The sequence below is a fragment of the Hydrogenophaga sp. GW101-3F08 genome (assembly GCF_059424585.1).
The window spans coordinates 52,697-108,332 of record NZ_JBWKZP010000013.1 but is presented as its reverse complement, the minus strand read 5'-3'; the positions used below and the strand labels follow the sequence as shown (position 1 = coordinate 108,332).

General features: G+C 69.5%; 54 protein-coding genes (2 of these 54 cut by a window edge). 35 read left to right on the top strand and 19 right to left on the bottom strand.

What is annotated here, in order from left to right; genetic code table 11:
* Window positions 1-336, top strand: partial view of a D-alanyl-D-alanine carboxypeptidase/D-alanyl-D-alanine endopeptidase gene (dacB, locus tag AC07YZ_RS23940; RefSeq protein ID WP_494796607.1) — the end only. Its footprint begins 1,215 nt before the window's first position; the window shows 336 of its 1,551 coding nt (coding positions 1,216-1,551); the start codon falls outside the window, past its left edge; its stop codon occupies window positions 334-336.
* Between the two features lie 137 nt (window positions 337-473).
* On the opposite strand, the gene AC07YZ_RS23935 is transcribed toward dacB, so the two are convergent.
* The 3 genes from AC07YZ_RS23935 to purE all read right to left on the bottom strand — a co-directional run bounded on the left by AC07YZ_RS23935 (window position 474) and on the right by purE (window position 3,411).
* Window positions 474-1,487, bottom strand: coding sequence for an L-threonylcarbamoyladenylate synthase (locus AC07YZ_RS23935; protein WP_494796606.1), 1,014 nt, complete (start codon window positions 1,485-1,487; stop codon window positions 474-476).
* 204 nt (window positions 1,488-1,691) lie between these two features.
* Window positions 1,692-2,915: a 5-(carboxyamino)imidazole ribonucleotide synthase gene (locus AC07YZ_RS23930; RefSeq protein ID WP_494796605.1), complete on the bottom strand. Its 1,224-nt coding sequence runs from the start codon at window positions 2,913-2,915 to the stop codon at window positions 1,692-1,694.
* A 4-nt stretch (window positions 2,916-2,919) separates the two neighbouring features.
* A complete protein-coding gene (gene purE / locus AC07YZ_RS23925; RefSeq protein ID WP_226491088.1) occupies window positions 2,920-3,411 on the bottom strand; it encodes a 5-(carboxyamino)imidazole ribonucleotide mutase in 492 nt (163 codons plus the stop codon).
* A 139-nt stretch (window positions 3,412-3,550) separates the two neighbouring features.
* Between purE and trxA the strand changes: the two genes are divergently transcribed.
* A complete protein-coding gene (gene trxA / locus AC07YZ_RS23920) occupies window positions 3,551-4,459 on the top strand; it encodes a thioredoxin (protein WP_494796604.1) in 909 nt (302 codons plus the stop codon).
* Window position 4,460: 1 nt separating this feature from the next.
* Here trxA and mgrA read toward each other — a convergent pair whose 3' ends face one another.
* Window positions 4,461-5,501, bottom strand: a complete 1,041-nt coding sequence (gene mgrA, locus AC07YZ_RS23915) for an L-glyceraldehyde 3-phosphate reductase (protein WP_494796603.1) — start codon at window positions 5,499-5,501, stop codon at window positions 4,461-4,463.
* A gap of 339 nt (window positions 5,502-5,840) precedes the next feature.
* On the opposite strand from mgrA, the gene AC07YZ_RS23910 reads away from it, so the two are divergent.
* Window positions 5,841-6,623, top strand: a complete 783-nt coding sequence (locus tag AC07YZ_RS23910) for a DUF2189 domain-containing protein (protein WP_494796602.1) — start codon at window positions 5,841-5,843, stop codon at window positions 6,621-6,623.
* 33 nt (window positions 6,624-6,656) lie between these two features.
* On the opposite strand, the gene AC07YZ_RS23905 is transcribed toward AC07YZ_RS23910, so the two are convergent.
* From AC07YZ_RS23905 to AC07YZ_RS23865, 9 genes are all read right to left on the bottom strand, one after another.
* Entirely contained in the window at window positions 6,657-7,136 is a 480-nt protein-coding gene (locus tag AC07YZ_RS23905; RefSeq protein WP_226491084.1) for an aminoacyl-tRNA deacylase, read from the bottom strand.
* A gap of 93 nt (window positions 7,137-7,229) precedes the next feature.
* Window positions 7,230-8,099 carry a heme o synthase gene (cyoE, locus tag AC07YZ_RS23900; protein ID WP_494796613.1) on the bottom strand — a complete coding sequence of 290 codons (870 nt, stop codon included), beginning with the start codon at window positions 8,097-8,099 and terminating at the stop codon, window positions 7,230-7,232.
* 85 nt (window positions 8,100-8,184) lie between these two features.
* Window positions 8,185-8,514 (bottom strand): cytochrome C oxidase subunit IV family protein, encoded by a 330-nt coding sequence (locus tag AC07YZ_RS23895; protein ID WP_494796601.1) that lies wholly within the window; start codon window positions 8,512-8,514, stop codon window positions 8,185-8,187.
* 5 nt (window positions 8,515-8,519) lie between these two features.
* Window positions 8,520-9,242 carry a heme-copper oxidase subunit III family protein gene (locus AC07YZ_RS23890; protein WP_494796600.1) on the bottom strand — a complete coding sequence of 241 codons (723 nt, stop codon included), beginning with the start codon at window positions 9,240-9,242 and terminating at the stop codon, window positions 8,520-8,522.
* Between the two features lie 9 nt (window positions 9,243-9,251).
* On the bottom strand, window positions 9,252-9,866 hold the full coding sequence (locus AC07YZ_RS23885) for a cytochrome c oxidase subunit 3 (RefSeq protein WP_226491081.1): 615 nt from the start codon (window positions 9,864-9,866) through the stop codon (window positions 9,252-9,254).
* The gene (locus AC07YZ_RS23880) at window positions 9,863-11,629 is read right to left on the bottom strand and encodes a cytochrome c oxidase subunit I (protein WP_494796599.1); all 1,767 of its coding nucleotides are present in this window, start codon (window positions 11,627-11,629) and stop codon (window positions 9,863-9,865) included. Before AC07YZ_RS23880 ends, AC07YZ_RS23885 begins: the two co-directional genes overlap by 4 nt.
* Before the next feature lie 19 nt (window positions 11,630-11,648).
* A complete protein-coding gene (locus AC07YZ_RS23875; RefSeq protein WP_494796598.1) occupies window positions 11,649-12,773 on the bottom strand; it encodes a cytochrome c oxidase subunit II in 1,125 nt (374 codons plus the stop codon).
* A gap of 128 nt (window positions 12,774-12,901) precedes the next feature.
* A complete protein-coding gene (locus AC07YZ_RS23870; protein WP_226491078.1) occupies window positions 12,902-13,417 on the bottom strand; it encodes a DUF1269 domain-containing protein in 516 nt (171 codons plus the stop codon).
* Between the two features lie 335 nt (window positions 13,418-13,752).
* Window positions 13,753-15,261, bottom strand: a complete 1,509-nt coding sequence (locus tag AC07YZ_RS23865) for a CoA-acylating methylmalonate-semialdehyde dehydrogenase (protein ID WP_494796597.1) — start codon at window positions 15,259-15,261, stop codon at window positions 13,753-13,755.
* A gap of 123 nt (window positions 15,262-15,384) precedes the next feature.
* Between AC07YZ_RS23865 and AC07YZ_RS23860 the strand changes: the two genes are divergently transcribed.
* From AC07YZ_RS23860 to AC07YZ_RS23850, 3 genes are all read left to right on the top strand, one after another.
* Window positions 15,385-16,335 carry a LysR family transcriptional regulator gene (locus tag AC07YZ_RS23860; RefSeq protein ID WP_494796596.1) on the top strand — a complete coding sequence of 317 codons (951 nt, stop codon included), beginning with the start codon at window positions 15,385-15,387 and terminating at the stop codon, window positions 16,333-16,335.
* Between the two features lie 53 nt (window positions 16,336-16,388).
* A complete protein-coding gene (locus AC07YZ_RS23855) occupies window positions 16,389-17,579 on the top strand; it encodes a metal-dependent hydrolase (RefSeq protein ID WP_494796595.1) in 1,191 nt (396 codons plus the stop codon).
* Window positions 17,580-17,683: 104 nt separating this feature from the next.
* Window positions 17,684-18,004, top strand: coding sequence for an EthD family reductase (locus tag AC07YZ_RS23850; RefSeq protein WP_494796594.1), 321 nt, complete (start codon window positions 17,684-17,686; stop codon window positions 18,002-18,004).
* 22 nt (window positions 18,005-18,026) lie between these two features.
* On the opposite strand, the gene AC07YZ_RS23845 is transcribed toward AC07YZ_RS23850, so the two are convergent.
* Window positions 18,027-18,641, bottom strand: coding sequence for a LysE family translocator (locus AC07YZ_RS23845; RefSeq protein WP_226491073.1), 615 nt, complete (start codon window positions 18,639-18,641; stop codon window positions 18,027-18,029).
* Window positions 18,642-18,771: 130 nt separating this feature from the next.
* Window positions 18,772-19,242 carry a CopD family protein gene (locus AC07YZ_RS23840; RefSeq protein ID WP_494796593.1) on the bottom strand — a complete coding sequence of 157 codons (471 nt, stop codon included), beginning with the start codon at window positions 19,240-19,242 and terminating at the stop codon, window positions 18,772-18,774.
* Between the two features lie 216 nt (window positions 19,243-19,458).
* Between AC07YZ_RS23840 and AC07YZ_RS23835 the strand changes: the two genes are divergently transcribed.
* The 3 genes from AC07YZ_RS23835 to AC07YZ_RS23825 are packed head-to-tail and all read left to right on the top strand — an operon-like array spanning window position 19,459 to window position 22,861.
* Window positions 19,459-20,418, top strand: a complete 960-nt coding sequence (locus AC07YZ_RS23835) for a tripartite tricarboxylate transporter substrate-binding protein (RefSeq protein WP_494796592.1) — start codon at window positions 19,459-19,461, stop codon at window positions 20,416-20,418.
* Between the two features lie 29 nt (window positions 20,419-20,447).
* The gene (locus AC07YZ_RS23830) at window positions 20,448-21,902 is read left to right on the top strand and encodes a sulfatase family protein (RefSeq protein ID WP_494796591.1); all 1,455 of its coding nucleotides are present in this window, start codon (window positions 20,448-20,450) and stop codon (window positions 21,900-21,902) included.
* Between the two features lie 35 nt (window positions 21,903-21,937).
* Window positions 21,938-22,861 carry a LysR family transcriptional regulator gene (locus tag AC07YZ_RS23825; protein ID WP_494796590.1) on the top strand — a complete coding sequence of 308 codons (924 nt, stop codon included), beginning with the start codon at window positions 21,938-21,940 and terminating at the stop codon, window positions 22,859-22,861.
* Window positions 22,862-22,967: 106 nt separating this feature from the next.
* Here the strand turns inward: AC07YZ_RS23825 and dinG are convergent, their stop codons facing one another.
* Window positions 22,968-25,382: an ATP-dependent DNA helicase DinG gene (gene dinG, locus AC07YZ_RS23820; RefSeq protein ID WP_494796589.1), complete on the bottom strand. Its 2,415-nt coding sequence runs from the start codon at window positions 25,380-25,382 to the stop codon at window positions 22,968-22,970.
* 176 nt (window positions 25,383-25,558) lie between these two features.
* Here dinG and AC07YZ_RS23815 point away from each other — a divergent pair, with 176 nt between their 5' ends.
* Genes AC07YZ_RS23815 through AC07YZ_RS23805 form a run of 3 tightly spaced genes read left to right on the top strand, consistent with a single transcriptional unit; the run spans window position 25,559 to window position 29,465 of the window.
* The gene (locus AC07YZ_RS23815; RefSeq protein WP_494796588.1) at window positions 25,559-25,903 is read left to right on the top strand and encodes a hypothetical protein; all 345 of its coding nucleotides are present in this window, start codon (window positions 25,559-25,561) and stop codon (window positions 25,901-25,903) included.
* Between the two features lie 18 nt (window positions 25,904-25,921).
* Window positions 25,922-28,327 (top strand): zeta toxin family protein, encoded by a 2,406-nt coding sequence (locus AC07YZ_RS23810; RefSeq protein WP_494796587.1) that lies wholly within the window; start codon window positions 25,922-25,924, stop codon window positions 28,325-28,327.
* A gap of 43 nt (window positions 28,328-28,370) precedes the next feature.
* Window positions 28,371-29,465, top strand: a complete 1,095-nt coding sequence (locus tag AC07YZ_RS23805) for a patatin-like phospholipase family protein (RefSeq protein ID WP_494796586.1) — start codon at window positions 28,371-28,373, stop codon at window positions 29,463-29,465.
* A 180-nt stretch (window positions 29,466-29,645) separates the two neighbouring features.
* Here AC07YZ_RS23805 and AC07YZ_RS23800 read toward each other — a convergent pair whose 3' ends face one another.
* Window positions 29,646-30,320 (bottom strand): potassium channel family protein, encoded by a 675-nt coding sequence (locus AC07YZ_RS23800; protein WP_226491064.1) that lies wholly within the window; start codon window positions 30,318-30,320, stop codon window positions 29,646-29,648.
* Window positions 30,310-31,647: a TrkH family potassium uptake protein gene (locus AC07YZ_RS23795; protein WP_494796585.1), complete on the bottom strand. Its 1,338-nt coding sequence runs from the start codon at window positions 31,645-31,647 to the stop codon at window positions 30,310-30,312. The genes AC07YZ_RS23800 and AC07YZ_RS23795 overlap by 11 nt, the downstream gene beginning before the upstream one ends.
* A gap of 133 nt (window positions 31,648-31,780) precedes the next feature.
* On the opposite strand from AC07YZ_RS23795, the gene AC07YZ_RS23790 reads away from it, so the two are divergent.
* The 5 genes from AC07YZ_RS23790 to lhpI are packed head-to-tail and all read left to right on the top strand — an operon-like array spanning window position 31,781 to window position 36,582.
* The gene (locus AC07YZ_RS23790; RefSeq protein WP_494796584.1) at window positions 31,781-32,434 is read left to right on the top strand and encodes a TetR/AcrR family transcriptional regulator; all 654 of its coding nucleotides are present in this window, start codon (window positions 31,781-31,783) and stop codon (window positions 32,432-32,434) included.
* Complete coding sequence (locus AC07YZ_RS23785) at window positions 32,431-33,642, top strand: efflux RND transporter periplasmic adaptor subunit (RefSeq protein ID WP_494796583.1); 1,212 nt, start codon at window positions 32,431-32,433, stop codon at window positions 33,640-33,642. The genes AC07YZ_RS23790 and AC07YZ_RS23785 overlap by 4 nt, the downstream gene beginning before the upstream one ends.
* Window positions 33,639-34,829 carry an ABC transporter permease gene (locus AC07YZ_RS23780; protein ID WP_494796582.1) on the top strand — a complete coding sequence of 397 codons (1,191 nt, stop codon included), beginning with the start codon at window positions 33,639-33,641 and terminating at the stop codon, window positions 34,827-34,829. The genes AC07YZ_RS23785 and AC07YZ_RS23780 overlap by 4 nt, the downstream gene beginning before the upstream one ends.
* Window positions 34,826-35,569: an ABC transporter ATP-binding protein gene (locus tag AC07YZ_RS23775; protein WP_494796581.1), complete on the top strand. Its 744-nt coding sequence runs from the start codon at window positions 34,826-34,828 to the stop codon at window positions 35,567-35,569. The genes AC07YZ_RS23780 and AC07YZ_RS23775 overlap by 4 nt, the downstream gene beginning before the upstream one ends.
* A gap of 53 nt (window positions 35,570-35,622) precedes the next feature.
* Complete coding sequence (lhpI, locus tag AC07YZ_RS23770; RefSeq protein WP_226491058.1) at window positions 35,623-36,582, top strand: bifunctional Delta(1)-pyrroline-2-carboxylate/Delta(1)-piperideine-2-carboxylate reductase; 960 nt, start codon at window positions 35,623-35,625, stop codon at window positions 36,580-36,582.
* A gap of 30 nt (window positions 36,583-36,612) precedes the next feature.
* Here the strand turns inward: lhpI and AC07YZ_RS23765 are convergent, their stop codons facing one another.
* Window positions 36,613-37,116 (bottom strand): MarR family winged helix-turn-helix transcriptional regulator, encoded by a 504-nt coding sequence (locus tag AC07YZ_RS23765; protein WP_226491057.1) that lies wholly within the window; start codon window positions 37,114-37,116, stop codon window positions 36,613-36,615.
* Between the two features lie 120 nt (window positions 37,117-37,236).
* Between AC07YZ_RS23765 and AC07YZ_RS23760 the strand changes: the two genes are divergently transcribed.
* From AC07YZ_RS23760 to AC07YZ_RS23675, 18 genes are all read left to right on the top strand, one after another.
* Complete coding sequence (locus AC07YZ_RS23760; RefSeq protein ID WP_494796580.1) at window positions 37,237-38,205, top strand: Bug family tripartite tricarboxylate transporter substrate binding protein; 969 nt, start codon at window positions 37,237-37,239, stop codon at window positions 38,203-38,205.
* Window positions 38,206-38,253: 48 nt separating this feature from the next.
* The gene (locus AC07YZ_RS23755; protein WP_494796579.1) at window positions 38,254-39,228 is read left to right on the top strand and encodes a Bug family tripartite tricarboxylate transporter substrate binding protein; all 975 of its coding nucleotides are present in this window, start codon (window positions 38,254-38,256) and stop codon (window positions 39,226-39,228) included.
* A gap of 92 nt (window positions 39,229-39,320) precedes the next feature.
* Window positions 39,321-40,724, top strand: a complete 1,404-nt coding sequence (locus tag AC07YZ_RS23750; protein ID WP_494796578.1) for a sulfatase family protein — start codon at window positions 39,321-39,323, stop codon at window positions 40,722-40,724.
* Window positions 40,725-40,894: 170 nt separating this feature from the next.
* Window positions 40,895-42,577, top strand: a complete 1,683-nt coding sequence (locus tag AC07YZ_RS23745) for a SulP family inorganic anion transporter (RefSeq protein ID WP_494796577.1) — start codon at window positions 40,895-40,897, stop codon at window positions 42,575-42,577.
* Window positions 42,578-43,312: 735 nt separating this feature from the next.
* The gene (locus AC07YZ_RS23740; RefSeq protein ID WP_494796576.1) at window positions 43,313-43,495 is read left to right on the top strand and encodes a Flp family type IVb pilin; all 183 of its coding nucleotides are present in this window, start codon (window positions 43,313-43,315) and stop codon (window positions 43,493-43,495) included.
* A gap of 9 nt (window positions 43,496-43,504) precedes the next feature.
* Complete coding sequence (locus tag AC07YZ_RS23735) at window positions 43,505-44,002, top strand: prepilin peptidase (protein ID WP_494796575.1); 498 nt, start codon at window positions 43,505-43,507, stop codon at window positions 44,000-44,002.
* Between the two features lie 57 nt (window positions 44,003-44,059).
* Window positions 44,060-45,061 (top strand): Flp pilus assembly protein CpaB, encoded by a 1,002-nt coding sequence (gene cpaB / locus AC07YZ_RS23730; protein ID WP_494796574.1) that lies wholly within the window; start codon window positions 44,060-44,062, stop codon window positions 45,059-45,061.
* 35 nt (window positions 45,062-45,096) lie between these two features.
* Entirely contained in the window at window positions 45,097-46,416 is a 1,320-nt protein-coding gene (locus tag AC07YZ_RS23725; RefSeq protein WP_226491049.1) for a type II and III secretion system protein family protein, read from the top strand.
* Between the two features lie 22 nt (window positions 46,417-46,438).
* Window positions 46,439-47,719 carry a CpaE/TadZ family protein gene (locus AC07YZ_RS23720; protein ID WP_494796573.1) on the top strand — a complete coding sequence of 427 codons (1,281 nt, stop codon included), beginning with the start codon at window positions 46,439-46,441 and terminating at the stop codon, window positions 47,717-47,719.
* Between the two features lie 12 nt (window positions 47,720-47,731).
* Window positions 47,732-49,042: a TadA family conjugal transfer-associated ATPase gene (locus AC07YZ_RS23715; protein WP_494796572.1), complete on the top strand. Its 1,311-nt coding sequence runs from the start codon at window positions 47,732-47,734 to the stop codon at window positions 49,040-49,042.
* Between the two features lies 1 nt (window position 49,043).
* Window positions 49,044-49,985, top strand: a complete 942-nt coding sequence (locus AC07YZ_RS23710; RefSeq protein WP_226491046.1) for a type II secretion system F family protein — start codon at window positions 49,044-49,046, stop codon at window positions 49,983-49,985.
* A gap of 6 nt (window positions 49,986-49,991) precedes the next feature.
* Window positions 49,992-50,939: a type II secretion system F family protein gene (locus tag AC07YZ_RS23705; RefSeq protein ID WP_494796571.1), complete on the top strand. Its 948-nt coding sequence runs from the start codon at window positions 49,992-49,994 to the stop codon at window positions 50,937-50,939.
* On the top strand, window positions 50,936-51,718 hold the full coding sequence (locus AC07YZ_RS23700; RefSeq protein WP_494796570.1) for a tetratricopeptide repeat protein: 783 nt from the start codon (window positions 50,936-50,938) through the stop codon (window positions 51,716-51,718). Before AC07YZ_RS23705 ends, AC07YZ_RS23700 begins: the two co-directional genes overlap by 4 nt.
* A gap of 34 nt (window positions 51,719-51,752) precedes the next feature.
* The gene (locus AC07YZ_RS23695) at window positions 51,753-52,061 is read left to right on the top strand and encodes a DUF3613 domain-containing protein (RefSeq protein ID WP_494796569.1); all 309 of its coding nucleotides are present in this window, start codon (window positions 51,753-51,755) and stop codon (window positions 52,059-52,061) included.
* A gap of 5 nt (window positions 52,062-52,066) precedes the next feature.
* Complete coding sequence (locus AC07YZ_RS23690) at window positions 52,067-52,585, top strand: TadE/TadG family type IV pilus assembly protein (protein WP_226491042.1); 519 nt, start codon at window positions 52,067-52,069, stop codon at window positions 52,583-52,585.
* 71 nt (window positions 52,586-52,656) lie between these two features.
* Window positions 52,657-53,136 carry a TadE/TadG family type IV pilus assembly protein gene (locus AC07YZ_RS23685; protein WP_494796568.1) on the top strand — a complete coding sequence of 160 codons (480 nt, stop codon included), beginning with the start codon at window positions 52,657-52,659 and terminating at the stop codon, window positions 53,134-53,136.
* Entirely contained in the window at window positions 53,133-54,923 is a 1,791-nt protein-coding gene (locus tag AC07YZ_RS23680; protein ID WP_494796567.1) for a pilus assembly protein TadG-related protein, read from the top strand. The genes AC07YZ_RS23685 and AC07YZ_RS23680 overlap by 4 nt, the downstream gene beginning before the upstream one ends.
* A 127-nt stretch (window positions 54,924-55,050) precedes the next feature.
* Window positions 55,051-55,636 carry the 5' portion of a sigma 54-interacting transcriptional regulator gene (locus AC07YZ_RS23675; protein WP_226491039.1) on the top strand. The gene runs 800 nt beyond the window's last position, so 586 of the gene's 1,386 nt are visible here — the first part of the coding sequence; the start codon lies at window positions 55,051-55,053; the stop codon falls past the right edge of the window.

Here is a 55,636-nt window from a genome sequence, read left to right as displayed (position 1 = left end):
CTGTCGCGCGACGAGCGCATCACCGCCGATGCGCTGGTGGGCCTGCTGCGCCACGCCGCGCGCCACCCGCAGGGCGAGCGCTTCGTGCAGTCGCTGTCCATCGCCGGCGTCAATGGCACGGCCGCCCGCATGGCGCAAGACCCGCTCAGCGCAGCGCGCGGCAACGCCTGGCTCAAGACCGGCACCCTGCGCGACGTGATGGGGGTGGCCGGCTACGTCAACGCGGTCAACGGCACGCGCTACGCGGTGGTCGGCTTCATCAACCACCCCAACGCGCCGGCCGCGCGCCCGGCGCTCGAAGCGCTGGTGGAGTGGACGGCCTCGCAGGCGGATTGAAGCGAACCACCCCCGCAGCGCTTCGCGCTACCCCCTCAAGGGGGCGGCACTGGCCGTCCGGCAAAGCCGGCCCGGCGGTGCCCTGGGCTGCACCGCTTCACGCATCGGGATCGCGCTCCGGTGGTCCTCCGACGGGCTCAGGCCGCGGCGCGCTGCAGCCGGTCGCGCACGCCATCCCACGCGGCGTCGTCCGGGGGCGTCTCGACCCAGATCAGGCGCACGCCGGTAGCGTCGAGTTCGCGCAGCACGGCGAACAGCTCCTGCGCGCAGCGCGCGGCGTCATCGGGCATGCGCCGCCGCGGCACCGCCGCCACCGTGCGGACCGCCTGGCGCGCGTAGACCGCGATGTTTTTCGCGTCGGCGCCGAGCAGGTCCAGGGCGGCCTGCAACTGCTGCGCGCTCATCAGGCGCACCTGGGCGCGTGGCGCGTAGTGCGATTCGAGCGTGCCCGAGGCGCGCGGCGCGGCCTCGTCGCGCGCGCGCAGCGGCTGGCCGCAGGCCGCTTCGAGCCGGTCCGGCGTGATCATGCCGGGGCGCAGCAGCACCGGGTGGCCACGCGTGCAGTCCACGATGGTGGACTCGATGCCGACCGGGCAGGCGCCGCCGTCCAGGATCAGCAGCGCGTCGTCGGACAGCCCGGCGAACTCTTCGGCCACGTGCTGCGCCGTGGTGGGGCTGACGCGGCCAAAGCGGTTGGCGCTGGGCGCGGCCACGCCGTGCACGCCCTGGGCGACCGCGGCCGTCAGCAGCGCCTGGGCCACCGGGTGCGCCGGGCAGCGCAGGCCCACCGAATCCTGCCCCCCCGCGGCCACCGCCGCCACCTCGGGCCGGCGCGGCAGGATGAGCGTGAGCGGACCGGGCCAGAACGCCTGCATCAGCGCCAGCGCAAACGCCGGCACCTCGCTCGCGTAGTGGTCCACCCCGGCGCGCCAGCCCTGCGGCCCCGCGCCCGGCGCGAGGTGCACGATCAGCGGGTGGTCGCTCGGGCGGCCCTTGGCTTCAAAAATGCGGTGCACCGCGCTGGCGTTGTCGGCGTCGGCCGCCAGGCCGTAGACGGTTTCGGTCGGCAGCCCCACCAGCGAACCCGCTGCCAGGCGCCGGGCAGCGGACTCGATGGCCGCCGGATCTTGGGCGTTCAGAACGAGAGACATGGGCGCATCAGCAACATCATCATGGGAGAAATGCCCCAAACCCGGCGCACCGCGGAACCGGCTTTGCCGGGCCGCCAGTGCGGCCCCCTAGGGGGCTGAGGGCTGCGGCTCCAAGCCTGCCCGCGCAGGCTTGGACAGCCCGAAGAGGCATCGACTCTGGCGATGCTGCGGCCTGCAAGGCGCGCCGCAGGCGCGTCGGGGGGGTCATAGTCCCAGCAGGGCCAGCACCCGCGCCGCCGTCTCGCGCGCCTGCGCCACCGTGGGCGCGGTGATGTTCAGGTGGCCCATCTTGCGGCCCGGGCGCGCGCTGAGCTTGCCGTAGAGGTGCAGGTGGGTGCCGGGCAGCGCCAGCACCTGGGCCCAGGGCGGCGACACCGGCTGCTCGCTGGCCTGGGCGCGCACGCCGTTGGCGTTGAACCATAGGTCACCCAGCAGGTTGACCATGATGGCCGGGCTGTGCTGGCGCGGTGTGGGCAGCGGCAGGCCGGCCAGCGCGCGCACCTGCGCCTCGAACTGCGAGATGTCGCAGGCGTTCTGCGTGTAGTGGCCGCTGTTGTGTGGGCGCGGTGCCATTTCGTTGACGATCAGGTCCGAGCCGCCCGCGCCGTCGTCCACCACGAAGTACTCCACGCAGAGCACGCCCACGTAATGCAGGTGGTTGGCAATGGCGACCGTGCTGGCCTGCGCGCGCGCGGCCAGCTCGGCCGGCACGGCGCCCTCGTACACCTCCGTGATGGCCAGGATGCCGTCGTGGTGCGTGTTGGCCTGCACCGGGAAGCTCACCACCTGACCATCGGCGCCGCGCGCCACCAGCACCGAACACTCGCTTTGCAGCGGCATCAGCTTTTCCAGCACGCAGGGCACGCGACCCAGCTGCTCCCAGGCGGCGGCCAGCTCTTCGCGGGTCTTGACGCGGATTTGGCCCTTGCCGTCGTAACCCAGGCGGGCGGTTTTCAGGATGCCGGGCAGCAGATTGGCCGGCACGGCCGCCAGCAGCTCGGGCGATTCGATGGCCGCGTAGGGTGCGGGGTACACGCCGCTGATCGGGCCGCAGGCCACGAAATGCGCTTTTTCCTCGATGCGGTCCTGCGCCACGGCCACGCAGGCGGCCGACGGCGCCACCGGGCGGTGCGCGCCGAGCGTGAGCAGCGCGGGCGCGGGCACGTTCTCGAACTCGGTCGTGATGGCGTCGCAGCGCTGCATCAGCTGCGCCAGGCCCTGCTCGTCGTCGTACGGGGTCTGTATGTGGTAGTGGCTGATCAGCCCGGCCGGGCTGGCGGGGTCCGGGTCCAGCACCGCCGTGAAATAACCCATGGCCTGCGCGGCCTGCACGAACATGCGGCCCAACTGGCCACCGCCCATGACGCCCAGGGTCATCTGCTGGCCACGGTCGGACAGGGCGCCGGGAAGCAAGGGCTTGAGACTCATGGGGTCATTCCGTGGGAAGGGTCATGTGGCGGGCCGCCTCCGTCTGCGCGGCGCGGAAGGCTTCGAGTTGGGCGCGCAGGGCCGGGTCAACGTTCGCCAGCAGGGCCACGGCGAACAGCGCCGCGTTCGCCGCGCCGGCGGGGCCGATGGCAAAGGTGGCCACCGGCACGCCCTTGGGCATCTGAACGATGCTGTGCAGCGAATCGACGCCCGACAGCGCCTTGGACATCACCGGCACGCCCAGCACCGGCACCACCGTCTTGGCCGCGATCATGCCCGGCAGGTGCGCCGCACCGCCCGCGCCCGCGATGATGGCCTTGAGGCCGCGGCCGACGGCGGCTTCGGCGTAGGCGAACATGTCGTCGGGCATGCGGTGCGCCGAAACCACCCGCGCCTCGTGTGCGATGCCGAAGTCCTTGAGGATCTGCACGGCGTGTTGCATGGTGTCCCAGTCGCTGCTGGAGCCCATGACCACGCCCACTTGAATGGGATTCATTGGGTTGCCTTGTGTCGGGCCCCGGGGGGCCGGCGGGGGGAGCGGGTCTGGGGAGGACGGCCCGGCTCCGGTAAAGTGTCGATTTTACGTTTCGCGCCCGCGCACCGCCCACCGTGGGCCCATCTCCAGAGCCATTGCCATGATCAACGTCACCATCGCCAACTTCGAAACCGAGGTCATCGAAGCCTCGATGCAAACGCCCGTGCTGGTGGATTTCTGGGCGCCGTGGTGCGGCCCCTGCAAGGTCATCGGCCCGCTGCTGGAGAAGATCGAGACCGACTACGCGGGCCGTTTCAAGCTGGTGAAGATCGACTCCGACCAGGAGCAGCAACTCGCCCAGGCCTTCGGCATCCGCAGCATCCCGACCTGCGTGCTGCTCATGAACGGCCAGCCGGTGGACGGCTTCATGGGCGCGCTGCCCGAAGGCCAGATCAAGGAATTCCTGGACAAACACCTGCCCGCGGCCGAAGAAGTGGCCGCCGCCGAAGAAGAAGCCGCCGCGCTGGACGCGCTGGCCGACGGCGACGTGGAAGGCGCTCTGGAGAAATTGCAGCAGGCGGTACAGACCGACCCCAACAACGACGACGCGCGTTTCGACCTGGTGAAGCTGCTGCTGGAGCTGGAGCGCGACGACGACGCCAAGGTGGCCTTCGCCCCCGTGATCGCCAAGGCCGCCGGGGTGCGCCGGCTCGACTCGCTCAGCCGCTGGATGAAAGCGCGCGACGCCCAGGCCACCGTGGGCGACCCGCAGGCCCGCGCGGCCGAGCTGCAGGCCGCGATCAGCGCCAACAAGCGCGATTTCGACAGCCGCTTCGCGCTGGCCCAGTTGCTCATGGCCCACAGCGAGTTCGTGCCAGCGATGGACGAGTTGCTGGAAATCCTGATGCGCGACAAGGCCTGGAGCGAAGACCTGGCCCGCAAGACCTACATCGCCATCCTCGACATCATCGAGCCGCCCAAGCCCAAGGTGGCCGAAGGCCAGGTGCCCCCCGAAGACCCGACGGTGGCGACCTACCGCCGGCGACTCTCCAGCGTGGTGCTGAGCTGACCTACGGCCGCTGATCGGTCGAGGGCTTCTTCCAGAGGTTGATGCCGCCTTCCACCGCGTGCTGGTCGATGGCGGCCAGTTCGTCGGGCGTGAAGTCCAGGTGCTGCAGCGCCCCCACCAGCTCCACGATCTGCTCGGGCTTGCTGGCGCCGATCAGGGCCGAGGTCATGCCCGGCTGGCGCAGCACCCAGGCCACGGCCATCTGGGCCAGGCTCTGGTCCCGCGAGGCGGCGATCTCGTTGAGCGCGCGCACGTGGGCCAGGTTCTGTTCGCTCAGGTGCTCGGGCTTGAACGAGCCGCCGCCCGGCTGGTTGATGCGCGCCGACTCGGGAATGCCGTTGAGGTACTTGCCGGTCAGCAGGCCCTGGGCCAGCGGGCTGAAGGCGATGCAGCCGATGCCCTCGGCCCTCAGGGTGTCGAGCAGTTCGCCTTCGATCCAGCGGTTGAGCAGGCTGTAGGACGGCTGGTGGATCAGGCAGCGCACGCCCATCTGCCGCAGCAGCGCCGCGGCTTCGCGGGTCTTGCCGGCCGAGTAGCTGGAGATGCCCACGTACAGCGCCTTGCCCTGTTGCACCGCCGTGGCCAGCGCGCCCATGGTTTCTTCCAGCGGGGTGTCGGGGTCGAAGCGGTGGGAATAGAAGATGTCCACGTAGTCCAGGCCCATGCGTTTGAGGCTCTGGTCCAGGCTGGCGAGCACGTATTTGCGCGAACCGCCGCCCTGGCCGTACGGCCCGCGCCACATGTCCCAGCCGGCCTTGGTGGAGATGAGCAGTTCGTCGCGGTAGGGCCGGAAGTCGCGCCGCAGGTGTTCGCCGAAGTTGGTTTCGGCGCTGCCGGCCGGTGGTCCGTAGTTGTTGGCGAGGTCGAAGTGGGTGATGCCCAGGTCGAACGCGGTGTGCAGCAGGGCACGCTGGGTGTCCAGGTGCGTGCTGTCGCCGAAGTTGTGCCACAGGCCCAGAGAGAGCGCGGGCAGTCTGAGGCCGCTGTGTCCGCAGGTCCGGTAGGGCATGCTGTCGTAGCGGGTGGGGGCGGCGGTGTACATGGCGGGTCTCCTTCTTGTTGGCCGGTGATAAACAGCCACTCTACCCAGTAACCACCCGGAAACCCAGCCCTTTGTGTCGGCAATTGGGTTGCTCCCTGTGGGGTGTCCGACTCCGCGGATGTCCCACGGTCCAAAGCGCCCGACCCGGAAAAACCCTGCTGGGGCAGCAGGCATCGGCCGCGGCGCGGTCCACGGGTCTAGCATTGCCTGTGCATGTCGACCCTCGGCGTGGTCGGCAAGCCGTGCCGCCGACTGGGGGCGGGTGGCTGGCCGCACCACCGATGACCGCAGCCTGCGGCCGGGCCGATCTGCGTTGGCCCCTTCCAGCAGGAGACCGTCATGGACCATGCCCTTGAAAGACACGCGGCCGTGGACACGCCCCATGTGCGCCGAGTCGAAACCCTGCAGCCACTCGAATGGTTGCGCCGAGGCTACGCGGATCTCGCCCAATCGGGCCGATCGAGCCTGGCTTACGGTGTGTACATCACCGCCTTCGGTGTGATGCTGTTGGCCCTGAGTTGGGGCGCCACCTACCTGGTGCCGGCCTTTGCCGGCGGCTTCTTGCTGGTGGCGCCGTTCGTGGCCATCGGGCTGTACGCCATATCGGCGCAAATCGAACGCCACGAACGCATCGACATGGCGCGGGCCATGTTCGCCTGGCGGTCCAACGCCGGTTCGATCGCCTTGTTCGGCCTCATGCTGACGCTGTCGCTGATCCTGTGGGAGCGGGTTTCGGCGATCATCTTCGCGCTCTCCTACGGCGGCAATGTGCCCGATCTGTCGGCGGTGATCCAAGACGTGCTGTTTTCGGGCGAATACTGGCCACTGTTGCTGGCTTTCTTTGGCGTGGGCGCTGCGTTCGCGGTCATGGCGTTCACGCTGTCGGTGGTGAGTGCGCCGCTGCTGCTCGACCGGCCGGTCGACGTGGTGACGGCCGCCATCACGAGCATGCGCTGCTGCCTGGCGAACCCCGCTGCCATGGCCTTGTGGGCCGCGCTGATCGCCGGCCTGGTGCTGATCGGCTTCGCCACCTTGATGCTGGGCCTGATCGTCATCTTCCCCTTGCTGGCACATGCCAGCTGGCACGCCTACCGCGACCTCATCGTGGATGGGGCCGGATGAAGGCCGGCGCCGCCGCCATGGCCCGGCGGCGGTTCAGTGCAGGCGCAGTCCGCTGAACTGCCCGTGCCGTGCCTGGCGCATCAGCGCATGGAATTGCCGGTGGTCCAGCCGGAGCAGGCGCTCGTGATCGCCGCACTCGATGTAGACCACGCTCAGGGTTTCGAGTTCGTCATCGACCACCGTCTCCAGGCCCCAGACCATGCCCAGCGCGGGCACGGCACCGCGTTCGCAGTCGGGGAACAACGCGGCAATGCGGTTCTCGTCGGCCAGGCGCAGGTGCTGGCGCTCCAGCAGCTGCGACACCCGGCCCAGCCGCACGTAGCGATCGGCCGGCACCACGGCCATCACGCAGCCGATGTCGTCTTCTAGCACGACGGCCTTGGCCAGCTGGTGCGGCGACACATGCGCGGCATGGGCGGTGTCCGAGCTGCCGCGGGTGTGCCGATGGCGCTGGACCTCGTATTCGGCGTCCTGCGCCTGCAGGAAGGATGACAAGCGAGGGGGAATGAACATGGCGGCCTCCAACTCAATGTCAATGCGCTGCCCCATGGCTGCCGCTGTGCTCGCCCTGCCGCTCCCTCGGTTGGGGCACTTCGGTTGGGCCACTCAGACGGACCAGCCCGAGGCCGCCAGCCAGTGGTCGGCCAGCAGCAGCGCAAACAGCGCGAACAGATAAACGATGGAATAGCGGAAGGTGGACATCGCCAGCGCGATGTCCCGGCGCAGGCGCCAGGCGCAGGCGATGAAGCGCGCACCGAGGGCGAGTGCGCCGAACAGGTAGAGAGGGCCGCTCATGCCGATGGCCACCGGCAGCAGCGACACCGCGCCCAGGGCGATGCTGTAGTACAGGATCTGCGCCGTGGTGTAGGGCACGCCGCGCACCACCGGCAGCATCGGGATGCCGGCGCGGGCGTAGTCGTCGCGGCGGTGGATCGCCAGGGCCCAGAAATGCGGCGGCGTCCAGATCAGGATGATGAGGAACAGCACCAGCGCGCCCGCGTCCACCTGGCCCGTCACCGCCACCCAGCCCAGCAGCGGAGGCGCAGCACCGGCGGCGCCCCCGATGACGATGTTCTGCGGCGTGCGCTTCTTGAGCAACAGGCTGTAGACCACCGCATAACCCAGCAACGATGCCAGCGTGAGCACGGCGCACAGCGGGTTGCTCACCCACAGCAGCAGCGCCAGGCCGGCCAGGCCCAGGGCGATGGCGAAGACGACCGCCTGCGCCGTGCCCAGCACACCGCGTGGCAGCGGCCGGCCCCGCGTGCGCGCCATCAGCGCGTCGATACGCTGGTCGATCACGTGGTTGGCGGCGGCCGCGCTGGCGGCCACCAAGCCGATGCCCAGGGTGCCAAAGACCAGCACCGTCCAGGGCGGCCACCCCGCTCGCGACAGCAGCATGCCGACGAGCACCGTGAACATCATCAGCGCGATGACCCGGGGCTTGACCAGTTCGACATAACTGCGCCAGGGCATCACCCTGCCACGCGGCAGGGGCACGGCCAGTGCGGTGGGAGGCTTCGACATGGCGCAGGCCCTCGTGGGGTTTCCAGGTTGAACGCTAACGGAAGAAAAGCAGCCGCGTCAGGTGCACGTAGCCGGCCTCCGAGGCCATCAGCCCCACCAGCGCGATCAGGGCCAGCGGCGGCAGCAGGATGGCGTAGATCAGCGCCAGCCGCTCCCAGGCCAGGTGCATGAACACGGCCACGATGAGGCCGGCCTTCAGCAGCATGAAGATGAGGATCAGGCTCCAGCGCAGCATGCCCTGCAGGTGGTAGTAGTCCACGGCGTAAGACATCGTGCTCAGCACGAAGAGCAGGGCCCAGACTTTCAGGTACAGGCCGATCGGGTGCTGTTGCTGCCCGTCGACGGCATCGCTGGTCGTGTGCATGGCGTTCACCACAGGTAGAACAAGGCGAAGATGAAGACCCACACCAGGTCGACGAAGTGCCAGTAAAGGCCAGCGATCTCGACGATCTGGTAGTTGCCTTCGGATGCGCCGGCCTTGGGGCCGTCATACCTCCCGCGCAGCAGGCGCACGGCAACGACGATCAGGTAGATCACCCCGGCCGTGACGTGTAGGCCGTGAAAGCCGGTGATCATGAAGAAGGTGGAGCCGAACTGCGCCGCGCCCATCGGGTTGCTCCAGGGGCGCACGCCTTCGTCGACGATCAGCTTGGTCCACTCGAAGGCCTGCATGCCGACGAACATGGCGCCGAAGGCCGCGGTCACGAACATCAGCCGCGCTGCGTTGACACGGTCACGGCGGTAGGCGCAGTTGACGGCCATCGCCATGGTGCCGCTGCTGGTGATGAGCACGAAGGTCATCACCGCGATCAGCAGCAGCGGAATGTCGGCACCGCCGACGTGCAGCGCGAAGACCTCGCTCGGGTTCGGCCACGGCACGGTGGTGGACATGCGCACCGTCATGTAGCCGGTGAGGAAGCTGCCGAAGATGAAGGTGTCGCTGAGCAGGAAGAACCACATCATCGCCTTGCCCCACGCGACGTGGAAGGCCTGGCGGTCGGACGACCAGTCGGCCACCAGCCCGCGCAGCCCCGTCACCGGCGCAGAGGTCCCGGTGCTCGGTGGGGTGACGTGGGTGGCGATGTTGCCCATGGCGGTCTTTCAGGCGTCGCCGCAGATGAAGCGCACCACTTCCGGCGTCAGCCAGCCGAGCGCGGCGAACAGCACGGCCCACACGGCGAACAGGAAGTGCCAGTAGCGTGCACACAGCGTGATGTGCAGGGCCAGGCGTCGCGGCTCGGCCGGCGCTGCAATGGCCGACTGCACGGTGGCGCTCCAGGCGACCAGGCCGCCGATCACGTGCAGCCCGTGCAGCGCGGTGAGCACATAGAAGAAACTCGCCGCCGGGTTGCCCGCGAGCACCACGCGGGCGTCCAGCAGGCTTTGCCAGGCCCACAGCTGCGAGCCCAGAAAGGCCATCGCGGCCACGCCGCCGACCAGCAGCAGGCGCCTCGCCCGGGCGTGGCGCAGCGCATGCGCCGCCGTGGCCGAACGCTGCAGCAGCAGGCCGCCGGCCAGCAGCAGCGCACTGCTCAGCCACAGCTGGGGCGGCATCGCAATCGGCGACCAGTCGGCCGCATCCATGCGCATCGCGTAGGCGACGAGGAACAAGGCGAACAGCACGCTGACCACGCCCATGAACAGCCACAGGCCGGTCGCGGCGGCGCGCGCCCGGGTGGCGGCCGGGTCCCCGATCTGCAGCGTGGTGGTGTTCATGAGCGGGCTCCGTCATGGGGCGACGCCGGCGCCTCGGCTTCCTGGCCGCCGGCCAGTGCCGGCGCATCTTGTGCAATGAAATCCTGTGCGGCGCCTGGCACGCTGTAGGCGTAGGCCCAGCGGTGCACCACCGGCAGCTGCGGGCCCCAGTTGCCATGGCGCGGCGGCGTGTGCGGCGTGGCCCATTCCAGCGATGCCGCGCGCCAGGGGTTGGTCTCGGCAGGGCGCCCGCGCCAGGCGCTCCACAGCAGGTTGAAGACGAACAGCAGCTGCGCCGCGCCCACGATCAAGGCCACCACGGTGATGAAGGCGTTGAGCGTGTGGGCCGAGGCGGGAATGAACGCGTAGTTCGCGTAGTCGTAGTAGCGCCGCGGCATGCCCATCACGCCCAGGTAATGCATCGGAAAGTAGATCGCGTAGGTGCCGAGGAAGGTGATCCAGAAGTGGATGCGCCCGAGCCGCTCGTCGAGCATGCGGCCGGTGACCAAGGGGTACCAGTGCGTGATGGCGCCGAACACCACCAGCAGCGGCGCCACGCCCATCACCATGTGGAAGTGGGCGACGACGAAATAGGTGCCCGACAGCGGGATGTCGACACTGACGTTGCCCAGGAACAGCCCCGTCAGCCCACCGGCCAGGAAGGTGAGGATGAAGGCCAGCGTGAACAGCATCGGCACCGTGAGGTGTATGTCGCCGCGCCACAGCGTGAGCACCCAGTTGTAGACCTTGATGGCGGTGGGCACCGCGATGATCAGCGTGCTGGTGGCGAAGAAGAAGCCGAACCACGGGTTCATGCCGCTCACGAACATGTGGTGCGCCCACACCACGAAGCTCAAGCCCCCGATGACCACGATGGCCCAGACCATGGTGCGGTAGCCGAAGATCGCCTTGCGCGCATGCACGCTGATGAGGTCGGACACGATGCCGAAGGCCGGCAACGCGACGATGTAGACCTCGGGGTGGCCAAAGAACCAGAACAGGTGCTGGAACAGCAGCGGGCTGCCGCCTTTGTGGCTGGTGGCCTGCCCCATTGACATGAGTGCGGGCATGAAGAAGCTGGTGCCCAGGGTCTTGTCCAGCAGCATCATCACGCCGCTCACGAAGAGCGCCGGAAACGCCAGCAGCGCGAGGATGGTGGCCACGAAGATGCCCCACACCGACAGCGGCATGCGCAGCAGCGTCATGCCTTCGCAGCGGGCCTGCAGCACCGTGGTGACGTAGTTCAGGCCGCCCATGGTGGTGGCGACGATGAAGATCAGCAGCGACACCAGCATCAGGATGATGCCCCAGTCGTGCCCCGGCGTGCCGGGCAGGATGGCCGCCGGCGGGTAGAGCGTCCAGCCCGCGCCGGTGGGGCCGCCGGGTACGAAGAAACTGGCCATCAGCACGATCACGCTGAGCAGGTAGACCCAGAAGCTCAGCATGTTCATGTACGGGAACACCATGTCGCGCGCACCGATCATGAGCGGGATCAGGTAGTTGCCGAAGCCGCCGAGGAACAGCGCCGTGAGCAGGTAGATCACCATGATCATCCCGTGCATGGTCACGTACTGGTAGTAGCGTTCGGCGTTGATGAACTCGAACACGCCGGGAAAGCCGATCTGCAGCCGCATCAGGTTGGACAACAGCAGGCCCACCAGCCCGACCGCGATGGCCGTGCAGGCGTACTGCACCGCGATCACCTTGTGGTCCTGACTCCAGACGTAGCGGGTGATGAAGCTGCGTGGAGCGTCATCGTGGTGGCTGGTGTCGATGAGGGCCATGGCGGGCGTCCTGTGGGGGTCAGGGCCGAGCGGGCGCGGGGCCCTGGGTCTTGATGTAGGCCACCAGCGCGTCGAGTTCGTCGGCGGTCAGTTCGAACTGCGGCATCACCGGCGCGAAGCCTTTCACGTTGCGCGCCTTCGGGTTGCGGATGAAGCCGCGCAGGTAGTCCTCGTCGACCCGCGCGGTGGAGCCGTCGGCGAAGGTTTCGGTCTTGCCGAACAGGCCTTGCCAGGTCGGGCCCACGCCGGGCCGGCCGTCCACCGTGTGGCAGGCCACGCAGCCCTTGGACTGCGCAAGCGCCCGGCCCAGCGCCGCAATGTCCTGCACACCGCCTCCCGCCGCGCTGTCGGCCTTGGCCAGCGTCGCCGCGAAGCTGGGTTGCTGCTGCAGCCAGGCCCGCCAGGCGGTCTCATCCTCCACCACGACCACGCCGCGCATGGCCGGGTGCCCCACGCCGCACAGCTGCGCACACATCGACTCGAAACGGCCCGCCCGGGTGGGCGTGAACCAGAACCAGCTCACCTGGCCCGGCACGATGTTCATGCGCGCGCGGAACTGCGGCACGAAGAAGTCGTGCAGCACGTCGTGCGAGCGCGTCAGCACCTTCACCGACCGGTCCGTCGGCAGGTGAACCTCGTTGGCATCGATCAGCGTGTCGTCCTGCGCGGCGGGGTCGGCCGGGTCCAGGCCGAAGGGGTTTTCGGCCGACACAAAACGCAGGTCGGTGCCGCCCAGCTTGCCGTCCGCACCTGGCATGCGGAAGCGCCATTGCCATTGCTGGCCGAGGATTTCGAGCAGCATCGCGTCAGCCGGCGGGTCGATGTAGCGCGCGTACACCAGCAGGCCAGGGGCCAGCAGTGCCACGATGCCCAGGGTGGTGATGCCGCCCAGCCAGCGCTCAAGGCGTTTGTTGTCGGGCTCGTAAGCGGCGCGTGCGCCCGGGCGGTGGCGGAAGCGCCACAAGGTGTAGACCACGAACAGGTTGATGGCGACAAAGAACACCCCGGTGACGACAACGGTGATGGTCAGCGTGTCGTCCATCGATGCCCAGTTCGACGCCAACGGCGTGAGCCACCAAGGGGTCACAAGATGGAAAACCACCGTTGCGGCGACGATCAGCAGCAGTGCGATGGCGATGACCATGGCGTCTAGGGCGCGCAGGCGAAAGCGAATGGCTCGCGCAGCGGCCCCCCCCGTGATCGATGCGATCCCATGTCCATGGTTCCCTCCGGTGGTGGCGCGCCAGCGCCTTGTTACCGCGGTTCAGGTTCTCAGGGAAAGGCCGGAATATTGGGTTCGATGCCTTCCAGGTGGGCCTCGGGATGCAAAGCCTGCAGCCGCGACTCGATGGCCTCGACACGCCCTGGCGGCACGTCCAGCATCAGCAGGATCTGCCCCTGCTGGATCGCCCGCTCGAACCGCCTGAGCCGCTGGCTGGGGATGGACACACCGATCATGCTCGAGGCCCAGGTGCCGAAGATCGCACCCACCATCGCGAGCACGACGACCAAGCCCCATCGCGGTGGCTCGCCGGGAACCTGCAGATACCACGCCACCACCAGACCCGCCGCGGAACCCAGGACCGCGCCGATGAGCGCACCCCACTGGGCGGCGCGCACCACGTCGGAGGTCTGCAGGACGTTGGCCACGTGCAGGCCGGAGAGGTTGATGTCTTCGCGGCCGACAAAGTGCATGTGTCGCTCGTCGATGCGAGCCAACAGCATGTCATCCGTCGTCCTGCGGGCGCTGGCCACATCGGGCAGCAGCCAGTAGATACGCTTGCTCATAGGGGCCTCCTTCCGCTCAGCGGTGTGGCATGCAATGCAAGCTCTCAAACCTTCCTGATCAGCGACACCCCTCTGGGTGCCTGTTGGGTGGTTTGTACGCCCCATTCGCGGCCCTGTCCAAGCCACGAAAAAGACCACGATTCGGTATCAAGAATCGGGGGCTGCACCCGCCACGCCATCAACCCGAGAGATGCAGAAAACAAGAAGCCCCGCCGCCCAAAAAAGCAACGAGGCCGAAGTGTCCCAATCCGAGGCCACCGCGGAACCGGCTCCGCCGGGCCGCCAGTGGCGCCCCCTGGGGGGTGACGCCGCAGGCGGCGCAGGGGGTCCTATTTCTATTTAGCTGTGGGCATCACGAACTCGGCCCCTTTGCCGATGCTCTCGGGCCAGCGCTGCATGATGGATTTCTGCTTGGTGTAGAAGCGCACGCCCTCTTCGCCGTAGGCGTGCATGTCGCCGAACAGGCTCTTCTTCCAGCCACCGAAGCCCTGCCAGGCCATGGGCACGGGGATCGGCACATTGATGCCGACCATGCCCACCTGGATGCGGCGGGCGAACTCACGCGCCACGTTGCCGTCGCGCGTGAAGCAACTGGTGCCGTTGCCGAACTCGTGGGCGTTGATCAGGTTCACCGCCTCGGCGAAATCGTGCACGCGCACGCAGCTGAGCACCGGGCCGAAGATCTCTTCCTTGTAGATGCGCATCTCGGGGGTCACGTTGTCGAACAGCGTACCGCCCATCCAGAAACCGCCTTCGCAACCCTCGCCGGGCTGCTTCGCATCGAACTGGCGACCGTCCACCAGCAGCTCGGCGCCTTCGGCCGCGCCCACCTCGATGTAGCCCGTGATGCGCTGGTGCGCGGCGGCGGTCACGATGGGGCCCATCTCGGCGGCGAGGTTGGTGCCGTTGAGCACCTTCAGCGCTTTCGTGCGCTCGATCAGCTTGGGCATGATCTTGTCGGCCACGTCGCCCACCAGCACCGCCACGCTGATGGCCATGCAGCGCTCGCCGGCCGAGCCGTAGGCCGCGCCGATCAGCGCGTCCACCGCCTGGTCGAGGTCGGCGTCGGGCATGACCACCATGTGGTTCTTCGCGCCGCCCAGGGCCTGCACGCGCTTGCCGTGGTGGGCGCCGGTCTCGTAGATGTAGTTCGCAATGGGGGTGGAGCCGACGAAGCTGATGGCCTTCACGTCCGGGTGCACCAGCAGCGCGTCCACGGCTTCCTTGTCGCCCTGGACCACGTTGAACACGCCGTCGGGCAGGCCGGCCTGCTTCAACAGCTCGGCCATGAACAGGCTGGCGCTGGGGTCGATCGGGCTGGGCTTCAACACAAAGGTGTTGCCCGCGGCAATCGCCACCGGGAACATCCACATGGGCACCATCACGGGGAAGTTGAACGGCGTGATGCCGGCCACCACGCCCAGCGCCTGGCGGATGGTCCAGTTGTCCATGCCGGTGGAGACCTGGTCGGTGAAATCGCCCTTGAGCAGCTGCGGGATGCCGCAGGCGAATTCGATGATGTCGATGCCGCGCGCCACCTCGCCCTGCGCGTCGGTGAACACCTTGCCGTGTTCGGCGGTGATCAGGTGGGCCAGCGTGTCCTTGTGCTGGTTCACCAGTTCCAGGAACTTGAACATCACGCGCGCGCGGCGGATCGGCGGCGTGTCGGACCAGGCGGGGAATGCGGCCTGCGCGGCTGCCACGGCCGTGTCCACATCGGCGGCGCTGGCCAGCGCCACGCGGCCGGTGACGGCGCCGGTGGCGGGGTTGAACACGTCCTGCGCGCGGGGGGAAGTGCCGGCTGCGCGGGCGCCAGCGATGTAGTGGGTGATGGCGGTGGTCATGGTGTGTCTCGCTGAAGGATGGACATCGGTTTCTGAGCTGTCTCGCCAGTGTAGGAACCGACCTCTCTCGATACAAGGCCGGAAAGCTGAATTGATTGTTCAGTATGGTGAACAATACGGCCCATGAACCCACCGAAGATCCACGAACGGCATCAAGAGCTCTGGGGCCACTTCCACTGGCTGGGCGTGTTGGCCCAGCAGGGCAGCTACACGGCGGCGGCCGCGCGGCTGGGCGTGAGCAAGGCGGCGGTGAGCCAGCGCATCGCCGAGCTGGAGCGCATGGCGGGCGTGGCGCTGGTGCAGCGCACCACGCGCAGCGTGCGGCTGACGGAGGCCGGCCAGCGGCTGGTGGACGACACCCGGGCCTCGTTCGAGCACATCGCGCAGTGTTTCGCCCAGGTGCGCGACGCGGCGGGTGAGCCACGCGGCCTGCTGCGCGTGACGGCGCCAGTGGCCTTCGCCCGCCAGCAACTGGTGCCGCGCCTGGCCGGTTTCCTGCGCCAGTACCCCGAGGTGCGGCTGGAGCTGAACCTGTCGGACCACCTGAGTTCGCTGGCCACCGAGGGCTTCGATCTGGCGATCCGCCACACCGCCAACCCACCCGACACGCACGTGGCCTGGACGCTGTGCGCCACGCGCTCGGTGCTGGTGGCCAGCCGCGCCTACCTGCGCCGCCAGGGCACGCCGCAGCGGCCCGCCGACCTGACGCAGCACAACTGCCTGCACTACCCGCGCTCGCAGGACACGCCGGCCTGGACGCTGGAGCCGCTCACGCCCCAGGCCGGTACCGAGCGGGTGACCGTGCAGGTGTCGGGTTCGCTGGCGGCCAACAACAGCGAGGCGCTGCGCGACGCCGCGCTGAGCGGGCTGGGCATTGCGCTGCTGCCCGACTTCAGCGCCCAGGCCAGCCTGCTCGCGGGCAAGCTGGTGCAGGTGCTCCCCGGCTGGAAACCGGTGGGCGCCTTCGCCGAACAGCTCTACGCGATCCGCCCCTATTCGGCCCACGTGCCGCGCGCGGTGACGGCCCTGGTGGCCTATCTGCGGGAGGCGCTGGCGCCGGGGTTTGGTTTGTAGCGTGAACACCCCTGCGGCACGGGCGGCTTGCGTCCACCCGCTAAGCTCCCCACATGGATTCACTGACCCAGATCGCGCTTGGTTCGGCCGTGAGCGTGGCCGTCATGGGACGCCGCACCGCCGTGTGGAAAGCGGCGCTCTGGGGCGCCGTGGCCGGCACCCTGCCCGACCTTGATGCCTTCATCGACCACGGCGACGCCATGCTCAACATGACGCGCCACCGCGCCGAAAGCCACGCGCTGTTCTTCCTGACGCTGGCCGCGCCGCTGCTGGCCTGGGCCGTGGCGCGCCTGCATGGCGAAGCGGCCGGGTTCAAGCGCCGGGCCGCCCCAAGCGAGAACCGCACCCCCTTGGGGGGCAGCGACCCGCATAGCGGCGGAGCGTGGGGGCAAGATTTCCAGCGCCGGGCCGCCCCCAGCTTGAACCGCACCCCCTCGGGGGGCAGCGACCCGCGCAGCGGCGGAGCGTGGGGGCGTTGGACACTCGCGCTCTGGCTGGCGCTCATCACCCACCCGCTGCTCGACGCCATGACGGTCTACGGCACGCAGCTGCTGCAGCCCTTCACCGACCACCCCTACGGCGTGGGCAGCGTCTTCATCATCGACCCGGCCTACACCGTGCCGCTGATCGTGGGCGTGGTCGCGGCCATGCGCCTGAAAAACACGCGCGGCCTGCGCTGGAACGCCGCGGGCCTGGTGCTCAGCACGCTCTACCTGGTCTGGGGCGTGGTCGCGCAGCAGCATGTGGAGCGCATCGCACGCGACTCGCTGCGGCAAAACGGCATTCACCCGCAGGGCCTGCTCGTCACCCCCGCGCCCTTCAACACGGTGCTCTGGCGGCTGGTGGCCGTCACGCCCACGCGGTATTTCGAAGGCCACTACTCGCTGCTGGACGCCCAGCCCACCCTGCGCTGGACCGCGCACGAACGGGGCGCCGCGCTGATCGCCGCGCACGGCAGCGAACCGGCGGTGGCGCGCATGGCGGCGTTCACCCATGGCTTCTACAGCCTCTCGGAAACCGACGGCCACCTGTTCGTGACCGACCTGCGCATGGGCCAGGAACCCGCCTACACCTTCCGCTTCAACCTGGGCAGCGCCACGGCGCGGGCCAACGGCGGCCATCGGCCCACGCTCGAAGGCATGCGCCCCGACCTGGGCACCGCCCTGCCCTGGTTGTGGCAGCGTCTGCTGGGGAACGACACCCCGCCACCCTGGCAAGTGACGCAGGGCGGCCGCGCCGGGTAGGCGCGCCCCGCGTCCCGTGGGCAGCCGCGGTGGCTTGCCCGAAACCGCTGGGCGCGGCACGATGCAGCCGGCTTGAGCCATTCACCCCCAACCGGAGACAAACCATGATCAAGGTCAGCGTGATGTACCCCAATACCCCCGGCACGCACTTCAACCACGACTACTACCGCGACAAACACATGCCGCTGGTGAAGTCCCGCCTGGGCAAGCATCTGCTGTACTACACGGTGGACAAAGGACTGGCCGGCGGTGCGCCCGGCACCGAGCCGCTCTACGCCGCCTGCGGCCACCTGTTCTGCCCCTCGGTGGAAGCGTTCCAGGCCGGGTTTGGGCCGCACACGAAAGAGATCATGGGCGACATTCCGAACTACACCGACATCGCGCCGGTGATCCAGATCAGCGAAGTGGTGGTCGCCAAACCCTGAGCGCTCAGCGGTTGAAGGCCGCTCAGCGCTCCTGCAGCGCGAGCTGGGCGCCCAGCCCGGCGAAGGCCGCGGCAAAACCCCGGCGCAGCCAGGCCTGCACGCGCGCCGACTCGATGACGGCCTTGCGAAACGCGTGGGCCAGCAGGCCATAGGCCACGAACACCGCAAACGTCATGGCCATGAACACAGCGCTCAGCAGCAGCAGGGCCGCCAGCGGCGAGGCGGCCGCCGGGTCCACGAACTGCGGCAGAAAGGCCAGGAAGAAGATGGTCAGCTTGGGGTTGAGGATGTTGAGCAGGAAGGCCTTGAACACGATGCTCCGGCCCGAGCGCTGCGCGGCCTGCCCGTCCACGGCGAACGCGCCGCGGTCCTTCCAGGTGGCCCAGGCCACGTAGAACAGATAGGCCACACCCGCGTAACGCAGCACCTCGAACGCCAGCGCGCTGGTGTGCATGACCGCCGCCAGGCCCAGGATGGTGGCCAGCAGATGCGGCACGATACCCAGCGTGCAGCCCAGCGAAGCCAGCACGCCCGCCCGCCGCCCCTGCAGCAGCGCGGTGGACACGGTGAAGATCACCCCGGTGCCGGGAATGAGCACCACGATGAGCGAGGTGATGAGGAATTCAAGACCGATCATGAGCATGCCCTTCTGACGTATTGAACCTGGCGGAGCGATAGCGCCACATGATGCCCGATGTGCGGCCGCTGCGACAGCGCCCTCGAAGCGTCAAAGCGTGACGCGCCGGTCCGGGAAGGCATTTCCCCTTTCAAGCCATCAGCAAGGTGAACACGATGATCACCAGCCCGAGCCCCAGGTTGATACCCACCCAGGTGCGGATGGACGCGAGCGCCGCGCCGCCCGCGGGCCAGTCGCTGGCCAGCACGGCGCGGCTCAGGCGCTTGAACAGGGCGAACCGGATGTGGCCGAAGATGGCCATCATCACGATGCCGAGCGTGGCCATGATGGTCCAGTCCAGGGGCATGTTGAAGGCCAGCCCGGCCTGCGCCGACTCTCTGGCCAGGCGGGCGATCATCCACAGCCCCGTGACCAGCACCAGCAGCACGGCGACCAGCACCGCGGCGAAGAAGCGTTGCAGGGTCGCGTACATCAGGCGCACACGCAGCGGTGGCTCCAGCTGCAGCGCGGCCGGGCGCAGAAAGAAGTGGGCGAACACCATGCCGCCCACCCACACGATGATGGCGAGAACGTGGAGCAGTTTGAGCGTCGCGTAGATCATGGTTGTAGAGGTGTGGGTCGAATGGATGGTCTGGAACCGCAACACCCGCGTGCAACGACGAATGCAGCGGCATCGTAGCAAAGGGTGCGCGAACGTGCACCGACCCATTCGGTTTTTTGCATGCCTGATGCGTGAGATCTGTATTTCTCGCCAGCCGGCATCGACTCCATACTGCGATCGGGCCTTGCCCCCACACAACCAACGACCGGAGACAACATGTTCATCAATCGCCGAGCCTTCGTGGGCTTGCTGGGCGCATCCAGCCTCGCCTTCCCTTCCCTGGCGCAAGCCATGAACCTACGCATCCTGGTCGGCTACGCAGCCGGTGGCGCCGTCGACGTGGTAGCCCGCGCCGTGGCCGAAGGCCTGCGCGACACGGGCTACACCGTGATCGTTGAAAACAAGGCGGGGGCCTCAGGTCGCCTCGCCACCGAAGCCCTGCTGGCCGCGCCCGCCGACGGCACCACATTGATTCTGGCGCCTCAAGGCAACCTGACCTTGTATCCACACGTGGTCAAGGCGAAGTTCGATCCGCTCAAGGAACTCACGCCCATCGCCCCGGCCTGCCGCATGAGCTTTGCGCTGGCCGTGGGCGCAAGCAGCCCAGCCACCAGCCTGCAGGATTTCCTGGCACAGGCGGCCAGGACGCCGGCCATGGCCTCCTTTGGCACACCTGGCGCAGGCACCGCCATGCAATTCATCGGCACCTTGCTGGGCAAGCACGCCAACGTCTCTTTCACCCACGTGGCCTACAAGGGCGGGTCGGCCGCCGTGACCGACACCGTGGGCGGCCATTTGCCGGCCGTGATCACCACGACACCCAACCTGCTGCCCATGCACCGCAGCGGGCAACTGCGCATCCTCGCGATATCGGACGACGTACCCAATGCGGCGCTCCCGGGGGTGCCGACCTTCAAAGCGGCAGGTTTCCCGGACTTGAGCATCAGCGAGTCGTTTGCCTTCTTTGCACGCCGTGGCACCACACCGGCGCTGGTTTCCCAACTCAACCAGGCCATCGGCGCCGCGGTGAGGTCGCCCAAGGTGTCACAAGTGCTGGAGAAAGCCGAATTCACCCCGCTGACCATGAGCTCCGAAGCCATGGACAAGCAACTGCGGGCTGAACACGCCCGTTGGGCGCGCGTCGTCCAGTCGGTGGGCTACACGCCGGAAAACTGAGCCGCTGGCTCACCCCCTCAGGAGATACCGTGCCCCGTCAAAACCTGGTGGTGATCATGTCCGATGAACATGATCCGAGAGTCATGGGCTGTGCCGGCCACCCAGTGGCCCAAACGCCCCACCTGGACGCGCTGGCCGCCCGCGGCACCCGCTTCACCCAGGCCTACACCCCAAGCCCGATCTGTGTGCCCGCACGCGCCGCTTTTGCCACTGGCCTGCGCGTGCACCAGACGCGCCACTGGGACAACGCCATGCCCTACACCGGCGCGCCACGCGGCTGGGGTCATGTGCTGCAGCGGCACCGGGTTCGCGTCGAGAGCATTGGCAAGCTGCACTACCGCAGTGACGAAGACCCCGCCGGATTCGACCTCGAGCACATTCCCATGCACGTCGTCGGTGGCCACGGCATGGTCTGGGCATCGATCCGGGACCCCTACGTCAGCAGCCCCAACGGCAAACGCATGCTGGGTGATCGCATCGGCGGCGGCGAGTCGCACTACACCTCGTACGACCGGTCCGTCACCGAACGCTCGGTGCAATGGCTGCAGGCAGCGGCGCAGCAGCCCTTCGTGCTCTATGTCGGCCTGGTGGCACCCCACTTCCCCCTGATCGCACCCCAGGCGTTCTTCGACCTGTACCCGCTGGACCACCTGCCCACGCCCAAACTGCACCCGGCTGACGGGTACCAGCGGCACCCCTGGGTGCAGGACTACGCCGCCTTCATGGACAACGAGGATCAGTTCGAGTCGCCCGAAGAACGCCTGCGCGCCTTCGCCGCCTACTACGGCCTGTGCAGCTTCCTGGACCACAACGTGGGCCAGATCCTCGACGCGCTGCGCGAAGCCGGGCTGGAAGACAGCACCACCGTCGTCTACACCTCCGACCATGGCGACAACCTGGGCACGCGTGGCCTGTGGGGAAAGTCCACCCTGTACCAGGAGAGCGTGCGTGTGCCCATGATCCTGGCCGGGCCGGGTGTGGCGCCTGCGGTGTGCGACACGCCCGTGGACCTGCTGGACCTGTTTCCGACCATCCTGGAAGGCACGGGCATTGACCCGGCCCCAGAAATGGGCGAACGCCCCGGGCGGTCGCTGTTCGCGCTGGCCGCTGGCGCGCCCCAGCCAGAGCGTGTGGTGTTCAGCGAATACCACGCCGCTGGCAGCAACACCGCCGGTTTCATGGTGCGCAAGGGGCGCTGGAAGTTCCACTACTACGTGCGCCACCGGCCTGAACTGTTCGATCTGGACGACGATCCTGAGGAATTGCACGATCTCGCCGGCGACCCCGCACACAGCGGGGTCGTGCAGGCCATGGAAGCCGAACTGCGCCGCATCTGCGACCCCGAAGCGGTGGATGCGCTGGCCAAGGCCGATCAGGCGGCCATGATCGAGCGCCTGGGCGGCCAGGCGGTGGCGGCCACACTGGGTTCGGGCGGTGCCACGCCGGTACCGACAGCGGCCCTGGTGCCAGCCGTTTCGGTCTGAGCACCGCGCCCAGTGTGTCGCGGTAGAGTGACTCCATGACGCTCAGGCAACTGAAGTACTTCGTTGAAATCGCACGCGCCGGCAGCATCACCACCGCCGCCAATACCCTGCACATCGCCCAGCCGGCCCTCAGCCACCACGTGGCGGCGATGGAAGAAGAACTGGGGGCGCCGCTTTTGACGCGCCATGCCCGCGGCGTCGAGCTGACAGCGGAGGGACGGCGCCTGCTGGACCGTGCAACTTCCATCCTGCGTCAGATCGACAGCATCAAGGACGACGTGCGCGGTTCGGCCAGCGAAGCACGCGGCAACGTCAGCCTCTGTCTGGTGGGCTCGGTGGCGCCGGTGCTGGCCGTCCCGCTGTTCCGCGCCCTGAGGGAACGTGCTCCTGCGGTACAGCTGCAGCTGAGTACGGGCATGTCGCGCGAGGCGCGCGCTCTGGTGGAGGCACGTCGGGTCGATCTGGCGCTGCTGCCCATCGCCTCGGAGATCTCGCGCCTGGAAGCGATTCCGCTCTTCGAAGAGCGCTTTTTCCTCTTCGGCGCCGCCCGCACCTGGGGCGTCGAATCGGGCCCCATCCGCTTTGCCGACATCGGTGACCGCCCGCTGGTGGCGCCCGACCGCGAGCACGATCTGCGCAAACTCATAGAGCGCACCGCCCTCTCGCTGGGGTGCCCGCTGAACGTGCGCTACGAACTCAACAACCCCGAGCTGTACCGCGACATGGTCAGCGAAGGCCTGGCCTGCGCGGTGATGCCGCGCAACGCATTGGCCGCATCCGCTTCAGCGGGGGTGGTGGCCCGCGAAATCACCGAACCGGCCATCGAACGCACCCAGAGCCTGGTGTGGCTGGTGGACCATCCCCTGACCCCGGCCGGGGAAGCCGTGCGCAGCGCCCTGGTGGAAGTGGTCGGCACGCTGATCGACAATGGCGCCCTGCTGGCCAGAAAGCTCCCCTGAAACCATCCACCTTGTTGCGCCAAGAGCTCCTGTCCGTGCTGCTGGATTCAGCGGGCATCCTCAACGCGCAACGCGTGTACCAACCAGCGCACTGCGGGCACGCGACTCACAAGTCGGTTGTCACGCCGTAGGCATCGCGACGCTGCAGCTTGTAAGGCGGCAAGCCCTTGAGCATGCGCCGGCCATAGTTCTGGCGCAGCAAGCGCGCGTCGTAACAAACCACCACCGCTTCGTCGGTCTCGCTGCGCAGGGCCCGGCCGGTCCATTGCAGCAGGCGCGCGCCGGTGGCGGGCACCACGAGTTCGCTGAACGGGTCGCGGCCCTGGGCCTTGAGCCAGTCGGCGCGCGCCTGGCCCACCGGGTCGCCGGGTGAGGCGAACGGCAACTTGGTGATGAACACCCACTCGCAGAGCTCGCCGGGCAGGTCCAGCCCTTCGCCGAACGACTGCAGTCCGAACAGGATGGACGGCTCACCGGCCTGCACGCGCTCGGCGTGGCGGCGCAGCAGTTGGGTGCGCGAGGCCTCGCCCTGCGCCAACACCGCCCCGCGCAGATCGCTGTGCAGGCCGCGCTCCAGCAGTTCCTGCGCACGCCGCATCTGCGCCTTGGAGGTGAACAGCACCAGCGCGCCGCGCTGCACGGCGGCCAGATCGCTCATGAGCGCGTCCAGCATTTCGCGGGTGTAGGCCTCCACGTCTTTCGGGTCGGCCCGGGTCTGCACCACGACCAGCCGGCCCTGGCGCGCGTGGTCGAACGGGCTTTGCACTTCGCGGGCCACCACGGCGGCGTCGTACGCCAGGCCGGACTCGTGCAGGAAGTGCTCGAAGCCGCCGCAGGTGACGAGCGAGGCCGAGGTGACGACGGCCGCGCGCACCTTGTTCCAGAGCTGGTTGCGCAGCAGGCTACCGGGCTGCAGCGGGCAGGCGTGGGCGGTGAGCGTGACCAGGCCGTGCTGGATGCCGGCTTCGAGCCATTTGGCCAGCGGCGCCTGGCCGGCGGCCGGGTCCTGCAGCCAGAGTTCGGCCGTGGCCTGCGCGTGCTGCAGGCGCGGCGCGAGCACGCCCAGGCGGCTATAAAGCTTGGCGCAGCGCGCGGCGTCGCCGGGGTTGTCGCGCGCGTTGGCCTTGAGCTGGGTGGCCAGCGCCTCCATCACTTTGAGCAGCGCGCTGGCGCGGCTGTGCAGTTGCGCCACCGTTTCCAGCCACTCGGGTGGCAGCGCGCCGCCTTCAAAACGATCGACCACCGGTGGCGCCTGGTACCCCCGTTCGGGCGGGGCCGCCTGGCGAAACCCGCCGCGCGCCGAGCCTCTGCCCCCTTCGGCGGGCTCGGGCGTGCGCCCGCGCCCGGTGAGCGCCAGCCACTCGGGCAGCGCGCCGATGCGCGCCATGGCCAGGCGGGCCAGTTCGCCCTGCGCGGTCTTCAGTTCGCGCGCCAGCGTGGCCACGTCCACGCCCGGCGTGTGCTGCAGCGCGCCGGCCACTTCGTCCACCGCGCGCGGCAGGCGGTCCAGCCACTGGCTGCGCATCAGGTCCATGCTTTCGGTGAACTGCCCCTGCGCGACGGCGCCCAGGTGGTGCGCTTCGTCGAACACGAGGTAACAGTCTTCGGGCGCGGGCAACGCGTGCAGGCCCAGGGTGGAGAGCAGCAGGTCGTGGTTGACCACGATCACCTGCGATTGCGCGAGCCGGGCGCGCGCCTGGTAGTAGCTGCAGCTGTTGTAGCTCGGGCAGTGGCGTGCTGTGCAGGTGTGGCGCTCGGCGGCCACCGGGCCCCACAGCTCGCCTTCGGGCGGTTCGTCGAGCCGGTCGCGGTCGCCGTCCCAGCTGCCGGCGTCGAGCGAGGCCGTCCACTGCGCGTACTGTTGGGCGCGCTCGCTCCAGCGCTCGGCCGCGCGGGCGCTGGCGGCGGCGTTGGCCACGGTGCTGGCGGCCACCGCCGCGGGCGAGGCATCGGCGGCACCGAGCGCGTCGTCGCTCTCGAACAGGTCGGCGCTGGCGGCGTCGCCGCCGCTGAGCTGGTCGAGCTTGAGGCGGCACACGTAGCGTCCGCGCCCTTTGGCGAGCGCGAACGTGAACGGCTCGGGCAGCGCGGCGGCCAGCGCGGGCAGGTCCTTGGCGATCAGCTGTTCCTGCAGCGCCACGGTGGCGGTGGAGATGATCACGCGCTTTTGTTGCGCCAGGGCCAGCGGGATCACGGTGGAGGCATAGGCCGCCGATTTGCCCACGCCGGTACCGGCCTGCACCACCGCGATGCCACGCTCGGGCAAGCCCGCCTCAGCGCTGACCGAGCCGTCGCCGAGCGACACGCCGCTGAGCGTGTGCGCGATCAGCGCGGCCATTTCGCGCTGGCCGGGGCGCGCGCGAAAGCCCGGGGCGTGCGAGACCATGTGGTCGAACGCGGCCAGGGCCAGCGCCTCGCGCGCCAGCGGACCGCCGGGCAACACATCGGGCTCGGCGGGTGAGGCTTCGGGGGATTCGGCGCTCTGGGTCATGCGGAAGAACAGGCAAACGGGGATTGTCACAGACCGCGGGTGTCTGGGCGGTGTGAAGGGCCGGTGTCCTGGGTTGCTGTGCGGCGGTCGTGCGGCGATCCGGCAGGGTCCCAGGCGGGGGCCTGGAATCGCTGTGCCAAGATGCGCGCCGCATCCATCGAAAGTATGCATACGGACCCGCCACGCCAGCCAGGGAAGCGAACACCATGAAGACCTACAAGAACCACCCACCCGTGCCCAAAGTCCTGCAAGAGGCGCTGAAGGAATACCCTGCGCTGATCGCGGACCTGGAAGAGGCGCTGACCGGTACCGGCGTGACGCTCTTCATGAGCAAGACGTTGCGGTACGACCAGTTCGAGCGGGCGATCGCGCTGCTGGAGGTTTGCCTTGAAAGCTATTGGTCCGATGCCACAGAAGAGGTCAAAGCAGCAGAGGCCACGGGGGATACCGCGCTGATCGCCAAGGCGAAAGAAAAAGAGATGCTGATGATCAATTGCCGCACGGACTCGCTGGGCCGAGGCGTGGGGGAATTAAAAGCATTTTTTGATTGATTTTGGAGCGTTTGAGCCATGGCACATGACTACCCAAAAATCGACCCGGATCTGCATCAGCAGATTCTGAACAACAAAGTCTTGCGGCAATCTCAATTCCAGAACGCCACCAGCCAGGAGCGCCCACGCGCCGTCATCATGGCGGGGCAACCTGGAGCGGGCAAAGGAAACCTGGTTGATGCCGCCAGGGCCGAGCTGGGAGGCAACGTTGTCACAGTCGATCCCGACAAGCTGCGTAGCTTTCATCCGCAAGCCCATGGCTTGCGCCAGCAACACCCCTACACCTGGTCGGGCCAGACCCATGGCGACGCCAGCCAATGGGCCACCGAGTTGCGGGACGCCGCCATCGGCGACCGCAAGAACATCATTCTGGACACCACCACGCCCAGGGTGGATGTCATCAAAGACCTGCAGGCCAGAGGCTACGACGTGGAGGTGCGCGCCATCGCCACGCACCGGATCGAGAGCGAACTCGGCGTGGATGCGCGGTTTACCGATCAATTGATGCGCAAGGGCCACGGCCGATACGTCCCCTCAGGCGTCCGGGACAACGTCTACCAGCAACTGCCACATCAACTCGACGCGGTCGCCCGCGAGACCGGCTCACCGATCCGCATCTATGACCGGGAGGGACAGCTGCACCACGACTCGCGCACCCGGCCCACGGTCTTGCCCAGCCAGGCCTTGGAAGCGGCGCGAGAAGGCCGTATGGGCTTCATTCGCGCGGCCGAGCTGGAGCGGTCCATCCACGACCAACGCCGTCTGCACCATGAGCTGCCCGAGCGTTTGCCCAACACCCAGGTGAACGCGCAGACAACCGCCACGCTCTTGCAGGAACGGCAGGCGCAAGCCGTCGAAAAGGGTTTGGGCGATCTCGCCACCGAGGCACGCGGCTCCAACCTGGCGGGCGCCACGCGCACTATGGGCAAAGGGCTGGGCATCGCCGGCACCGCCTACGGCGTCTACCAGGGCGTCAACGACACCCGCGACGCCATCGATCAGGCGCGCAGCAACCGCGAGCAGTGGGTGCGCGGCGCAGAGGCAGGCGCCGACGTGGCGGCTCGCGGCACGGTGACGGGCTTGGCCGGAGCGGGGGGCGGAGCCCTGGGCGCGGCCGGTGGCGTGCTCACCAGCCCCGTCACCGGCCCCGTCGGCCCCATCGCCGGCGGCATCGTGGTGGGCGGAGCGGCAGGGGTATTGGCGGACCGGGCCTACGAAGACTCCCGCCTGCAGCAGTTCAGCAAGTACCTGGGCCGCGAGGTGGGCGAGCTGGGCTACGACCATGTGTCGCGCGAAGGCCGTCTGCTGCGCCAGGTCAACGGCTTGCGGGAAGACCTGGCCGCTGAAACCGACCCGTCCAAACGCGCGCAACTGGAAGACCGCCTGAGCCAGGCGAGCGGGCGGTTCGCCACCGAGGCCGAACGCAATGGCCGCTTCTTCGAAGGCAAGGCCGGCGTGGAAAGCACCTGGGAGAAAACCCATGCGCAGTACCCCCGGCTCGACAAGGACGACGTGAACGAGGCGCTGGCCCGGCACATCGACGCCGGAAAGCGCCCGGGCGAAGCGGCCAGCGCCGCCTACAGCGACGCGCTGCACGAGAAGTACCCGCGCGTTCGCCCGCACCAGCCGCTGGAGAACTACCGCGCCATGGGCAGCGAACAGCTGCTGGAGAAGCACCAGCACCACACCGGCCAGATGGTGGAAGACAAACGCCGTGTGCTGGAACTCGCGGGCCAGAAGGATTCGCGCAACCACCTCGACAAAGGCTGGCCCCCGGCGCTGGCCGAGCAGCGCCAGGCCCAGCGGGTGCAGGACGGCCTGAACCGCCTCTGGAAAGACACCGGCCACGTCTCGGCGATCCGGGCTGTGCTCCAGGAGCGCGGCATTCCGGCGCCCGAGCTGCCTGCGGCTTTGCGGAAAAGCCCCGCGCAGGGCGGCCCGGGCACCCCTGCGCATGGCGCACCGCGTCAACTGAAACAGCACGACCGAGCTCAACCGGTGGTGGCAGAACCCGGCGGGCGTCAGCACCCAGGCGCGGCAAGCCCCTCGTTGTCGCCCCATCAGGCGCACCACGCCGGGCTGGCCCGCGCCCAGCTGGGCCCGCCGCTGGCCGCGCATGGGCACGGCCCGGAGCAGATCGAGCGCGTGAGCGCGGCCGCCGTGGCCCACGCCCAGCAATATGCGCACCGGGGTGCGGTGCAGGCGTTTCACCTGAGCCGGGACGCGCAGCTGGTGGCGGTGGTGCAGGAGCAGGCCCCGCTGAGCGAGTTCCGGGTGGACAGCGCCCTGCGCCAGAGCCCGGAGCAGCACCTGGAGCGCGCCCATGCGCTGGCGCAGTCCCAGGCGCAGGCCCAGGTGGGCGAACAGCCCCAGGTGCCCGGCCTTGGGCAGGAGGCGCTGGCGACCGCGCGCATGCGGGCCTGAGCGGGATCGGCCATGCACAATGGTCCGTCGACGAGGACCGCCCATGACCACCCGCCACCGCCCCCCACCCGCGCCGCGCGCCACCAGCCAGAAACTGCGCATCGACCTGGCCCTGCAGGGTGGTGGCTCACACGGCGCCTTCACCTGGGGCGTGCTGGACCGCCTGCTGGAAGAAGAGTGGCTGGAGATCGCGGCCGTCAGCGGCACCAGCGCGGGCGCCATGAACGCGGTGGCGCTGGCCGCCGGGCTGATGGAGGGTGGCCGCGAAGGCGCACGCGCCGGCCTGCGCCGCTTCTGGAAGCGGGTCGCCGACGCCTCGCCGTTCCACGCTTTGGGCGCGGGGTCGATGGCCCAGCTGTTCGGCCTGGGCCATCCGTGGCTGCAGGCGGTGGCCGCGCCCTGGCAGCACTTCGCGCAGTTCGTCGGCAGCCAGTTCTCGCCCTACCAGTTCAACCCGCTGAACCTGAACCCGCTGCGCGACATCCTGACCGACACGGTGGACTTCGAGCGCGTGCGCGCCTGCGACCGCACCCAGCTCTTCGTGGCCGCCACGCACGTGGCCACCGGCGACCTGCGCATCTTTCGCCAGCACGAGCTCACCGCCGACATGGTGCTGGCCTCGGCCTGCCTGCCGCTGCTGTTCCAGGCGGTGAAGATCGACGGCGAGGCCTACTGGGACGGTGGCTACGCCGGCAACCCCTCGCTGCTGCCGCTGATCAGCGAGACCTCGGCCGATGACCTGCTGCTGGTGCAGATCAACCCCAGCCGGCGCGAGGCCGTGCCCACCCAGGCCAGCGAGATCCTCGACCGCGCCAGCGAAGTCACCTTCAACGCCAGCCTGCTCAAGGAGCTGCGCACCATCGGTCTGCTCAAGGAACTGCTGCAGGAGGCCGGCCGCCCCGACAGCGCCTACCGGCGCCCGCTGTTCCAGCGCGTGGACGACCTGCGCCTGCACCGGCTCGACGCCGAAGTCGAGCTCGCGCAGTTCGGCGCCGCCAGCAAGACGCAGACCGGCTGGGCCTTTCTGTCCCAGCTGCACGACATCGGCCGCGCCGCGACCGACGCCTGGCTGCGCACGAACGGCCAGCACCTGGGCCAGCGCTCCACCTTCGAGCTGCCGCCGGCCTACACCGGCTAGCATGAAACACCCCCGCCGCGCTTCGCGCGACTCCCTCCAGGGGACGGCACTGGCCGTTCGTCCTGGGCCTGTCGAAGAGCAACCCGGCTGTGCCCTGGGCGGCGCACCCTGCCCACCCCACACACCATGACCCTGCTGTCGCCCTGGCTCGGGCTTGGCCTGATCGCCGCCGCCCTCCGTTCAGTACAGCGCCGCGAACTTCTCGATCAGCGGCGTCGGCCCGGCCAGAATCAGGTGGTCGCCCGGCTTGATCTCGGTGTCGGGCTTGGCGTAGATGAAGTCCTGGTGGCGGCGCTTGATGCCCACCACCGTGATGCCGTGCTTCTTGCGCACGTTCGACACCGCCAGCGTCTTGTTGTGCGTTTCCATGGGCGCTCGGGTCTTGGCAATGGCGAAGCCGTCGTCGAACTCGATGAAATCGATCATCTTGCCCGTCACCAGGTGCGCCACGCGCTCGCCCATGTCCGCCTCCGGGTAGATCACGTGGTGCGCGCCCACCCGCTCGGCAATGCGCCCGTGCTGCGGGCTGTTGGCCTTGGCCCAGATGTCTTTCACGCCCATCTGCGCCAGGTTCAGCACCGTCAGCACGCTCGCCTCCAGGTTGGCGCCGATGCTCACCACCGCGTGCGAGAAGTCGGTCACCGAGAGCTGCTTGAGCGCCGGCAACTCGGTCGAGTCCGCCTGGACGACGTGCGGCAGCTCGTGCGCCAGGTCCTGCACCACCTCCCCGTCCGTGTCGATGGCCAGCACCTCGTGGCCTGCGGCCACCAGCGCCCGCGCCACGCTGGAGCCAAAGCGCCCCAGGCCGATGACGACCACGCTGTCGCCTCGCGTTGAGTTTGATTTAGCCAACAATCGGTTTCTCCTCGGGATATCGGTAGGCCCTGGGCACCTGGTTGATCGCCAGCGCCAGCGCCAGCGTGACCACGCCCACGCGCCCGGTGTACATCAGCGCAATGATCACGCCCTGCGCACCGGGCGGCAGATCGGCCGTGATGCCGGTGGACAGGCCCACGGTGGCAAAGGCCGACACGACTTCGAACATCAGCTTGTCCAGCGGCAGCTCGGTCATCGGAATGATCACCAGCAACCCCAGCGACACCGCCGCCCCGCTGAGCAGCAGGATCGACAGCGCCTGGCGCTGCACCGGCGTGGCAATGCGGCGCCCGCGCAGCTCCACGTCGGCCCGGCCGCGGATCTCGCTCCAGACGATCAGCAGCAGCAGGAAGACCGTGGTCACCTTCACCCCACCGGCCGTGCCGGCGCTGCCGCCGCCGATGAACATCAGCACGCAGTGCAGCACCAGCGATTCGAGTTCCAGCGCGCCGATGTCCACCGCATTGAACCCCGCCGTGCGCGCTGAAACGGAGGTGAACAGGGCCGCCAGCCACTGGTCCGCAAAGCCCAGCGGGGCCAGCGTCCTGGGGTTGTCGTGCTCCACCAGCCACAGCGCCAGCGTGCCCAGCAGCACGAGCGCCGCCGAGCCCCAGACCGTGAGCGTGGTGTGCACCGACCAGCGCGCATGCCGCTTGCGCCGGTTGGCCCACAGCTCGGTGATGACCGGAAACCCCAGCCCGCCCACCACGATGGCCAGCATCAGCGGCCCCAGCATCCAGCCGTCGGTCACGTGGCCCATCACACCATCGGACCAGGTGGAAAAGCCCGCGTTGTTGAACGCCGACACCGAGTGGAAAGCCCCGTGCCACAGCGCCTGCGACCAGCCCATGTCCGTCTTGATGGCCAGGCGCGCCGCCAGCCACAGCGCCACGCCGCCCTCGCACACCACGGTGACCACCAGCACCATGCGCGCCACCGAGCGCACGTCGCCCAGCGACAGCGCATGCGTTTCCGACTGCAGCAGCAACCGGGTACGCAGCTTCATCTGCCCGCCGATCAGCAGCCCCATCAACGTGGCCGAGGTCATCATCCCGAAGCCACCGAGCTGGAACAGCGCCATCACCAGCCCCTGGCCCAGCGGGCTCCAGTAGGTGCCCGTGTCCACCACCACCAGCCCGGTCACACACACCGCCGAGGTGGCGGTGAACAGCGCCGTCAGCCAGGGTGCGCCCTCGCCGCTGGCACTGGCCCAGGGCAGCATCAGCAGCGCCGTGCCCAGCACGATGGTGGCCAGAAACGCCAGGGCCAGCACGGAGGCCGGGTGGGTGGGCAGGTGGTTCTTCATCGGGGCCAGGCGGACGGGGGTGAGCGAGTCTAGCCGGTCATGGCGGCGGCTCCGGTCCCCGCGCCAGGCGACGAAGGGCTGCAACGCCAACCGATTCCCGTCCGACTTTCTGTTCCAGCTTGAATATAAGTAATTGCTCAATTACATTATCGACATGCCCCACAAACAACCCACACAAACCCGCCGGGCCGCCCTGGTGGCCGCGGCGCTGGCGCTGGCGGCCGAGCACAGCCCCGCCGCTGTGACGACCGCCGACCTGGCGCAGGCGGTGGGCATCACGCAGGGCGCGGTGTTCCGCCATTTCGAGAGCAAGGAAGCGATCTGGGTTGCGGTGATCGACTTCGCGCACCAGGAGCTGCTGGGTCGGCTGCGGGCCGCTGCCGATGCCCAGGCGCAGCCGCTGGCGGCGTTGCGCGCGGTGTTTCTGGAACACGTGGACTTCGTGGTGGCGCACCCCGGCGTGCCGCGGGTGATTTTTCAGGAGCTGCAGCACCCCGAAGACACGCCGCTGAAGGCGCGGGTGCGCCAGCTCATGCAGGCCTACCGCGAGTTGCTCACCGGCCTGCTGCAGCGCGCGCAGGCCGCGGGCCAGCTGGCGCCGGGCACCCAGCTGCCGGCGGCAGCGGTGCTGTTCATCGGCTCGGTGCAGGGGCTGGTGATGCAGTCGCTGCTGAGCGGCCAGGTGGCGGGCATGGCCGCTCAGGCACCGCAGGTGTACCGCATTTTTCACAACGGCGTGGCCGCGCAGACCGCACCGACCGCCCCCTCACCGGAAGGCACCCCATGACGATGAAACCCACGAACACACGCCGTCTGCTGCTGGGCGGCCTGGCGCTGGCGCTGGTGGCCGCGCTGGCCTTTGTGGCGCTGCGCACCGGGCCGCTGGCGCCGGTGAAGGTGCAGGTGACGGTGGTGAAGACCGGTCGCGTGACGCCGGAGATTTTCGGCATCGGCCAGGTGGAGGCGCGGCGCAGCTGGCTGGTGGGGCCCACGGTGGCCGGACGGGTGCGCACGGTGCAGGTGGACGTGGGCGACACGGTGGCACCCGGCCAGGCGCTGGCCGAGATGGACCCGGTGGACCTGGACCAGCGGCTGGCCGCGCTGGCCGCCTCGCTCGCGCGGGCGCAGAGCGCGCGGCAGGCGGCCGCGGCGCAGGTGGGCGACGCGCAGGCGCGGCGCGCGCTGGCGGCGGCGAACCTGAAGCGCAATGAAGACCTGGCGCGGCAGAGCTTCATCAGCGCCGGCGCGCTGGAGGCGCGCACGCAGGAGGTGGCCTCGGCGAGCGCGGGCTTGCAGGCGGCGCAGGCCAACCTGGGCGGCAGCGCGCAGGACATCACCCGGCTGCGGGCCGAGCGCGCGGCGCTGGCGCAGCAGCGCAGCAACCTGCGGCTGGTGGCTCCGGCCGCGGCGTTGGTGGCCAGCCGCGACGCCGAGGGTGGCAGCACGGTGGTGGCGGGCCAGGCCGTGCTGCGGCTGGTGGACCCGGCGAGCCTGTGGGTGAAGCTGCGGGTGGACCAGGGCCGCTCGGCCGGGCTGGCGCCGGGGCTGGCGGCGCGCATCGTGCTGCGCTCGCGCCCGGGCGAGGCGCTGGCCGGCCGGGTGGTGCGCGTGGAGCCGCTGGCCGACAGCGTGACCGAGGAACGGCTGGCGATGGTGGCGTTTGACGCGCTGCCCGCGGGCGTGTCCGTGGGCGAGATGGCCGAGGTGACGCTGGCCCTGCCGGCCACGCCCGAGGGCCTGCTGCTGCCCAACGCGGCGCTGCAGCAGCACGAGGGCACCACCGGCGTGTGGCGGCTGGCCGACGGCGGGCTGCGGTTCGTGCCGGTGGTGCCGGGCGTGCAGGGGCTGGACGGCACGGTGCAGGTGAAAGCCGCGCAGGACGCGGGCCTCGCCGAGGGCGACACGGTGGTGCTGTACAGCCAGAAGGCGCTCCAGCCCGACGCACGCATCAGCGTGGTGGAGCGGCTGGCGCCGCCGGCGGGAGCGGTGAAGTGATCAGCCTGGCGGGCCGCGACATCCTGCACGGCTGGAGCAAGTACGTGTTGACCGGGCTGGGCCTGGGGCTCTTGATCGGCGTGACGTTGACCATGGCGGGCGTGTACCGCGGCATGGTGGACGACGCGCACGCGCTGCTGGCCAACAGCCGCGCCGACCTGTGGGTGGTGCAGAAGGACACGCAGGGGCCGTACGCCGAGTCGTCGAGCATCAAGGACGACGTGGTGAAGAGCGTGCGCGGCATGCCGGGCGTGGCGGCCGCGGCCAACGTGACCTACCTCACCATGCAGGTGGAGCGCCACGGCGTGGACAACCGCGTGATGGTGGTCGGGATCGAGCCCGGCCTGCCCGGCGCGCCGGGCTACCTGGTGGCCGGGCGCCACCTCACGCGCAGCCACTACGAGGCGGTGGCCGACGTGAAGACCGGCTTTCAGCTCGGCGAGACGGTGCGCATCCGCCGCCACGGCTACACCGTGGTGGGGCTGACGCAGCGCATGGTGTCGTCGGGCGGCGACCCGATGCTGTTCGTGCCGCTGAAGGACGCGCAGGAAACGCAGTTCCTGAAAGACAACGACGCCATCGTGAACGACCGCGCGCGCACCGCGGCCAACCCGGCCTTCAACCGCCCGGGCAGCCCCGGCCTGCTGGAGGCGGTGCAGGCGCTGCAGACCAGCAGCCGCAGCGTGAACGCGGTGCTGGTGCAGGCCGCGCCGGGCTTCACGCCCGAGCAGGTGGCCGAGCCGATCCGCCGGTGGAAACACCTGAGCGTCTACACACGCGACGGCATGGAAGACATCCTGGTGGTGAAGCTGATCGCCAACTCAGCCAAGCAAATCGGCATGTTCCTCGTGATCCTGGCCGTCGTGAGCGCGGCCATCGTGGCCTTCATCATCTACACCATGACCATGGGCAAGCTGCGCGAGATTGCGGTGCTCAAGCTCATCGGCACGCGCGACCGCACCATCGCCGGCATGATCCTGCAGCAGGCGCTGGGCCTGGGCCTGATCGGCTTCGCGGTGGGCAAGGTGGCGGCCACAGTGTGGGGGCCGGCGTTTCCCAAATACGTGCTGCTGCTGCCGGGCGACGCGGTGGCCGGCCTGGTGGCCACGCTGCTGATGTGCGCGCTGGCGAGCACGCTGGCGATCCGCGTGGCACTGAAGGTGGACCCGGGCGCTGCGATCGGATGAACCCCATGAACACCACACCGCAAGGCGGCATCCTCATCGAAGGCCTGCGCAAGGTCTATGGCCACGGCGACACGGCCGTGGAAGCGCTGAAACACGTGAACATGCAGGTGGCCCCCGGCGAGGTGGTGGGCCTGGTCGGGCCCTCGGGCTCGGGCAAGAGCACGCTGCTGAAATGCCTGGGCGCGATCATCGAGCCCACCAGCGGCAAGATGACCTTGGGCAACGAAGTGATCTACGACAACGGCTGGATCGCGCGCGACCTGCGCGCGCTGCGGCGCGACCGCATCGGCTTCGTGTTCCAGGCGCCCTACCTGATTCCGTTCCTGGACGTGACCGACAACGTGGCGCTGCTGCCCATGCTGGCGGGCCAGCCCAACGCGAAGGCCCGCGAACGCGCGCTGGAACTGCTGACCGCGCTGGACGTGCAGCACCGCGCCCGGGCCGAGCCTTCGCAGCTCTCGGGCGGTGAGCAGCAGCGCGTGTCCATCGCGCGGGCGCTGGCCAACAAACCGCCGGTGATCCTGGCCGACGAACCCACCGCGCCGCTGGACAGCGAGCGAGCGCTGGCGGTGATGCGCATCCTGAACCAGATGGCGCGCCAGGCGCAGACCGCGATCATCGTGGTGACGCACGACGAAAAGATCATCCCCACCTTCCGGCGGATCTACCACATCCGCGATGGCCAGACGGTGGAGGAAGCGGGCGAAGGCCGCGCGCTGGAAGCCAGCGCCAGCAGCTGACCAGCGTGCACCGGGCGCCGATGGGCACCATGGCCGGGCGCTACCATCGCGGCATGCAATTGTTCGACGCCAACACCACCCGGGCCGCCCTGCCCTTTGACCGCCTGATCGCCGCGCTGCGCGAGCGTTTTGCCGGCGGCTGCGAAGTCCCGCCGCGCCATGTGCACGAGATCAACAGCCCCATCAGCGAAGGCGGCGACGCCGCGAGCCGGCGCATGACCTCGCTGATCATGCCGGCCTGGCTGCCGGGCAAGTACTACGGCGTGAAGATCGTGAACATCGCCCCCGGCAACGCCAAACGCGGCCTGCCCGGCCTGCACAGCAGCTACCTGCTGTTCGACGCGCGCACCGGCGCGCCGCTGGCGCAGATCGACGGCGACCAGATCACCGAGCGCCGCACGGCAGCGGCCTCGGCGCTGGCGGCCTCGTACCTGGCGCGCGCCGACGCCAAACACCTGCTGGTGGTGGGCGCGGGCCGCGTGGCGCAGCTGCTGCCCGCCGCCTACCGTGCGGTGCGCCCGCTGGAGCGTGTGACGGTGTGGGCGCGCCGCGCCAGCGAGGCGCAGGCCCTGGCCGCCCAGGTGCGCGCCGCCGGCCTGCCGGCCTTCGCCAGCACCGACCTGGCCGCCGCCTGCGGCGAGGCCGACATCGTGAGCTGCGCCACGCTGTCCACCGAGCCGCTGGTGCGCGGCGCCTGGCTCGCACCGGGCTCGCACCTGGACCTGATCGGCAGCTTCACCCCGGCCATGCGCGAGGCCGACGACGCCTGTTTCCAGGACGCGCGCGTGTTCGTGGACACCGACGAGGCGCTGCAGAAAAGCGGCGACCTGCTGGTGCCCATGCAACACGGCGTGCTGCGCGCCGACGACGTGCGCGGCACGCTGACCACGCTCTCCAAGGGCGTGGCCACCGGCCGCAAGGGCGAGCACGAGCGCACGGTGTTCAAGTCGGTCGGCACGGCGCTGGAAGACCTGGCCGCCGCGGTGCTGGTGTACGAGTCGGCGCGCGGCTGAGCCTCTTTCGCTCGGGCCCGCAGCGGCGCCTCAGTCGCCGCCGTCCAGCGGCGCCAGCCGGGCCTTCGACGCCGCCAGCATGCGGCCGGCCTGCGCCTGCAAGGCGTCCACGATCTGGTCGAGCTGCTGGCGCTGCGGGGCCGAGAGCCCGGACACCAGTTCGCGGTTGATCGCCATCACGCGCGGCAGGATCTGCGCGTACCTGTGCCGGCCTTCGTCGGTCAGGAACACATGCACCTCGCGCCGGTCCGACGGGCGGGGCTGGCGTGTGACCAGCTTCTTGGCCGCCAGCGAGGTGAGCGCGCGCGAGGTGCGGGCGCGGTCGAGCATGGCGTGCTCGGCCAGCACGGACGAGAGCACACCCTCGTGTTCGTTCAGCACCGACAGCACGCGCCACTCGCGCCGCGTGATGCCGAACTCGCTTTCGCACAGGTGCACCACCAGCCGCCCGGCGGTGGTCTGGATGCGGTGCAGCCGGTACAGCAGCAGGTCGCCCTGGCGTTGCGGCTCGCTGATCCGGTCGGGAGGGGTCATGGGAACGGTCTCAGGGAAAACACCCGGAATGATTGATTTCTGCAATTGATTGTGAATCCCTAGCATCGCGCCTTGCAGCGGGGAAACACCCGTTTGATGCACATCAATCAGGAGACATGCATGCTACGACGCAAGTTCACCGCCCGCACACTGGCCCTGGCCGCCACGGCCGCTCTGGCCCTCCCCGCTCTCGCGCAGACCCCGGCGCCGCCGCTGAAGATCGTGGTGGGCTTCCCCCCCGGCGGCTCGGCCGACCTGCTGGCACGGCTGTTGGCCGAAGGCCTGAAGGACGATTTCGCTTCGGTGATCGTGGAGAACAAGCCCGGCGCGGGCGGGCGCATCGCGCTCGGCCTGGTCAAGCGCGCGCCGGCCGACGGCCAGACCGTGGTGCTGTTGCCCAGCGGGCCGATGGTGCTGTTCCCGCACGTGTACAAGAAGCTGGACTACGACGCGGTGGCGGACTTCACGCCGATCTCGCTGCTGGCGCACTTCCAGTTCAGCGTGGTGGCCGGGCCGGCGGCGGGCGTCAAGAACGTGGCCGAGATGCTGGCCAAGGCCAAGGCCGCCCCAGGCCAGGCCACCTACGGAACGCCGGGCCAGGGCACGCTGCCGCACTTCATGGGCGTGCTGTTCGGCCAGCGGGCCGGCGCCGAGCTCACGCACGTGCCCTTCCAGGGCGGCGGCCCGGCCAACACGGCGCTCCTGGGTGGCCACATCCACTACAAGTTCGACGTGGTGACCGAGACCGCCGAGCTGCACCGCGCGGGCAAGGTGCGCATCATCGGCGTGACCGGCCCCCAGCGCGACCCGCAGGTGCCCGAGGTGCCCACACTGAAAGAACAGGGTGTGGACATGGAGGCCACCGCCTGGTTCGCCATGTACGGCCCGGCCGGCCTGAAGCCCGAGGTGCGCGACCGGCTGAGCGCCGCCGTGGCCAAGGCGGTGCGCACGCCCGCGCTGAAGGCCAAACTGATCGAGCAGGGTTACGCGCCGGTGGGCTCGACCCCGGCCGAGCTGGCCGCCGCCCAGGCCACCGACCTGCAACGCTGGGCCGGCCCGATCAAGGCCACCGGCATCCAGCTGGATTGAGCGGCCCCTGCGCCCCCCGGTTTTTCCTGTTCGTTCCCGAGTCGTCCCATGAACCTCTTCCGTCGCCACGCCCTGACCGCCCTCACCTGCACCGCCCTGTCGGCCCTGTGCGCCCCCGCCGCCCTGGCCCAGGCCTATCCGGCCCGACCGGTCACGCTCGTCAACAACTTCCCGCCCGGCGGGCCTTCCGACATCCTGGCGCGCTCGGTGGCCGCGGTGCTGCAGGAAACGCTCAAACAGCCCTTCGTGGTGGAAAACAAGGCCGGCGCGGGCGGCAACGTGGGCGCCGCCGCCGTGGCCAAGGCGGCGCCGGACGGGCACACCGTGCTGTTCGGCATCGACACCGCGTTCACCGTGAACCCGCACATCTACCCGGCCATGCCGTTCCAGCCGGGCGACCTCAAGCCGGTGATCATCATGGCCTCGTCCGGCCTGCTGATCGGTGTGAACCCGGCCACCGGCATCCGGCGCTTTGGCGACCTGCTGAGCCAGGGCCGGCAGAAGTCGCTGAATTTCAGCTCCGGCGGCAACGGCAGCCCCGGCCACCTGGCGGTCGCCATCCTCTCCAACAGCACGCCCATCAAGACCACGCACATTCCCTACCGCGGCAACACGCCGGCCGTCACCGCCGTGCTCAGCGGCGAGGTGGACGGCGGCATCCTGGCCACGCCGGGCATGCTGCCGCACGTGAAGAGCGGCAAGATCACGGCCCTGGCCGTGACCAGCCCCAAGCGCTCGCAGCTCGCGCCCGAACTGCCCACCGTGGGCGAGCTGGGCCTCAAGGCGCTGGAGTCGGAGGTGCTGTACCTCGTCATGGTGCCGGCCGCCACGCCCGACCCGGTGGTGCAGACCCTGGCCAAGGGCATTGCCGACGCGCTGCAGCGCCCCGACGCGCGGGCGCGGCTGAAGAACCTGGACCTGTTCTACGAAGGCCAGACCGGTGCCGCCGCCGCGCAGCGCCTGGCCCGAATGAACGCTCGCTACGGCGAGATCGTGCGCGCCACCGGCATGAAATCGAATTGACCCCCACCAGCGGCCCGGCAAAGCCGGTTCCGCGGTGTGTGCCGGCAAGACCCATGCGCACCCACCTGGGCGCCACACCCCGATCCAACATCATGAAACGCCCCAACATCATCTACATCGTCAGCGACGACCTGGGCTATGCCGACCTGGGCTGTTACGGTGGCCGGCAGGCCGGTTTTGGCGCCGTGTCGCCCAACATCGACGCGCTGGCCGCGGGTGGCTTGAAGCTCACCGAGGGCTACAGCAACTCGCCCGTGTGTTCGCCCACGCGCTTTGCCATGGCCACCATGCGCTACCAGTACCGCCTGCGCGGTGCGCTGGAAGAGCCGATCAACAGCCGCAGCAAGGGCAGCGCCACGCTGGGCCTGCCGCCCGAAATCCCCACCCTGCCCTCGCTGCTGAAGGACGCGGGCTACCGCACCGCCCTCATCGGCAAATGGCACCTGGGCTACCCGCCGCACTTCGGCCCACTGCGCTCGGGCTACGAAGAATTCTTCGGCATCCTGGCCGGCGGCGTGGATTACTTCACCCACTGTTCGTCCAGCGGCGACCACGACCTCTACATCGGTGATGTCCTGGCCCCCGACCCTGGCGAAGCCAGGCCCCCCGAGGGGGCGCAGTCGTCCTTGGGGCGGCCCGGCGGACGACTGGTACCCCACAAGGAGGTGGGCTACCTGACCGACGTGTTTTCCAACAAGGCGGTGGAGCATGTGAAGGCGCGCGCCGCCGAGGCACGCGCGGGCACGCCGTTCTTTCTGAGCCTGCACTACACCGCGCCGCACTGGCCCTGGGAAACGCGCGACGACGCGCACGTGGCGCCCGAGGTGGCGAAGAACCTGTTCCACCTGCACGGCGGCAGCGTCGAGGCCTACCGCCGCATGATCCACCACATGGACGAAGGCATCGGCTGGCTGGTGGCCGCGCTGCGCGAAGAAGGCCTGCTGGAGGACACGCTGATCGTTTTCACCAGCGACAACGGCGGCGAGCGCTTTTCCGACAACTGGCCGCTGGTGGGCGGCAAGATGGACCTGACCGAGGGCGGCATCCGCGTGCCCTGGATCGCGCACTGGCCCGCGGTGATCCCGGCCGGTGCGGAGAGCGGGCAGCACGCCATGACCATGGACTGGTCGGCCACGATGCTCGACGTGGGCGGCGGCCGGCCGCACCCGGACCATCCGCTGGATGGCGTGTCGCTCCAGGCCCTGCTGCGCGACCCCGGGCACCGCTTCGAACGGCCGATGTTCTGGCGCATGAACCACCGCGGCCAGCGCGCGCTGCGCGAGGGGCCGTGGAAATACCTGATGGTGGACGGGCACGAGTACCTGTTTGACATCAGCGCCGACGCGCGCGAGCGCGCCAACCGCGCGCCGCTCGAACCGCAGCGGCTGGCGGACATGCGCGAACGCTGGCTGGCCTGGGACGCGGACATGCCGCCGATCCCGCCCGACGCGACGGTGAGCCTGGGGTATGGCCCGAAAGACATGCCGACGAGGTAGGCCCCCCCCGCAGCGGCTGCGCCGCTACCCCCCAGGGGGCCATGCGAGTGGCCCGGCGGAGCCGGTTCCACCGCATTCTGGGGTGGGGCACTTCGCGCCGGCGGCGCTGCTGCCGCGCTTCGCGCGCCCCGTTTGACGGGCACCGCTCGTACTGTCGCCAATAATCTCGCATGACCCGCCTGCACCGCATCCTCCCCTTTCTGAACTGGCCGCGTCCGACGGCTGCGCTGTTGCGCAGCGAGGCCATGGCCGGGTTGACGGTGGGGCTGATGGTGATTCCGCAGGGCGTGGCCTATGCCGCGCTGGCGGGCATGCCGCTGATCACCGGCATCTACGCGTCCATGCTGCCGGCGCTGATCGCGGTGCTGTTCAGCGCCTCGGTGCGGCTCTCGGTGGGGCCGACCGCGCTCACCTGCCTGCTGGTGAGCGCCTCGCTCGCTGGCCTGGCCGAGCCGGGCAGCGCGCAATGGATCGAACTGGCCGTCTGGCTCGCGCTGCTCTCGGGCCTGCTGCAGATCGTGCTGGGCTTCGTGCGGTTTGGCTGGCTGCTCAACCTGGTGAACTCGCCTGTGCTGATGGCCTTCACGCAGGCCGCGGCGGTGCTCATCATCGCCTCGCAGCTGCCGGCGCTGCTGGGGCTGGCCCAGCAGGACCTGTTGGCCCAGCTGCCGCGCCCGCACTGGCCGGCGCTGGCCTTCGGGCTGGGCAGCCTGGCGCTGCTGTTGCTGGCGCGCCGTTGGCGCCCGGGCTTTCCCACCGTGCTCGCGGTGGTGGTGGGCAGCGCCGCCATCGGCCGGGCCACCGGCTTCGAGGCCGGCGGTGGCGCGGTGATCGGCACCCTGCCCCAGGGCCTGCCCGTGCCCTACCTGCCGGGCTGGCCCGGCTGGGCCACACTGGGCCAGCTGCTGCTGCCCACCCTGGTGATCACCCTGGTGAGCTTTCTGGAAACCGCGTCCAGCGCCAAGGTGGACAACGGCAAACGCGGACAGCGCTGGGACCAGGACCAGGACCTGATCGGCCAGGGGCTGGCCAAGCTGGCCTCAGGGCTGAGCGGCGCCTTCCCCACCAGCTCTTCGTTCTCGCGTTCGGCGCTCAACCTCTACGCCGGCGCGCAGACCGGCTGGGCCACGGTGTTTTCGGTGGGCGTGGTGCTGCTCGCGCTGCTCCTGCTCACGCCGCTGCTGCACCACGTGCCGCTGGCGGTGCTGGCGGCGATCGTGCTGGTGGCGGTGATGGGGCTCATCAAGCCGCGCGCGTTCACACGGCTGTGGGCGATCTCGCGGGTCGAAGCGGTGACCGCGGGCACCACCTTCGCGGTGACGGTGCTGAGCGCGCCGCGCCTGTACTGGGGCGTGATCACCGGCGTGATGATCGCGCTCAGCCACTTCCTGTACCTGCGGCTGCACCCGCGCATCATCGAAGTGGGGCTGCACGCCGACGGCAGCCTGCGCGACCGCCACCTCTGGCACCTGGAGCCGCTGGCGCCGGCCACCTACGCGCTGCGCATGGACGCGGCGCTCGACTTCGCCACCGCGAACGCCTTTGAACGCGCCGTGACGGAACACCTGAGCGCCCACCCCGGCACCCGCCACGTGATGCTGGTCGCGCACCCCATCAACTGGATCGACGCCACCGGCGTGGAAGCCTTCGGCCGCCTGAGCGCCCAGTTGCACGAGCAGGGCGTGACCCTGCACCTGGTGGGCATCAAGCTGCCGGTGGAAACCCTGCTGCGCACCGCCGGCCACCTGCAGGAAGGCCCCTGCCTCAAGCTCTACCGCACGGAAGCCGAGGCCCTGCGCGCCAGCGAGGCCTGGCGGGAAACGGCAGACACTGCCGCAGCCCAGCCTGGCTGAGCAGCGCCGCTTTCGTTGTGGCGACAAACCGGTAAGGCACCAGCCGCCCGCGCGGCGGCCCCCCTCCCCCTTCGCGAGCCGTTGCGCGGCGGCGCAGATGCGCCGCCTGTCGCGCAACGGCCTCATCTTTCTGGAGCCGGTTCAAACCGGACCGGCTTGCAAAATCCCAATGAATGGCGGGCAAGGGCGTCCCAGGCGTTGCGCAAAAGCACCAACGATTGCCCTGGAATTGATTAATAGAAAAGAACTCATTTCAACCCGTCATGCCAACGATTGACCGGCACCATCCTGTGGTCAATTGACTTACAGAGTGCTTCTATTTCCGCAAAAAACCGTGAAATATTTCCGGAAGACCCTTCGGGCGTATCCGCCTGTTTCGGGATGTAAAGTAATTCACGAATTCCAATTTTCTGGTGAGACAAAAGCCCGATCGTTACGTAACATGCCCAATCGATCTTTCGTTACATGCCCGTAACGTTGGCCAGGAACACCTCCCATGATCCACCGCCGCAGGCACAGCGCCATCGCCAGAAACGCCGCCCCGCAAGGGCGGCGTGCTGCGTTTTCTGCAAGCGTGGCCCGTTCAGATCGGGTTCATGGGGTCTATCAAACCCTGCCCCAACCACCTTGATTTCGGCTGGCATTGAAAATGCTTTAGATTGTTACAAGTTGTCGCAAGGCAATTTGGAATGTTCTTTTTTTCAACGTGCATTCACTTTTTCCAGGGACTTGATGATGAAAAACAAACTTCTGGCTTTTTGGCGGGACGAAGAGGGAGCCACCGCCATTGAATACGGTCTGATTGCGGGCCTGATTTCGATCGCCATCCTGGCGTTCCTCCCTGGGATTGGGGAGAACCTTGGCATCATCTTCGAAAGAATCAGAGACGGGCTGGTCCTGCCGACCACTAGCACCTAAAAGACCCGCGTGACCGCGGGCCTGGTTCTCACAGGCTTTGTGGCGTTTCTTCTGGTGGCCGTCTTTTTCGATGCCACCCGACGCAAAGCCCCCAACGCGATGGTGGTGGTCGGCGCTCTGGGCGCCCTCACCGCCCTGGCGCTGAACCTGAACCCCGTGGAGCTCACGGCGGCGCGTGCCGCGCTCGGAGGCCTGCTCGCGCTGGCGCTGCTGCTGCCCTTCTACCTCATGGGGTCGATGGCGGCGGGCGACGTCAAGCTGGGCACGGTGCTGGGCCTGTGGCTGGGGCCCCAGCTGATGCTGGCCACCTGGCTGGGGGCCAACCTGCTGGCCCTGCTGCATGCGCTGCTGGTGCTCTCGCTGCACGCGCTGCGCCGCCGGGCCCCGAGGCCCCCACCCGGTCCACCGGGCACCAGACCCCAGGGACGAAAGATCCCGCTGGCGGCCTACATGTCGATCGTCGCCCTGGCGTTCACGCTCTGGCGGCACCTGCCGGTGCCGCCGTGAGCCCGCCGCGCCGTGGCGCCCCGTCGGAACGTTCCGTTTTCCTTCCATCGGAGCCCTATGTTCAACCTGACAAGAATCCTGGCGGCCCTGCTGGTGCTGGCCGCGCTGGTCCTGGGGGGATACGCCTGGGTGCTCAGCCGCAAGCCCGACCCGGCCGCCCAGGCCGCGGCCACCCGCTCGGCCCCCCAACCGCCCCAGCACACGGTGGTGGTGGCCGCCAGGCCGATCGCGGCCGGCCAGCCCATCCAGCCGGAAGACCTGCGCACGGTCCAGCTGGGCATCAACCCGGTGGGCGCGTTCAAGGACACGCAGGGCATCGTCGGCCAGACCCCGACCCTGCCACTGGGCGTGGACACCCCGGTGCTGGCCCAGCACCTGGCGGCCGGGCTCGCCACGCTGATCGAGCCGGGTGAGCGGGCCCTGGCGGTCAAGATGGACGAAGTCAGCAGTGTGGGCAACCGGGTGCGCCCGGGCGACTACGTCGACGTGTTCTTCGCGCTCAAGCGCGACAACGGCGAGATCGACCGCAGCCAGGCCCGCATGCTGCTGTCGCGCAAACGGGTCCTGGCCTACGGCCCCGGCTCGCTGGACGGCCCCGCCCCCCCAAACGGCAAGGCAGCGTCGCCCGCGGCGGCCCCGCGCACCGAGCAGGCCCGCACGGCGGTGCTGGCGATCCGGGTCGAAGAGGTCAACGCGGTGCTGCTGGCCGAGGCCCACGGCCGGCTGTCGCTGACGCTGCGCAACCCGTCGGACGCGGCCGTGCCCACCGCCGACCTGTACGCCTCGTGGCCCACGGTGCTGCAACCCGCGCTCGCCCGTGGCCCCAAGGACGCGGCCGCCACCCCGGCCGCCGAACCGCAGGGCGCGGACCGGGCCCTCGGCGGCCTGGCCATGGAAAGCCTGGCCCAGGGCGCCCAGGCGCTGCGCGGGGCGGCCGGGGCGCGACGCCTGCCCGCCGCGCCGCTCGCCCACCGGGCCGGCGCCGCGGCCCCGCCCCCTTCGGGGCCGAGCGTCGAGGTGATCCGCAGTGGCCAGGTCGACACGGTGCGCCTGCCATGAACCGCCCGCACCGCCCCACCCGAAAGAGCGCCCCCATGAAGCCCTCGCACAGCCACCCGATCCTGGGGCCCTGCATCCTGTCCACGCTGCTCGCCACCGGCACGGCCTTCGCTGCCCAGCCGGCGGCGTCGCAGGAAGTGCTGTCGCTGACCCAGGGGACGATGCACGAGCTGCTGTTCGACCAGGGCATCGAGCGCATCGCCATCGCCGACGAAGCGGTCGCCAGCATGGCGCTGTCGCGCGCCGGCCTGAACGGCAAGGCGGTGCGCGTGCTGATCACGGCCAAGGCCGCGGGCAGCACCTCGCTGATGCTGTGGGTCAAGGGCGAGAAGGACGCCCGGCGCTACGCCATCCAGGTGCGGCGCCGCGAACAGACGCTGGACCAGGCCCACCCCAGCACCCCGGCCTACCTGAAGGCCGCCCGCTCGGCCGAGGCCGCGCGCGGCAAGGACGACCTGCTGCACAACCAGGCCACGGTGGACGTGAAGAGCCACACGGTGCAGGTGGACGTCAAGGTGGTGGAGTTCAACAAGCGCGTGCTCAAGCAGGCCGGCCTGAACCTGTTCAGCACCGCGCCCAACCGGCACGGTTTCAGCTTCGGCGTCTTTTCCCCCAGCTCGCTGACCCAGGCGACCTGGGGGCCCAACGGGGAACTCGCCACCGAGTCCATCTCGCCGCTGGCGCAGGCCTTCGGTCTGGTCATGAACTTCGGCAAGGCCAACCTCGGCCTCAATCTCGGCCTGCTCGAAAGCAACGGGCTGGCCCGCGTGCTGGCCGAACCCACGCTGGTGGCGCTGTCCGGGCAGAGCGCCAACTTCCTGGCCGGGGGCGAGATCCCGGTGCCGGTCGCGCAGGGCCTGGGCAGCACCAGCATCGAGTTCAAGCCCTTCGGCATCGGCCTGACGGTTTCGCCCACGGTGCTGTCCAACGAGCGCATCGTGCTCAAGGTGGCCCCCGAGGCGAGCGATCTGGACTACACCAACGCCGTCACCCTCAGCGGCATGTCGGTGCCCGCGATCTCCACCCGGCGGGCCGACACCACCATCGAGCTCGGCGACGGCGAGAGCTTCGTCATCGGCGGCCTGGTCAGCCGCACCACCAGTTCCAACGTGGACAAGGTGCCCGGCCTGGGCGACATCCCGGTGCTGGGCGCGTTCTTCAAGCGGCAGAACTACCTGCAGAACGAGACCGAGCTGGTCATCGTGGTGACGCCGACCCTGGTGCGGCCGCTGGCGCGCGGCACCGACCTGCAGAGCGCGCTGCCCGGCGCCAGCGAGATCCGCGACCCCGCGGTCTGGCGCGGCCACTTCATCGGCACCAGCGCCGACGAAGCCCTGCCCGGTTTTTCCAAATGAGGCCGCCCGCGGCAAGCCCACGATGAAAAACGCTCCCTTCACCCCCCTCAGCAGCGTGGCCGACAGCGTCTACCTGTATGTCTCGGTGCACGGCCCGCACATCAGCTGGCTGAACCACGCGCTGGCCGACCTGGGCTCGGTGACCACGGTCGCGGTCGACGAAAACACCGTCGGCGAGCGGGTCGCGATGCTGCACCCCCAGTGCGTGTTCCTGGACTTCAGCGACGCCGACGCCGCGCGCGCCGGCCGCATCGTGGACCTGCTGCGCCGGGACTGGCCCGAGGTGCTGCTGATCGGCACCGGCCGCGAGACCGACACCCAGTGCACGCTGCTCGCGCTGCGCAGCGGGGTCGACGATTTCGTCTTCGTCAACGCCTCGAACGAGGCGGTGCAGTCGGTCATGCAGGCGCTCATGGTGCGCCGGCTGAGCGACCGCGAGAAGGCCCGCGGCCGCACCATCGCGCTGCTGGGCGCGCGCCCCGGCCTGGGGGTCAGCACGCTGGCGAGCAACCTCGCGGTGAGCCTGCAGGAGATGCGCAACGCGGCGCAGGCGCAGCCACAGGCGGCGAACCGGCTGGCCCAGCGCCTGGGCGTGGTGCTGCTCGACCTGGGGCTGCCCGCGCGCGACGGCCTGCTCTACCTGGGGCAGGAGAGCAGCTTCAGCTTTGTCGACGGCGTGCGCAACCTCAAGCGGCTGGACCAGACCCTGCTGCAGACGGCCCTGGCCCACCACCCCAGCGGCATGGCGCTGCTGCCGCTGCCGGCCAGCCTGGCGCAGATCAAGGAGGTGTCGCACGCGGAGTCGGTCTCGCTGATCCGGCGGCTCACCGACTTCTACGACTTCCTGATCGCCGATCTGGGCGGCTTCAGCACGGTGGATTTCGTGGCGCAGTCGGTGCGCGACGCCGAGAAGGTCTGGGTGGTCTGCGACCAGAGCATCGGCGGCATCGTCTCCACCTCCACGCTGCTGCGCGAGCTGCGCGAGCGCGGCCTGGACACCCAGCACTTCGCCCTCGTGCTCAACAAGTACAGCCCCAGCATCGGCCTGCCCGCCAGCGACATCGCCGCGCGGCTGGGCATCCCGCTGGGGCACGTGATCCCCGACCGCAGCGCCCCGCTGCTGATCGCCGCGAGCAAGGGCGAGCTGATCTCGCGGGTGGCCCGCAACGACCCCTACGTCACGGCCCTGGGCGGCATGATCCGCAGCCTCGGTCCCTGGCCCGGCGACACCCCCTCCGCCACGGCCAGCCCCGGCATCTGGACGCGGTACATGACTCAACTGATCGGCAAGTGGAAGAGTTAAGGAAGCACCACCATGACTTTGGACGTTGAGTTTTCCGACGACAGGCAGACCTTCCAGAACTCCCAGGAGTTCCAGACCATCAAGGCCTTCATCCACGAACACCTGCTCAACCGGATCGAGGAGCTCGGCGCCGAGTTCGGCCGCTGGTCGCGCAGCTCGATCCAGCAGTTCGTCGCGCTGGAATGCGAGAGCCTGGTGCGGCTGCACCGGGTGCCGATCAACAGCCAGGAGACCCAGCTCCTGGCCGAGGCCCTGACCAAGGAGTTCGCCGGCTTCGGCCCGCTGGAGGACATGCTCAACGACCCCGCGGTGGAAGACATCCTGATCAACGGCAGCAAGCAGATCTACATCTCCAAACACGGGGTGCTGCAGAAGGCGGTGCTCAACTTCGCCGACAACGCGCACCTGATGCGCATCGTGCGGCGCATCCTCGCGCCCATCGGCCGGCGCCTGGACGAGTCCAACCCCATGGTCGATGCGCGGCTGAGCGACGGCGGGCGCATCAACGTGGTGATCGAGCCGCTGGTGATCAACGGCCCGGTGGTGTCGATCCGCAAGTTCCGCAAGGACCCGCTCACGCCCGAAGACCTGCTCAAGCTGGGCACCTTCGACCTGGCCATGGCGCAACTGCTGGAGATGGCGGTGCGCGCGCGCTGCAACATCCTGATCAGCGGCGGCACGAGCTCGGGCAAGACCGCCCTGCTCAACGCGCTGGCGAGCTTCGTCCCCGAGAGCGAGCGCGTGGTCACCATCGAAGACACGGCCGAGCTGGCCCTGAACCACCCGCACGTGGTCCGCATGGAAAGCCGCCCCGGCAGCTACGACGGGGCCGGCCACGTGGCCATCCGCGACCTGCTGCGCAACAGCCTGCGCATGCGCCCGGACCGCATCATCGTCGGAGAGGTGCGCGGCGGCGAGGTGATCGAGATGCTGCAGGCCATGAACACCGGGCACGACGGCTCCATGGGCACCATCCACGCCAGCTCGCCGCGCGAGTGCCTGTACCGGCTGGAGATGCTGGCGGGCTTCGCCGGCTACCAGGGCAGCGAGGTCAGCCTGCGGCGCCAGATCGCCAACGCCATCGACTTCATCATCCAGATCGGGCGCCTGCCCAACGGCGGGCGCCGCATCATCTCGATCAGCGAGATCACCGGCCTGAACGACAACGTGGTCGCCATGCAGGAGCTGTTCCGCTACGAGCCGCAGCCCCTGCCCGATGGGGACGAGCGCGACCGCTGGATCTCGCTGGGCATCAGCCCGCACTCGCCCAAGATCGTCCGCCTGCGGCAGGTGCTGCAGCGCCAGCAACACAAAGAGAGCTGACATGTCCGGCCCCTGGGTGTTGCTGTTCAGCCTGACCCTGGCCCTGGGTGGCGCGCTGCTGCTCCTGTGGGACATGGCCGCGCGCCAGCGGCGGCGCCGGGTGGCCAACCAGACCCTGGCGAAGAAGATGGCGCTGGAGGGCGCGGCCCTGGCCTCCGAGCTGCGCTTTGGCGCGCCGCCCCCTCTGGAAGAGCCCACCCCGGTGGCGCGCCAGCGCGAGCTCTTCCCCATGCCCGAGTGGCTGCTGGGCGCGCTCTCCTCCCGACAGTTGCTGACCGGCGGGCTGCTGATCGTGGCGGCCGTGGTGGTCGTGGGCGCGCGCTCCGGCTGGATGGCCGCGGCCGGCCTGCTGGCGCTGCTGCTCGCGCTGGGTGCGTTCTACCTCTGGACCCGGGTGCAGAAGATCCGCACCGAACTGATCCGCCAGCTGCCCGGCTTCCTGGACATCATTGCCCGCCTGATCGTGGTCGGCAACTCGACCCAGGCCGCCTTCCAGATGGCGATCCCCGGCGTGCAGAACCCGCTGCGCCAGCAGATGGACAACGCCCTGAGCCTGGTGCGCGCCGGGCTGGACATCGACCAGGCGCTGCAGCAGGTCGCGAACAAGGTGCGCTTCGAAGAGATGCAGCTGCTCGCGTCCATCATGGGCCTGGGGGTGCGCTACGGCGGCCGCTCGGACGTGCTGCTGGAGCGGGTCGCGCACTTCATGCGCGACCGCGAGGAAATGGAGCACGAGCTGGTGGCCATGTCGGCCGAGACCCGCATGTCGGCCTGGGTGCTGGGCCTGCTGCCCCTGGTGGTGGGCGCGGCCATCATCACCATCAACGGCGCGTATTTCGCCCGCCTCTGGGACGACGGCACCGGGCGCCAGCTGGTGCTGGGCGCGGCCGGCCTGCAGGCGCTGGGCGTCTACCTGCTCTACCGCCTGTCCCGGCTGGAGTGACCCCCCATGACGGCCCACACCCTCCTGCTGCTGTCCCTGGCCTCGCTGAGCCTGGCCCTGGTGCTCATGGCCGCGCTGCTGCTGCGCCGCCAGCGGCTGCAGCGGCGCGGCGCCCAGGTGATCCAGAACGCGCTGGACCGCAGCGGTGCCGGCCTGCCCCGCGAGAGCGACGCCCCGGGCCTGGCGGCGCCCAACCGCGACGAGCAGCTGCCGGCGCACTGGCTCGACACCCGGCTGGGCCGCCTGCTGGTGGCCGACGAAGACCGCCGGATGATCAGCCAGTGCGGCTTCCCCTCGGTGCGGGCCCAGCTCACCCTGCTGTTGACGCGCGCCGCGCTGGCGGTCGGCCTGCCCCTGCTGGTGGACGCGCTGTTCGTGCACGGGCCCGACCTCACGCGCAAGGGTTTCCTGCTGCTGGCCACGGCCTTCGTGGTGGGTTTCATGCTGCCCAAATGGCTGCTGCAGCGCCTGGCCGCGCGCCGCCGCATCCGGGTCTCGCACGAGCTGCCGCTGTTCGTGGACCTGCTCGGCCTGCTCCAGAGCGTGGGCCTGAGCCTGGACCAGAGCCTGCAGATCATCGCCAAGGACTTCACGGCCGTGATCCCCATCCTGGGCAACGACGTGGCGGCGGCCAACCGCCAGTACAACCAGGGCCGCACGCGCGAACACGCGTTCCAGCGCATGGCCGATCTGCACCAGAACCAGCACCTCACCGACCTGATCTCGCTGCTGATCCAGGTGGACCGACACGGCGGCGCCATCCAGGAGCCGATCCGCCAGTTCAGCGAACGGCTGCGGGTGCACCGCAAGGCCGAGATGAAGACCCGGGTGGGCGTCATCACGGTGAAGATGACCGTGGTCATGGTGACCACGCTGTTGCCCGCCCTGTTGATCATCGTGGCCGGGCCGGGCTTCCTCGCGGTGATCCGGTCTCTCGGGAGCATGGTGAAATGAATCCACGACTGTCTCTGACCCTCGCCCTGTGCGCGGCCCTGCTGCTGGGCGCCTGCGCCGCGCGCACCACAGCCCCGGACGCCGACGGCGCGACCACGGCCTCGCCCACCGGCCCCGGGCCCACGCTCGACAACCGGCCCACCTACCTGAGCCTGGTGCGGCAGATGCAGGGCAACGACCTGTGGTTCGCCTCGCTGGCGCACATCGACGCGCTGGAGCAGAGGTGGGGCACCTCGCCCGACTCGCAGGTCCTCAAGGCCGAGGCGCTGCGCCACACCGCGCAGTGGAGCGCGAGCCGCCGCCTGTACGAGCAGTTGCTCGACACCCCGGTGCGCGGCACCGCCTACCGGGGCCTGGGGCTGATCGCCGGCGCCCAGGAAGACTTTCCCCGGGCCGTCCAGATGCTGGAGAAAGCGCGCCAGCTGCTGCCCACCGACGGCCTGGTGCTCAACGACCTCGGTTACGCCTACCTGCTGGCGCAACGCTTCGAAGAAGCCCGGCTGCCGCTCATGCAAGCCTCGGAGCTGCTGCCCAGCCACCCCCGGGTGGCGAGCAACCTGGCCCTGTACCACCTGAGCACCGGCCAGCCGGAGCACGCGCGGCGGCTGATGGCGCAGCGCGCGCTCAGCCCCGCCACGCGCCAGGCCATCGAGCAGCTGGCGCTGGTGCTGCGCCCCGGCGCCGCGCAGCCCGCGCCCCCGTCCAGCCTGGTGCTGAAAAGCGCGCAGCGCCTGAGCCAGGCCAGCCTGGCCGAAGCCCGGGCCAACCAGCCCCAGTGACCGTCCCATGACCACCCCACGAAGGGCCCTCCGCATGAACACCCACCGCCCCCTGCTCCTGACCCTGCTGCTCGCCAGCACGCCCCTGTGGGCGCAGACCGCCGCGACCCCGACCGCGCCCGCCCCGGGCGAGACGCCCAGCCGGTTGGCCGTGGGCGACGCCACGCGCAGCCTGCTGCAGCGCCAGCGCGAGGGCAGCGACGCCTCCACCGTGCCACGCCCCATCGAGGGCAGCGTGGCCGAGCTCAGCCACCAGCGCTACCTCAAGAGCTTCCAGACCGAAGTGCCGCCGTGGTTCGGCTCCCGCCTGGGCGACGCCGCCACCGGCTCGGCCAAGGAATAAGGCGCATGGCCGCTGGCGCCCCCCCACCGCACCGGCCCCGCGGCTCCCGCCCGCGCCAGGGCGGCGCGTACGCGGTGGAGTTCGCCGTGGTCTTCCCGGTGTTTTTCGCGCTGCTCTACGCGCTGCTGAGCTACGGCATCGTCTTCAGCCTGCGCCTGGGCCTGCAGAACGCGGCCGAAGAAGGCGCGCGCGCCGGCCTGCGCCACCAGGCCTCGGGCGGCAGCCAGTTGCCGGCCCGCATCAGCGCCGCGAAGGCCCTGGCCACCAGCCTCGTGACCTGGCTGCCCGAAGCCCCGCAGGTCAGTGCCAGCGTGTGCCGGCTCGAAGGCGGCGCCTGCACCGAAGACGGGCTGACGGCACTGGACTGCGGCGTGCACATCACCAGCGGCTGCCAGATGACCGTGACGGTGACCTACCCCTACGGCACCCACCCGGTGGCGCCCGCCCTGCCCGGGTTCGGCATCTTCATGCCCGAGACGCTGGTGGGGCAGGCCAGCATGCTGCTCGACGGGAGGGCCTTGTGATGGCGCAGCCCGCCCACCCGCGCCCGATGCGCTCGCGTAACCGCCGGCATTCGGCGCGCCCGCGTAACCGCATGCATTCGACGCGCTCGCGGTGCCGCGGCGTGGCGGCCATCGAATTCGCCCTGATCGCGCTGCTGCTCTTGCTCTTCCTGTACGGCCTGGCCACTTTTGGCGCCGTGCTCTACACGCAGCAGGCGGTGTCGCGCGCGGCCGAAGACGGCGCGCGCGCCGCGGGCATGCCTTCGCCGCTGGAGCCGGTGGGCCTGCCCCGGGTCCGCAGCGTGGTGCTGGAGTCGCTGGCGCAGTCGTTGATCGCGCCCCCGGCGCAGAGCAGCACCCCCGCGCTGCGCCAGGCCTGGCTCGACGATGTGGTGGAGGTGCAGCTGCAACTGATCGGCGAACCGGGGCAGCCGGCCTCTCGGGCCGACGTGGTGGTGAGCTACCCCTACAGCGAAAACCGGGTGCTGCCCTCCCTGCCTCTGCTCGACACCAGCGGCTGGATGTCCGACACCCTCGAAGGGCGCGCCTCCGTGGCGCTGGAGTTGCGATGACACACCCCCGCAGCGCTTCGCGCCACCCCCTCAAGGGGGCAGCCCGATGTGGCCCGGCGAAGCCGGTTCCACCGGGTTCCCGGGTGGAGCACCTCGCGCGTCGCCAGGGCGGCTCCGTGCTGGTGCAGGCGGCCATGACGCTGGGCATCGCCGCCATCCTGCTGGTCGGGCTGGATCTGGGCTATCTGTTTTTCATGAAGCGCGAGCTGCAGAAGACCGCCGACCTCGCGGCCCTGGCCGCGGCGCCCCATGTGCAGGCCAGCAACTGTGCGCCCGCCCAGGCCGTGGCGCTGGAACACGTCACGCACAACCTGGAGGGCTACACGCCCACCGTTGTCTGCGGGCACTGGGACCCGACCTACACCGCCGAGAGGGCGTTCAGCGCAGGGGACTTCAACGCCGTGCGCGTGAGCTTCAACGCCACGCCACCCGCGCTGCTGCCCCTGGACATGGACCGCAGCATCTATGTGGAGGCGGTGACCACGATCGATCCGCCGGTGGCGGCGTTCACCGTGGGCTCGCGGCTGCTGCGGCTGGAGGCGGGCAGCCTGCTGCCGTCCATCCTGGGGGTGCTCGGGGTCGATCTGGACGACACCGACATCCTGAGCTACCAGGGGCTGGCCAACGCCCTGATCACACCGGCCGGCCTGCTCGAAGCCCTGGGCATCCCGGTGACCACCGATCTGGACGTGGGCACGCTCAACGCGCTGGCCGACATCCAGAACCTCAGCCTGGGCACGCTGCTCAACGCCAGCGTCACCGCGCTGCAGGCCCAGGGCAGCGCGGCCGACGCCCAGGTGGCGCTGCTCACGCACCTGATCGCCCACCTCAGCGCCGACGCGCTCAACACGCAGATCCCGCTCTTCGGCAACGGCGACACCCCGGGCGTGCTGCTCGGGCTGGACAACAGCGGCACTTCCGCGCTCGACGCCGAGGTGGACCTGCTGAGCCTGGTGGGCACCGCGCTGACCGTGGCCAACGGCGAACACCTGGTGGACCTGCCCGACCTGAGCATCCCGACGCTGGGGGTGGCGGCCCGGGCCAGCGTCGTGGAGCCGCCGGCCGTGGGCATCGGGGGGATCGGCACGGTGGCCCACACGGCCCAGATCCGCCTCTACCTGCGCGCCCAGACCGACGAAATCCCGCTGGTCGGCGGCCTGCTGGGCCTGCTCGGCACCGGCCTGGACCTGCCGCTGATCCTGGAGCTGGTGCAGTCCACGGGCACGCTGACCGCCGTCGACTGCCAGTCCGAGCGCCAGAACGCCTCCATCGCCGTGAGCTCGGCGCCGGTGGCGCTGTGCATCGGCCGCTTCCAGGACATGACCAGCGTGAGCGACAGCAACAACGACCATTTTTTCTCCGCGAACAACCGCTGCGTCGCCGACGGCGGCAATGGGGTTCCCGATGCCCCCGACGGCGTGCGGGACCACCAGATCCTGTCGGTGCTCAGCATTCTGGGCGTCCCGCTCATCCCCCCGGCCCGCGTGGGCCTGCCGCTGCTGTCTTCGCAGGCGCCCGTCAACACCGGACCGCTCAACGAACCGTCGGACCCGCTCGATGGCACCCACCGGACCACGGTGAGCGCAACCTCCGTGGGCGTGAGCCAGACCGTCTCCAGCATCACCGACGCCCTGCTGGGCGAAGGCCTCGGCGACGTGCTCGCCACGCTCGACCCCATCCTGGACGCCATCGTGCAGAGCCTGCTCGACGTCCTGGGCCTGAACCTGGGTGAAACCGACGTCGAAGTGCTCTCGGTGAGCTGCGGCAAAGCCAGACTGGTCTATTGAAGACCCTGTTGAAGCCCTTGAAGAAACCCCCATCCATGCAACACATCGCCTGTCGCGCCCCTGTTTTCACAGCCCCCCACGCCCAAGCCCGGCGGCGGGGACTTTCCGGTGGGAGAGGAACCGCCTCATGAAAGAGCTTTTGAGCCTTGACGATCTTGAGATTTATGTCTGGGAGGGCAAGGTCGACATCCACGACCGCGTGGCCCAGTGCATGTCCACCTTCGACGTGGAGATCGTGCGCGCCGACGGCCAGCCGATTCCCGAGGAGCGGCTGCGCCGCCGCTTGACGGTGGCCGTGATCAGCGTCACGGCCATCGAAAGCGGCCTGCTGACCATGGCCTCGGACGTGTTGCGCGGCATCCCGGTGGTGTGGGTGGGCGCGGCCACGCGCGACCGCGACACCCACACCTACCCCGCCGAATACCTGCACGTGCTGCCCTACGACTTCACCTGCGCCGAGCTGCGCACCATGGTCACCAAGGTGGTCCGCCAGCTGCAGGCGCACGGCTCTTCGCCCGACAAGCCCGAGGCCCTGATCGCCAACTCCGAGTGCATGCGCGCGCTGCTGGAGGAAACCCAGACCTTCGCCAACTGCGACCACAACGTGCTCATCCGCGGCGAGACCGGCGTGGGCAAGGAGCGCATCGCGCAGCAGCTGCACATCGGCCACCAGGACTATTCCAAGGGCCCGTTCGTGGCGGTGAACTGCGGCG

Bases quoted from the DNA above. Each gene is read 5' to 3' on its own strand.
- AC07YZ_RS23935 (WP_494796606.1), bottom strand. From the start codon at position 1,487: ATGTCTCTCGTTCTGAACGCCCAAGATCCGGCGGCCATCGAGTCCGCT.
- AC07YZ_RS23930 (WP_494796605.1), bottom strand. From the start codon at position 2,915: ATGAGTCTCAAGCCCTTGCTTCCCGGCGCCCTGTCCGACCGTGGCCAG.
- purE (WP_226491088.1), bottom strand. From the start codon at position 3,411: ATGAATCCCATTCAAGTGGGCGTGGTCATGGGCTCCAGCAGCGACTGG.
- trxA (WP_494796604.1), top strand. From the start codon at position 3,551: ATGATCAACGTCACCATCGCCAACTTCGAAACCGAGGTCATCGAAGCC.
- mgrA (WP_494796603.1), bottom strand. From the start codon at position 5,501: ATGTACACCGCCGCCCCCACCCGCTACGACAGCATGCCCTACCGGACC.
- AC07YZ_RS23910 (WP_494796602.1), top strand. From the start codon at position 5,841: ATGGACCATGCCCTTGAAAGACACGCGGCCGTGGACACGCCCCATGTG.
- AC07YZ_RS23905 (WP_226491084.1), bottom strand. From the start codon at position 7,136: ATGTTCATTCCCCCTCGCTTGTCATCCTTCCTGCAGGCGCAGGACGCC.
- cyoE (WP_494796613.1), bottom strand. From the start codon at position 8,099: ATGCCCTGGCGCAGTTATGTCGAACTGGTCAAGCCCCGGGTCATCGCG.
- AC07YZ_RS23895 (WP_494796601.1), bottom strand. From the start codon at position 8,514: ATGCACACGACCAGCGATGCCGTCGACGGGCAGCAACAGCACCCGATC.
- AC07YZ_RS23890 (WP_494796600.1), bottom strand. From the start codon at position 9,242: ATGGGCAACATCGCCACCCACGTCACCCCACCGAGCACCGGGACCTCT.
- AC07YZ_RS23885 (WP_226491081.1), bottom strand. From the start codon at position 9,866: ATGAACACCACCACGCTGCAGATCGGGGACCCGGCCGCCACCCGGGCG.
- AC07YZ_RS23880 (WP_494796599.1), bottom strand. From the start codon at position 11,629: ATGGCCCTCATCGACACCAGCCACCACGATGACGCTCCACGCAGCTTC.
- AC07YZ_RS23875 (WP_494796598.1), bottom strand. From the start codon at position 12,773: ATGGTCATCGCCATCGCACTGCTGCTGATCGTCGCCGCAACGGTGGTT.
- AC07YZ_RS23870 (WP_226491078.1), bottom strand. From the start codon at position 13,417: ATGAGCAAGCGTATCTACTGGCTGCTGCCCGATGTGGCCAGCGCCCGC.
- AC07YZ_RS23865 (WP_494796597.1), bottom strand. From the start codon at position 15,261: ATGACCACCGCCATCACCCACTACATCGCTGGCGCCCGCGCAGCCGGC.
- AC07YZ_RS23860 (WP_494796596.1), top strand. From the start codon at position 15,385: ATGAACCCACCGAAGATCCACGAACGGCATCAAGAGCTCTGGGGCCAC.
- AC07YZ_RS23855 (WP_494796595.1), top strand. From the start codon at position 16,389: ATGGATTCACTGACCCAGATCGCGCTTGGTTCGGCCGTGAGCGTGGCC.
- AC07YZ_RS23850 (WP_494796594.1), top strand. From the start codon at position 17,684: ATGATCAAGGTCAGCGTGATGTACCCCAATACCCCCGGCACGCACTTC.
- AC07YZ_RS23845 (WP_226491073.1), bottom strand. From the start codon at position 18,641: ATGATCGGTCTTGAATTCCTCATCACCTCGCTCATCGTGGTGCTCATT.
- AC07YZ_RS23840 (WP_494796593.1), bottom strand. From the start codon at position 19,242: ATGATCTACGCGACGCTCAAACTGCTCCACGTTCTCGCCATCATCGTG.
- AC07YZ_RS23835 (WP_494796592.1), top strand. From the start codon at position 19,459: ATGTTCATCAATCGCCGAGCCTTCGTGGGCTTGCTGGGCGCATCCAGC.
- AC07YZ_RS23825 (WP_494796590.1), top strand. From the start codon at position 21,938: ATGACGCTCAGGCAACTGAAGTACTTCGTTGAAATCGCACGCGCCGGC.
- AC07YZ_RS23815 (WP_494796588.1), top strand. From the start codon at position 25,559: ATGAAGACCTACAAGAACCACCCACCCGTGCCCAAAGTCCTGCAAGAG.
- AC07YZ_RS23810 (WP_494796587.1), top strand. From the start codon at position 25,922: ATGGCACATGACTACCCAAAAATCGACCCGGATCTGCATCAGCAGATT.
- AC07YZ_RS23805 (WP_494796586.1), top strand. From the start codon at position 28,371: ATGACCACCCGCCACCGCCCCCCACCCGCGCCGCGCGCCACCAGCCAG.
- AC07YZ_RS23795 (WP_494796585.1), bottom strand. From the start codon at position 31,647: ATGAAGAACCACCTGCCCACCCACCCGGCCTCCGTGCTGGCCCTGGCG.
- AC07YZ_RS23785 (WP_494796583.1), top strand. From the start codon at position 32,431: ATGACGATGAAACCCACGAACACACGCCGTCTGCTGCTGGGCGGCCTG.
- AC07YZ_RS23775 (WP_494796581.1), top strand. From the start codon at position 34,826: ATGAACCCCATGAACACCACACCGCAAGGCGGCATCCTCATCGAAGGC.
- lhpI (WP_226491058.1), top strand. From the start codon at position 35,623: ATGCAATTGTTCGACGCCAACACCACCCGGGCCGCCCTGCCCTTTGAC.
- AC07YZ_RS23765 (WP_226491057.1), bottom strand. From the start codon at position 37,116: ATGACCCCTCCCGACCGGATCAGCGAGCCGCAACGCCAGGGCGACCTG.
- AC07YZ_RS23760 (WP_494796580.1), top strand. From the start codon at position 37,237: ATGCTACGACGCAAGTTCACCGCCCGCACACTGGCCCTGGCCGCCACG.
- AC07YZ_RS23755 (WP_494796579.1), top strand. From the start codon at position 38,254: ATGAACCTCTTCCGTCGCCACGCCCTGACCGCCCTCACCTGCACCGCC.
- AC07YZ_RS23750 (WP_494796578.1), top strand. From the start codon at position 39,321: ATGAAACGCCCCAACATCATCTACATCGTCAGCGACGACCTGGGCTAT.
- AC07YZ_RS23745 (WP_494796577.1), top strand. From the start codon at position 40,895: ATGACCCGCCTGCACCGCATCCTCCCCTTTCTGAACTGGCCGCGTCCG.
- AC07YZ_RS23740 (WP_494796576.1), top strand. From the start codon at position 43,313: ATGAAAAACAAACTTCTGGCTTTTTGGCGGGACGAAGAGGGAGCCACC.
- cpaB (WP_494796574.1), top strand. From the start codon at position 44,060: ATGTTCAACCTGACAAGAATCCTGGCGGCCCTGCTGGTGCTGGCCGCG.
- AC07YZ_RS23725 (WP_226491049.1), top strand. From the start codon at position 45,097: ATGAAGCCCTCGCACAGCCACCCGATCCTGGGGCCCTGCATCCTGTCC.
- AC07YZ_RS23720 (WP_494796573.1), top strand. From the start codon at position 46,439: ATGAAAAACGCTCCCTTCACCCCCCTCAGCAGCGTGGCCGACAGCGTC.
- AC07YZ_RS23715 (WP_494796572.1), top strand. From the start codon at position 47,732: ATGACTTTGGACGTTGAGTTTTCCGACGACAGGCAGACCTTCCAGAAC.
- AC07YZ_RS23710 (WP_226491046.1), top strand. From the start codon at position 49,044: ATGTCCGGCCCCTGGGTGTTGCTGTTCAGCCTGACCCTGGCCCTGGGT.
- AC07YZ_RS23705 (WP_494796571.1), top strand. From the start codon at position 49,992: ATGACGGCCCACACCCTCCTGCTGCTGTCCCTGGCCTCGCTGAGCCTG.
- AC07YZ_RS23700 (WP_494796570.1), top strand. From the start codon at position 50,936: ATGAATCCACGACTGTCTCTGACCCTCGCCCTGTGCGCGGCCCTGCTG.
- AC07YZ_RS23695 (WP_494796569.1), top strand. From the start codon at position 51,753: ATGAACACCCACCGCCCCCTGCTCCTGACCCTGCTGCTCGCCAGCACG.
- AC07YZ_RS23690 (WP_226491042.1), top strand. From the start codon at position 52,067: ATGGCCGCTGGCGCCCCCCCACCGCACCGGCCCCGCGGCTCCCGCCCG.
- AC07YZ_RS23685 (WP_494796568.1), top strand. From the start codon at position 52,657: ATGCATTCGACGCGCTCGCGGTGCCGCGGCGTGGCGGCCATCGAATTC.
- AC07YZ_RS23680 (WP_494796567.1), top strand. From the start codon at position 53,133: ATGACACACCCCCGCAGCGCTTCGCGCCACCCCCTCAAGGGGGCAGCC.